Source organism: Pollutimonas nitritireducens (assembly GCF_002849615.1).
Classification (GTDB): Bacteria; Pseudomonadota; Gammaproteobacteria; order Burkholderiales; family Burkholderiaceae_B; genus Pollutimonas; species Pollutimonas nitritireducens.
This window is the reverse complement of sequence record NZ_PDNV01000004.1, coordinates 114,524-171,632: the sequence shown is the minus strand read 5'-3', so window position 1 is coordinate 171,632 and position 57,109 is coordinate 114,524. Positions and strand designations below refer to the sequence as shown.

General features: G+C 58.2%; 55 protein-coding genes (2 of these 55 cut by a window edge). 42 read left to right on the top strand and 13 right to left on the bottom strand.

Annotation, left to right across the window (positions count from 1 at the left end; translation table 11 throughout):
* The 4 genes in view from glgX to treY are tightly spaced (at most 15 nt apart) and all read left to right on the top strand, a layout consistent with a single transcriptional unit that may run on beyond the window.
* Window positions 1-2,056: the 3' portion of a glycogen debranching protein GlgX gene (gene glgX, locus CR155_RS07145; RefSeq protein ID WP_102069308.1), read on the top strand. It extends 50 nt beyond the left edge of the window; 2,056 of the gene's 2,106 nt are visible here — the last part of the coding sequence; its start codon lies beyond the left edge, outside the window; it ends in the stop codon at window positions 2,054-2,056.
* A gap of 15 nt (window positions 2,057-2,071) precedes the next feature.
* Window positions 2,072-3,877 (top strand): malto-oligosyltrehalose trehalohydrolase, encoded by a 1,806-nt coding sequence (gene treZ, locus CR155_RS07140; protein WP_102069307.1) that lies wholly within the window; start codon window positions 2,072-2,074, stop codon window positions 3,875-3,877.
* Window positions 3,874-6,111: a 4-alpha-glucanotransferase gene (gene malQ / locus CR155_RS07135; RefSeq protein ID WP_102069306.1), complete on the top strand. Its 2,238-nt coding sequence runs from the start codon at window positions 3,874-3,876 to the stop codon at window positions 6,109-6,111. Before treZ ends, malQ begins: the two co-directional genes overlap by 4 nt.
* Before the next feature lie 2 nt (window positions 6,112-6,113).
* On the top strand, window positions 6,114-8,789 hold the full coding sequence (treY, locus tag CR155_RS07130) for a malto-oligosyltrehalose synthase (RefSeq protein ID WP_102069305.1): 2,676 nt from the start codon (window positions 6,114-6,116) through the stop codon (window positions 8,787-8,789).
* On the opposite strand, the gene CR155_RS07125 is transcribed toward treY, so the two are convergent.
* Window positions 8,780-10,069 (bottom strand): Glu/Leu/Phe/Val family dehydrogenase, encoded by a 1,290-nt coding sequence (locus CR155_RS07125; RefSeq protein ID WP_102069304.1) that lies wholly within the window; start codon window positions 10,067-10,069, stop codon window positions 8,780-8,782. The two genes, treY and CR155_RS07125, sit on opposite strands and share 10 nt — an antisense overlap.
* A gap of 300 nt (window positions 10,070-10,369) precedes the next feature.
* Between CR155_RS07125 and CR155_RS07120 the strand changes: the two genes are divergently transcribed.
* The 4 genes from CR155_RS07120 (at window position 10,370) to CR155_RS07105 (ending at window position 14,379) form a co-directional block, all read left to right on the top strand.
* Window positions 10,370-11,089, top strand: coding sequence for a phosphoadenylyl-sulfate reductase (locus CR155_RS07120; protein WP_102069303.1), 720 nt, complete (start codon window positions 10,370-10,372; stop codon window positions 11,087-11,089).
* A 10-nt stretch (window positions 11,090-11,099) separates the two neighbouring features.
* The gene (cysD, locus tag CR155_RS07115; protein WP_102069474.1) at window positions 11,100-12,008 is read left to right on the top strand and encodes a sulfate adenylyltransferase subunit CysD; all 909 of its coding nucleotides are present in this window, start codon (window positions 11,100-11,102) and stop codon (window positions 12,006-12,008) included.
* Window positions 12,008-13,303, top strand: coding sequence for a sulfate adenylyltransferase subunit 1 (locus tag CR155_RS07110; RefSeq protein ID WP_102069302.1), 1,296 nt, complete (start codon window positions 12,008-12,010; stop codon window positions 13,301-13,303). Before cysD ends, CR155_RS07110 begins: the two co-directional genes overlap by 1 nt.
* Window positions 13,304-13,413: 110 nt before the next feature.
* Window positions 13,414-14,379 carry a Bug family tripartite tricarboxylate transporter substrate binding protein gene (locus CR155_RS07105; protein ID WP_102069301.1) on the top strand — a complete coding sequence of 322 codons (966 nt, stop codon included), beginning with the start codon at window positions 13,414-13,416 and terminating at the stop codon, window positions 14,377-14,379.
* A 12-nt stretch (window positions 14,380-14,391) separates the two neighbouring features.
* Here CR155_RS07105 and CR155_RS07100 read toward each other — a convergent pair whose 3' ends face one another.
* Window positions 14,392-15,066, bottom strand: a complete 675-nt coding sequence (locus CR155_RS07100) for a Crp/Fnr family transcriptional regulator (RefSeq protein ID WP_102069300.1) — start codon at window positions 15,064-15,066, stop codon at window positions 14,392-14,394.
* Window positions 15,067-15,221: 155 nt separating this feature from the next.
* Here CR155_RS07100 and CR155_RS07095 point away from each other — a divergent pair, with 155 nt between their 5' ends.
* From CR155_RS07095 to CR155_RS07060, 8 genes are all read left to right on the top strand, one after another.
* Window positions 15,222-17,198 (top strand): AMP-dependent synthetase/ligase, encoded by a 1,977-nt coding sequence (locus tag CR155_RS07095; RefSeq protein WP_102069473.1) that lies wholly within the window; start codon window positions 15,222-15,224, stop codon window positions 17,196-17,198.
* The gene (locus tag CR155_RS07090) at window positions 17,198-17,995 is read left to right on the top strand and encodes an ABC transporter ATP-binding protein (protein WP_102069299.1); all 798 of its coding nucleotides are present in this window, start codon (window positions 17,198-17,200) and stop codon (window positions 17,993-17,995) included. The genes CR155_RS07095 and CR155_RS07090 overlap by 1 nt, the downstream gene beginning before the upstream one ends.
* 25 nt (window positions 17,996-18,020) lie before the next feature.
* A complete protein-coding gene (locus CR155_RS07085; RefSeq protein WP_102069298.1) occupies window positions 18,021-18,950 on the top strand; it encodes a branched-chain amino acid ABC transporter permease in 930 nt (309 codons plus the stop codon).
* A gap of 32 nt (window positions 18,951-18,982) precedes the next feature.
* Window positions 18,983-20,047: a branched-chain amino acid ABC transporter permease gene (locus CR155_RS07080; protein ID WP_102069297.1), complete on the top strand. Its 1,065-nt coding sequence runs from the start codon at window positions 18,983-18,985 to the stop codon at window positions 20,045-20,047.
* A gap of 95 nt (window positions 20,048-20,142) precedes the next feature.
* The gene (locus CR155_RS07075; protein WP_102069296.1) at window positions 20,143-21,477 is read left to right on the top strand and encodes an ABC transporter substrate-binding protein; all 1,335 of its coding nucleotides are present in this window, start codon (window positions 20,143-20,145) and stop codon (window positions 21,475-21,477) included.
* 64 nt (window positions 21,478-21,541) lie between these two features.
* Window positions 21,542-22,372, top strand: coding sequence for an ABC transporter ATP-binding protein (locus CR155_RS07070; protein ID WP_102069295.1), 831 nt, complete (start codon window positions 21,542-21,544; stop codon window positions 22,370-22,372).
* A 14-nt stretch (window positions 22,373-22,386) separates the two neighbouring features.
* Window positions 22,387-23,661, top strand: a complete 1,275-nt coding sequence (locus CR155_RS07065; RefSeq protein ID WP_102069294.1) for a phenylacetate--CoA ligase family protein — start codon at window positions 22,387-22,389, stop codon at window positions 23,659-23,661.
* Window positions 23,662-23,767: 106 nt separating this feature from the next.
* The gene (locus CR155_RS07060; RefSeq protein WP_102069472.1) at window positions 23,768-24,784 is read left to right on the top strand and encodes an amino acid ABC transporter substrate-binding protein; all 1,017 of its coding nucleotides are present in this window, start codon (window positions 23,768-23,770) and stop codon (window positions 24,782-24,784) included.
* A gap of 136 nt (window positions 24,785-24,920) precedes the next feature.
* Here CR155_RS07060 and CR155_RS07055 read toward each other — a convergent pair whose 3' ends face one another.
* The 4 genes from CR155_RS07055 to dprA all read right to left on the bottom strand — a co-directional run bounded on the left by CR155_RS07055 (window position 24,921) and on the right by dprA (window position 28,608).
* Entirely contained in the window at window positions 24,921-25,910 is a 990-nt protein-coding gene (locus CR155_RS07055) for a Bug family tripartite tricarboxylate transporter substrate binding protein (protein ID WP_233213985.1), read from the bottom strand.
* Window positions 25,911-25,978: 68 nt separating this feature from the next.
* On the bottom strand, window positions 25,979-26,458 hold the full coding sequence (locus CR155_RS07050; protein ID WP_102069293.1) for a hypothetical protein: 480 nt from the start codon (window positions 26,456-26,458) through the stop codon (window positions 25,979-25,981).
* 41 nt (window positions 26,459-26,499) lie between these two features.
* The gene (locus CR155_RS07045) at window positions 26,500-27,408 is read right to left on the bottom strand and encodes a hydroxymethylglutaryl-CoA lyase (RefSeq protein ID WP_102069292.1); all 909 of its coding nucleotides are present in this window, start codon (window positions 27,406-27,408) and stop codon (window positions 26,500-26,502) included.
* 69 nt (window positions 27,409-27,477) lie between these two features.
* A complete protein-coding gene (gene dprA / locus CR155_RS07040) occupies window positions 27,478-28,608 on the bottom strand; it encodes a DNA-processing protein DprA (RefSeq protein ID WP_102069291.1) in 1,131 nt (376 codons plus the stop codon).
* Window positions 28,609-28,787: 179 nt separating this feature from the next.
* Here dprA and def point away from each other — a divergent pair, with 179 nt between their 5' ends.
* From def to CR155_RS07020, 4 genes are read left to right on the top strand one after another with little or no spacing between them, the layout of a single operon-like run.
* Complete coding sequence (gene def, locus CR155_RS07035) at window positions 28,788-29,300, top strand: peptide deformylase (RefSeq protein WP_102069290.1); 513 nt, start codon at window positions 28,788-28,790, stop codon at window positions 29,298-29,300.
* 56 nt (window positions 29,301-29,356) lie between these two features.
* Window positions 29,357-30,325 (top strand): methionyl-tRNA formyltransferase, encoded by a 969-nt coding sequence (gene fmt / locus CR155_RS07030; RefSeq protein ID WP_102069289.1) that lies wholly within the window; start codon window positions 29,357-29,359, stop codon window positions 30,323-30,325.
* A complete protein-coding gene (locus CR155_RS07025) occupies window positions 30,322-30,954 on the top strand; it encodes a class I SAM-dependent methyltransferase (protein ID WP_102069288.1) in 633 nt (210 codons plus the stop codon). The genes fmt and CR155_RS07025 overlap by 4 nt, the downstream gene beginning before the upstream one ends.
* A gap of 55 nt (window positions 30,955-31,009) precedes the next feature.
* Entirely contained in the window at window positions 31,010-31,531 is a 522-nt protein-coding gene (locus tag CR155_RS07020; protein WP_102069287.1) for a gamma carbonic anhydrase family protein, read from the top strand.
* Between the two features lie 4 nt (window positions 31,532-31,535).
* On the opposite strand, the gene CR155_RS07015 is transcribed toward CR155_RS07020, so the two are convergent.
* Window positions 31,536-31,751: a hypothetical protein gene (locus tag CR155_RS07015; RefSeq protein ID WP_102069286.1), complete on the bottom strand. Its 216-nt coding sequence runs from the start codon at window positions 31,749-31,751 to the stop codon at window positions 31,536-31,538.
* Between the two features lie 30 nt (window positions 31,752-31,781).
* On the opposite strand from CR155_RS07015, the gene CR155_RS07010 reads away from it, so the two are divergent.
* From CR155_RS07010 to CR155_RS06995, 4 genes are all read left to right on the top strand, one after another.
* Window positions 31,782-32,768: a D-2-hydroxyacid dehydrogenase family protein gene (locus tag CR155_RS07010; RefSeq protein WP_102069285.1), complete on the top strand. Its 987-nt coding sequence runs from the start codon at window positions 31,782-31,784 to the stop codon at window positions 32,766-32,768.
* Window positions 32,769-32,800: 32 nt separating this feature from the next.
* A complete protein-coding gene (locus CR155_RS07005) occupies window positions 32,801-33,709 on the top strand; it encodes a DMT family transporter (protein ID WP_102069284.1) in 909 nt (302 codons plus the stop codon).
* 77 nt (window positions 33,710-33,786) lie between these two features.
* Window positions 33,787-34,809: a lipopolysaccharide heptosyltransferase I gene (waaC, locus tag CR155_RS07000; protein WP_102069283.1), complete on the top strand. Its 1,023-nt coding sequence runs from the start codon at window positions 33,787-33,789 to the stop codon at window positions 34,807-34,809.
* A gap of 70 nt (window positions 34,810-34,879) precedes the next feature.
* Window positions 34,880-36,217: a 3-deoxy-D-manno-octulosonic acid transferase gene (locus tag CR155_RS06995; protein ID WP_102069282.1), complete on the top strand. Its 1,338-nt coding sequence runs from the start codon at window positions 34,880-34,882 to the stop codon at window positions 36,215-36,217.
* Here CR155_RS06995 and galU read toward each other — a convergent pair.
* Window positions 36,214-37,044: a UTP--glucose-1-phosphate uridylyltransferase GalU gene (gene galU, locus CR155_RS06990; RefSeq protein WP_102069470.1), complete on the bottom strand. Its 831-nt coding sequence runs from the start codon at window positions 37,042-37,044 to the stop codon at window positions 36,214-36,216. The genes CR155_RS06995 and galU overlap by 4 nt on opposite strands.
* 222 nt (window positions 37,045-37,266) lie before the next feature.
* Between galU and CR155_RS20885 the strand changes: the two genes are divergently transcribed.
* Window positions 37,267-37,440: a hypothetical protein gene (locus CR155_RS20885; RefSeq protein WP_199171698.1), complete on the top strand. Its 174-nt coding sequence runs from the start codon at window positions 37,267-37,269 to the stop codon at window positions 37,438-37,440.
* Here the strand turns inward: CR155_RS20885 and CR155_RS06985 are convergent.
* Entirely contained in the window at window positions 37,437-38,240 is an 804-nt protein-coding gene (locus tag CR155_RS06985) for a type III pantothenate kinase (RefSeq protein WP_102069281.1), read from the bottom strand. The two genes, CR155_RS20885 and CR155_RS06985, sit on opposite strands and share 4 nt — an antisense overlap.
* Window positions 38,237-39,112 carry a biotin--[acetyl-CoA-carboxylase] ligase gene (locus CR155_RS06980; protein ID WP_102069280.1) on the bottom strand — a complete coding sequence of 292 codons (876 nt, stop codon included), beginning with the start codon at window positions 39,110-39,112 and terminating at the stop codon, window positions 38,237-38,239. Before CR155_RS06980 ends, CR155_RS06985 begins: the two co-directional genes overlap by 4 nt.
* Before the next feature lie 62 nt (window positions 39,113-39,174).
* Between CR155_RS06980 and CR155_RS06975 the strand changes: the two genes are divergently transcribed.
* From CR155_RS06975 to CR155_RS06935, 9 genes are all read left to right on the top strand, one after another.
* Window positions 39,175-39,819 (top strand): alpha/beta hydrolase, encoded by a 645-nt coding sequence (locus CR155_RS06975; RefSeq protein ID WP_102069279.1) that lies wholly within the window; start codon window positions 39,175-39,177, stop codon window positions 39,817-39,819.
* A 155-nt stretch (window positions 39,820-39,974) separates the two neighbouring features.
* Complete coding sequence (locus CR155_RS06970; RefSeq protein ID WP_439650421.1) at window positions 39,975-41,252, top strand: D-alanyl-D-alanine carboxypeptidase family protein; 1,278 nt, start codon at window positions 39,975-39,977, stop codon at window positions 41,250-41,252.
* A gap of 12 nt (window positions 41,253-41,264) precedes the next feature.
* On the top strand, window positions 41,265-42,128 hold the full coding sequence (locus CR155_RS06965; RefSeq protein WP_102069278.1) for a D-amino acid aminotransferase: 864 nt from the start codon (window positions 41,265-41,267) through the stop codon (window positions 42,126-42,128).
* Window positions 42,129-42,138: 10 nt separating this feature from the next.
* Complete coding sequence (locus CR155_RS06960) at window positions 42,139-42,417, top strand: DUF493 family protein (RefSeq protein ID WP_102069277.1); 279 nt, start codon at window positions 42,139-42,141, stop codon at window positions 42,415-42,417.
* Window positions 42,418-42,432: 15 nt separating this feature from the next.
* Window positions 42,433-43,080, top strand: a complete 648-nt coding sequence (lipB, locus tag CR155_RS06955) for a lipoyl(octanoyl) transferase LipB (RefSeq protein ID WP_102069276.1) — start codon at window positions 42,433-42,435, stop codon at window positions 43,078-43,080.
* A gap of 29 nt (window positions 43,081-43,109) precedes the next feature.
* Window positions 43,110-43,895: an enoyl-CoA hydratase gene (locus tag CR155_RS06950; RefSeq protein ID WP_102069275.1), complete on the top strand. Its 786-nt coding sequence runs from the start codon at window positions 43,110-43,112 to the stop codon at window positions 43,893-43,895.
* A 186-nt stretch (window positions 43,896-44,081) separates the two neighbouring features.
* Entirely contained in the window at window positions 44,082-45,077 is a 996-nt protein-coding gene (lipA, locus tag CR155_RS06945; protein WP_102069274.1) for a lipoyl synthase, read from the top strand.
* Window positions 45,040-45,264, top strand: coding sequence for a hypothetical protein (locus CR155_RS06940; RefSeq protein ID WP_143705186.1), 225 nt, complete (start codon window positions 45,040-45,042; stop codon window positions 45,262-45,264). The genes lipA and CR155_RS06940 overlap by 38 nt, the downstream gene beginning before the upstream one ends.
* Entirely contained in the window at window positions 45,251-46,090 is an 840-nt protein-coding gene (locus tag CR155_RS06935) for an SUMF1/EgtB/PvdO family nonheme iron enzyme (protein WP_102069272.1), read from the top strand. The genes CR155_RS06940 and CR155_RS06935 overlap by 14 nt, the downstream gene beginning before the upstream one ends.
* Here CR155_RS06935 and CR155_RS06930 read toward each other — a convergent pair.
* On the bottom strand, window positions 46,087-46,818 hold the full coding sequence (locus tag CR155_RS06930) for a Crp/Fnr family transcriptional regulator (RefSeq protein ID WP_102069271.1): 732 nt from the start codon (window positions 46,816-46,818) through the stop codon (window positions 46,087-46,089). The two genes, CR155_RS06935 and CR155_RS06930, sit on opposite strands and share 4 nt — an antisense overlap.
* Before the next feature lie 301 nt (window positions 46,819-47,119).
* On the opposite strand from CR155_RS06930, the gene nirK reads away from it, so the two are divergent.
* The 8 genes from nirK (at window position 47,120) to CR155_RS06890 (ending at window position 55,276) form a co-directional block, all read left to right on the top strand.
* Entirely contained in the window at window positions 47,120-48,178 is a 1,059-nt protein-coding gene (gene nirK / locus CR155_RS06925; protein WP_369406174.1) for a copper-containing nitrite reductase, read from the top strand.
* Between the two features lie 118 nt (window positions 48,179-48,296).
* The gene (locus CR155_RS06920; protein ID WP_102069270.1) at window positions 48,297-48,623 is read left to right on the top strand and encodes a c-type cytochrome; all 327 of its coding nucleotides are present in this window, start codon (window positions 48,297-48,299) and stop codon (window positions 48,621-48,623) included.
* A gap of 199 nt (window positions 48,624-48,822) precedes the next feature.
* Entirely contained in the window at window positions 48,823-50,406 is a 1,584-nt protein-coding gene (locus CR155_RS06915) for an ABC transporter substrate-binding protein (RefSeq protein WP_102069269.1), read from the top strand.
* Window positions 50,407-50,420: 14 nt separating this feature from the next.
* Window positions 50,421-51,395, top strand: coding sequence for an ABC transporter permease (locus tag CR155_RS06910; RefSeq protein ID WP_102069268.1), 975 nt, complete (start codon window positions 50,421-50,423; stop codon window positions 51,393-51,395).
* The gene (locus tag CR155_RS06905; RefSeq protein ID WP_102069267.1) at window positions 51,392-52,321 is read left to right on the top strand and encodes an ABC transporter permease; all 930 of its coding nucleotides are present in this window, start codon (window positions 51,392-51,394) and stop codon (window positions 52,319-52,321) included. The genes CR155_RS06910 and CR155_RS06905 overlap by 4 nt, the downstream gene beginning before the upstream one ends.
* Entirely contained in the window at window positions 52,318-53,313 is a 996-nt protein-coding gene (locus tag CR155_RS06900; protein ID WP_102069266.1) for an ABC transporter ATP-binding protein, read from the top strand. Before CR155_RS06905 ends, CR155_RS06900 begins: the two co-directional genes overlap by 4 nt.
* Window positions 53,310-54,419: an ABC transporter ATP-binding protein gene (locus tag CR155_RS06895; protein WP_102069265.1), complete on the top strand. Its 1,110-nt coding sequence runs from the start codon at window positions 53,310-53,312 to the stop codon at window positions 54,417-54,419. Before CR155_RS06900 ends, CR155_RS06895 begins: the two co-directional genes overlap by 4 nt.
* On the top strand, window positions 54,416-55,276 hold the full coding sequence (locus CR155_RS06890; protein WP_102069264.1) for an N-formylglutamate amidohydrolase: 861 nt from the start codon (window positions 54,416-54,418) through the stop codon (window positions 55,274-55,276). Before CR155_RS06895 ends, CR155_RS06890 begins: the two co-directional genes overlap by 4 nt.
* Before the next feature lie 20 nt (window positions 55,277-55,296).
* Here CR155_RS06890 and CR155_RS06885 read toward each other — a convergent pair whose 3' ends face one another.
* Together CR155_RS06885 and CR155_RS06880 are read right to left on the bottom strand one after the other, a co-directional pair.
* Window positions 55,297-56,328, bottom strand: coding sequence for a C45 family autoproteolytic acyltransferase/hydrolase (locus CR155_RS06885; protein ID WP_102069263.1), 1,032 nt, complete (start codon window positions 56,326-56,328; stop codon window positions 55,297-55,299).
* Between the two features lie 7 nt (window positions 56,329-56,335).
* Window positions 56,336-57,109, bottom strand: the 3' portion of a protein-coding gene (locus tag CR155_RS06880; protein WP_102069262.1) for a MurR/RpiR family transcriptional regulator. The gene runs 120 nt beyond the window's last position; only the last 774 of its 894 coding nucleotides appear in the window; the start codon falls outside the window, past its right edge; it ends in the stop codon at window positions 56,336-56,338.

Genomic DNA, 57,109 nt, shown 5'->3' with positions numbered 1-57,109 from the left:
GGGTGCCCACAGCGACGGCCTGGGTATCAATTTTGCGGTGTTCTCGGCCAACGCCAGCAAGATAGAGTTATGCATTTTTGACCAGAAGGGACGCCGTGAGATTCGGCGCCTGACTCTGCCGGAATGTACGGACGAAGTCTGGCATGGCTACCTGCCCGACGCGGGACCTGGATTAATTTATGGGTACCGTGCCTACGGACCCTACGATCCCAGGAACGGCCATCGTTTCAATCCACAGAAACTGCTCATCGATCCGTATGCTCGCAAGCTATTGGGTACGACCCGCTGGTCCGACGCCTTGTTTGGCTACAGGGTGCAGCACCCCAAGGCAGACTTGAGTCAGGACCGCCGGGATTCGGCAGCCCTGGTGCCCAAGAGTGTTGTGACGAGTGGGATCTTCAACTGGGGCACCAAAGAGCGCCCATGTACGCCCTGGGCCGAAACTGCGATATACGAAGTCCACCTGAAAGGTGCGACGATGCAGAGGGAAGATCTGCGACGCGATATTCGCGGCACGAGCGAAGCCTTAGGCAGCAGGCGCTTTATCGATCACTTGCTCAAGCTTGGCGTGACGGCAGTCGAATTGTTGCCAGTCCATGCATTCTTGCAGGATCATTTCCTGGTGGAGCGTGGCCTGCGCAATTATTGGGGTTACAACACCCTGGCTTTTTTTGCACCAGAGCCGTCCTATCTTGCCAATGGACAGATCAACGATTTGCGCCTGGCAATTCGCCGCCTTCACGCCGCCGGAATCGAGGTCATACTGGACGTGGTCTACAACCATACTGCAGAAGGCAATGAGTTGGGTCCAACGCTCTCGTGGCGCGGTCTGGACAACGCGAGTTATTACCGGCTTATTCCTGGCGAGGAACGGTACTACATCAACGATACGGGTTGCGGCAATACCGTAAATCTGTCGCATCCGCGCGTATTGCAGATGGTGATGGATTCCTTGCGATATTGGGCTGAAAGTTACCAAATCGATGGCTTCCGATTCGATCTGGGAGTGACACTTGGACGCGAGGGCACCGGCTTTGATCCTGGGTCGGGGTTCTTTGATGCCATTTTGCAGGATCCTGTCCTGTCACGGCTGAAACTTATCTCTGAACCTTGGGATACGGGACCCGACGGTTACCAGCTGGGCAACCATCCGCCCAGTTTCGCCGAGTGGAATGATAAGTTCCGCGATGGTATACGCAGGTTCTGGTCAGGAGAAGCCGGACTCCGCGGTGAGTTGGCGGGATCGCTCATGGCATCGCCCATGATATTCGACGGGCGCCACCGGCGCCCGTGGGCATCGGTCAATTACCTGGCGTCCCACGATGGCTTCACGGCTCAGGATGTGGTCAGCTATAACGACAAACACAATGAGGTCAACGGCGATGAAAACACCGACGGGCACGGCGAAAACTTCAGCAATAACTGCGGTGTAGAAGGATCCACCGACGATCCGGACGTATTGGCCTTGCGCAAACAGGTCGTACGAGCGATGCTCGCAACCGTTTTCCTGTCGGACGGCACGCCTATGTTGCTGGCCGGAGACGAATTCGGCAATAGTCAACAAGGCAATAACAACGCCTATTGCCAGGACAACGAAATATCCTGGCTGGACTGGGCTCAAGCCGAGAGCCCGGATGGCCGCGAATTGATCGATTTCGTGTCGCGCCTCATTGCACTGCGCCGGACCCACTTGTCCTTGCGCATGCCTCGCTTCCAGGACAGCAATTTCCAGGTTCTGCCGGATGTTCCACGGGTGGCATGGTACGACATGGATGGTTCGGCCATGACCGAACAGGCTTGGGAATTTGCCGAGGGGCGTGTGCTTGGTTTCCGCCGGGCGTGTCGATTGGCGGACGGTACGGTGGAGCTGTCCCTGCTCTTGATCAATGGCGGCGCTGAAGGTATCGAGTTTCAGATTCCGGATTCCCCCTGCGACTGGACGGTCATGCTGGACGCCGCCGATCCGACGGCTTCAGCTGCGCCGATTGGCAATCCAGCCATCAAGGTGTCAGCTCACGGACTCGTGTTGTTAATGGGTTCGGTGGCTGGGGACTGACGAACTGGAGGCAATATGCATTATTCATTCGGCGCCACATTGCGCGACCGAGGCATTGTTAACTTCCGACTCTGGGCGCCAGGCGCGGCAAGTGTGGAGCTCGAACTGGAAAACGAAGTCCATGTCATGAGGCCGGTCGGCGACGGGTTCCATGAGTTGGAACGGGCCTGTGAGCCGGGGTCACGCTACCGCTACCGGGTGGGGCCGGATCTTTTCGTTCCCGATCCGGCCTCCCGACTGCAGGCTGGCGATGTACATGACGCCAGTATTGTCGTCGACACGGAATCCTATTCATGGCGACACGACGGTTGGCGCGGACGCCCCTGGACCGAAACAGTACTCTACGAGCTGCATGTTGGCCTGGCGGGGGGCTTTCGCGGTGTTCAAGCGATGCTGCCGGCACTGGCCAACCTGGGTATCACGGCAATCGAACTGATGCCCATCGCCGATTTTCCCGGCGCGCGCAATTGGGGATACGACGGCGTATTGCCCTACGCGCCAGATGGTGCTTACGGGACGCCCGACGAGCTGCGGGCGCTGATCGACGAGGCGCATGGTCTGAACGTGATGGTGTTCCTGGATGTCGTCTATAACCATTTCGGGCCGGACGGTAATTATCTGTCCGCTTATGCCCCTGATTTCTATCGTGAGGATGTGAAGACCCCGTGGGGGCCGGCGATCGACTTCAGGAAGCCGCAGGTACGCGCATTTTTTGCCGAGAATGCCCTTTACTGGTTGCGTGAGTACCGCTTTGATGGATTACGGCTGGATGCCGTTCATGCCATTTCAGAGACTGACTGGCTACCTGAAATGGCGCGTTTTGTCCGCCAGAATCTGGATCCTGCTCGCTATGTCCATCTGGTGCTCGAAAATGACGACAACAACGCAAGATTGCTGAAGCAGGGATTCGACGCGCAATGGAACGATGATGCCCACCATATCCTGCACAGTATGCTGACAGGCGAAATTCAGGGCTATTACACGTCGTATCGGGATAATCCCACGCGCAAGCTTGCGCGATGCCTGGCCGAAGGTTTTATCTATCAGGGAGAACCAAGCCCATGGCGCAACGGCGAACCGCGCGGAGAGCCCAGTGCCGACCTTCCTCCGCATGCGTTCGTATTTTTCCTGCAGAATCACGATCAAACTGGAAACCGAGCCCTGGGCGAACGCCTGATTTCGCTTTGCGCGGGCAAGACCGATGCATTGAAAGCTGCCGTAGCGCTTCAACTGCTTACCCCCCACATACCCATGCTGTTCATGGGAGAGGAGTACGGTGCCACGGCACCATTCCTGTACTTCACCAGCTTCGAAGACCCTGACCTGGCGCAAGCTGTGCGCGATGGAAGGCGCAAGGAATTCGCCGGCTTCAGTGCATTTTCCGACCCGTCGACCCGTGAGCGGATACCGGATCCCAACGACGAGATAACGTGGAATCAAAGCAAGGTGATCTCGGACCCAGCGGACAAAAATGCCGCGTCCTGGCTGATCTACTATCGCCATTTGCTTGGATTGCGCGCTGAATACGTGACCCCGCATCTGGCGGGGGCCCGCAACGTATCTGTGCAGGTGCTGGGGGACAGATGCCTGGCGGCCAGCTGGGAGTTGGGCAATGGTGACGTACTGAGCCTCTATTGCAATCTTTCGGAGGAAGATCTGGCGTTGCCAGCGGGGGTGCTTCATGCAAGTGAATCGGTGATTTTTGAAAGCAGCGAAACGCCTGGCAAAGGGCTGGCTGAGGAGTGCGTCCGCGCCTACAGCACGACGGCCACCCTGGTGGCTGACGCAGGCGCGGCGGTCCACCCAAAGGAAATGCCGTGATCGATACGCTCCAACTCGATCCGGCATTGATACGCTTGTCCGAGGAAGCAGGTCTTGTGCCGCGTTGGCGGGATGTGCGTGGGGAGTGGCACGACGTGGATGCATCCGTGCTGCGAAGCATGCTGAAATTGCTCGGTCTGGCTTGTGCAAGCGCGGAGCAGATCGCCGGTAGCCTTCGCCAGCTTGAAAGCGAAAAGCAGCCGGCGACCGGCATGATGCTGACAGTGACCGTGAATGAGGCGCTGGTGTTCGACTATACGGGTTCGCCCGTCTATACCTTGACGCTCGAGGATGGCAAGCAATTCATTGCCAGGGCTGCCCAGGCAGGGCAAGGCAAAGTCAGGCTGCCGGGCATTGAACGACCGGGATACCATAGATTGAGTATCGGCGATCTGGAACTTACCATCGCCGTCGCGCCGAAAAGGTGTCCCTTACCGCCAGGCGTGGGTACCGGAAAGTCAAACGGCTTGTGGGGAGTCGCCGCCCAAGTCTACAGTTTGCGCCCCTCATCGCCGCAGACTGATGGCGTTGTCGACGACGCGAACCATCAGCCCTCCACGCCCATTTGGCCAGGATGGGAAAGAGGGGGCGATTTTGGCCTGCTGGCCGGCTTGGCTCGGGGCGCTGCCCAGTCGGGAGCCAGCGCGTTGGCGATCAGCCCCGTGCACGCCATGTTCGGCGCGGACCCGCAGCGGTACAGCCCTTATGCACCTTCCAGCCGTCTGTTCCTGAACACGGCCTATATCCAGCCATCGATCGTGCTGGGCAATGACGCCGTCCGGCGTGCTCTGCAAACGATGGGCGAGACCATCAGTCCTCGCGCCGTAAACGGCAATTTCGTCGAGTGGCCCGATATCCTGCCACGGCGCATGGCTCTGCTCAGACGCCTGTTTGACGATTTTCGCCAAGACGGTCCGGCTGACCTAGTGCAGGCTTTTGAGACGTTTCGCCGGCAGGGTGGCGAAGCCCTGCAGATCCACGCGTGTTATGAAGCCTTGCACGCTCACCATCTCGCACAGTTGGGGCCGGCAAGTGGTTGGCAGGACTGGTCGCCCGGCCTGCATGACCCGCGCGGAATGGAGGTCATGGCCTACGCAATGCAGCATGAAGAGGAAGTAGGCTTTCACGCCTTTCTGCAATGGCTGGCCGAGAGAGGCCTGCATTATGTTCAGCAGAGCGCACGCGAGGCAGGGATGTCGGTGGGACTTATTGTGGATCTCGCCATCGGCACGGATGCGCGCGGCAGCCATGCGTGGAGCCGTCAGGGGGAAATGCTGGAGGGAGTTTCAGTGGGTGCTCCGCCCGATTTGTTCCAGGCCGACGGACAAAACTGGGGACTTACCGCGTTTTCACCCAGGGCTTTGCGCCAGACGGCCTACGCCGCGTTTATCGAGACGGTGAGAGCCGTACTGGCGCACGCCGGCGGCTTGCGCATAGACCATATTCTGGGCATGCGCCGAATGTGGCTGGTTCCACCGGGTGCGGGTGCGGCCGATGGCGTTTATCTGAATTACCCCATGCAGGACATGCTGCGCTTGCTGGTTCTGGAGGCATGGCGCCATAAGGCATTGGTGGTGGGCGAGAATCTGGGAACTGTACCGGAAGGCTTCAACGATCAACTGGAACGCAAGGGCATCCTGGGTACGAGTGTGCTGTGGTTCGAGCGGTCTCCGGTGAAGCCGCGTCAGCCTGACGCACAAGCTGGCCCGGAGCTGGAAGGCAAGGCGGACAGCGCTGAACCGGCAGATGCTGATTCCGCTGAAGTCCCAGTCTTTCTTCCTCCCGCACAATGGCCTGCATGGAGCATGGCAACGCCCACCACTCACGACCTTCCCACCATTCACGGCTGGTGGTCGGGACGCGACCTGGAGTGGCGCGCATCCGGTGAACCCGACCCGCAAGAGACCGTCGCCCGTCGGCGCGACAAGAACGCGCTATGGCAGGCCTTGAAAGACGCAGGCTGCATAAGCGCGAGCGCCCCGTTTCCGGTGGACGTTCCGCGTAACGCCGTGCTTTCTTATGTCAGCAAGACGCCCTCGCCTCTTGTCATTGTGTCGCTGGAAGACCTTTTGGGAATGCGCGAGCAACCCAATCTTCCCGGCAGCGGTGGTGACGGAGCGTCGCCCCACCCGAACTGGATTCAATGCTTACCCGCGGGTGTGGACGAAATTTTCAACAATGCGCAGGTCGCCAGCGGTATTACGGCCATCAGGCGGGCGAGGAGACAAACTTGACTATGTTGCGCGCCACCACACGCTTGCAGTTGCATGCTGGCTTCACCTTGGACGATGCATGTGAGCAAGTGCCGTACTACGCCAGCCTCGGCATCAGCCACCTCTATACGTCTCCTGTCTCGCGGGCCAGGCCGGGCTCCATGCACGGCTACGATGTGATTGACCATTCCATGGTGAACCCTGAACTTGGCGGGCTCGAGGCATTGGAGTCGTTGGTGGCGCGCTTGCGGCAGCACGACATGGGATTGGTGCTTGATATTGTTCCGAATCATATGGCGGTCCATCCCGGCAATGCCTGGTGGTGGGATGTACTGGAACATGGAGAACAGAGCCGCTATGCCTCCTGGCTGGATATCGATTGGCATCCGGGCGATGCAACGCTGGACGGGAAGGTGCTGGCGCCTTTCCTGGCCGAGCCATATGGGCATACATTGATAGGCGGCGGCATCCGCCTGGTCTTCGATGCGGTGTCGCAGTCTCATCGTCTGGACATTAATGGCGTGCCTTATCCGATTGCCCCGGGAACGCTCTGCACCGCGGAGACTGGCCCGCAAGCGCTCGTCGACCTGTACGACAGCAGCCAGACGCAGGGCCAGCAGCGCCTGCATGAATTGCTGGAGCGCCAGCATTACCGGCTGGCATGGTGGCGTTGCGCACCCGATAGCATCAATTGGCGTCGTTTTTTCGAAATCAGCGAATTGATGGGGGTAAGGGTAGAGAAGCAGGAGGTGTTCGACGCTGTGCATGCCTTGCCGCTGCGTCTTTATGAACAAGGACTAATCGACGGCCTGCGGATCGACCATGTCGATGGCCTGGCCGACCCTATCGCGTATTGCCGACAGTTGCGCCGCGCGCTCGAGCAGAGGGTGGCAGCTCGTCCAGGACCGTTGAGCGAGGACCAACCATGGCTGGTCGTAGAGAAGATCCTGGCTGAAGGGGAAGTCCTCGACGATCGCTGGGAAGTGGATGGCACCAGTGGCTACGATTTCATGGACCAGGCGGCCGCTGTATTGCATGATCCGGCCGGCGAACCTCTCTTGACCGAGCATTGGACATCGATCGCGCAAGACGGGCGGCCACTTCGTGACGTTGTCCATGATGCCAGGCGTCTGATGCTGCGGCGTCATTTTGTGGCGGAACGCAAGGGCCTGCTGCGAGCTTTGTCGGGCTTGGCCCAGGCCAGCGTCTATACTAGGGACTGGACAACGGACGCCATTGCCCGAACGCTCGACGAAGTGCTCGTGGCCTTTCCCGTCTACCGCAACTATTCGCAGACAGGCCGGCGCAATCAAGCGGATGCAGAATGCCTTGCACGGACAATGCGTGCGGTCTCTGCTGGGCTGGGTCCCGCCAGTGATGTGGAGCAATCATTGCTGGAAGTGCTCGATATGTGGCTGGGCGCGAGCCCGCTGGTATCCGCCGAAGGGGCCAATACAGATATTCAGCAGTTGCAGAGGGAGGCAATCCGCCGCTTCCAGCAGCTTACGCCGCCTTTGGCAGCAAAGTCTTTGGAAGACACCACGTTCTACCGCTATGGCCGTCTGATTTCCCGCAACGAGGTCGGATCCGATCCCTCCGTCTTGGGTATTTCGTCAGAAACCTTCCATCAGCGTAACATCGAGCGTGCCGGGAATCTATCGCGTTCGTTGCTGGCGACGGCCACGCATGATCATAAACGTGGCGAGGATGTACGCGCCCGTCTGGCCGTGCTGAGCGAGATGCCGGGACAGTGGGCGCAGATCAGCAATAAATGGCTGGAAGAAGCCCAAAAAATCGATCCAGCGGCCAACTCCGTCCAGGTTGCCGAGCGCTATATGCTTTTCCAGACTCTGGTGGGCGCTTGGCCATTAGGACTGGCGGCCAATGATGGCGAGGGGTTGCGGCTATTCGCCGACAGGGTGGTGGAGTGGCACATAAAATCCTTGCGCGAGGCAAAACTTAATTCCGGATGGTTCGAACCGGATACAAGCTATGAAGAGCGCAGCGCAAACTTCATTCATAACTTGATGGCAGGCCGCAGCAGCCTTCCACTGATTCAGGACATCGAGCAGTTCGTTGACCGGATCGCACCAGCGGGTGCCGTGAACAGCTTATCGCAGACCGTACTGCGACTATGCAGTCCCGGAGTGCCAGACTTGTACCAGGGCACCGAATTCTGGGACTTCAGCCTGGTGGATCCTGACAATCGCAGGGAAGTGGATTATGCGGCGCGCAGACATGCGCTGGGCATGCTGGGCGCCGACACCGGCATTGCCGCATTGATCAAAGACTGGAAAAACGGATGGGTGAAGCAGGCGGTCGTGGCCGCTTTGTTGCGGTTGCGCCGCGAGCGTGCCGATCAGTTTTCCAAGGGCGATTATTTCGGTCTGCCTGTACTGGGATCCCAGAGCAACCGTGTCCTGGCATTCTTGCGCGCGGCGCCGGAGAAAGACATGTTCGTGGTGGTGCCGCGCCTGTCATCTGCGTGGGTGGGTCTGGGCGCAAACGAAGGCTTGCCCCTCATTGATACCGCATCGTGGGAGGATACGTGCGTGGTGCTTCCCCGCCGATATATCGGCGTGACCTTGCGTGATGTATTTTCAGGCACACGCCTGGAATGTTCCCAGGACGGTGTGTTGAGGCTGGCCGACCTTCTGGCTGACCAGCCCTTGACCGTGCTATTGCCTGCTCAAGGGTAAAGGCCGCGCACTTGACGAGACTCTAGAATGCGTGTGCATGCCGTGATGAACGCGGCTGTGCGTTGCGTGACCTTGTGCTCTTGTGCAACGGTTGAAACCGACGTATACGCGGCGCGCATCATTGCTTCGAGGCGGTGGTTGATCTCGGGCTCCGTCCAGTAATAGCTGGAGAAATCCTGCACCCACTCAAAGTAGGATACCGTTACGCCCCCCGCATTGGCCAGCACATCGGGAACAATGAGGGTGCCGTTGCTCGTCAGAATGTCATCGGCTTCGGGAGTGGTCGGGCCATTGGCACCTTCGATCACGATTTTTGCGCGGATCGAATTGGCATTCCCTTCGTGAAGCTGGCTTTCGAGCGCTGCCGGAATCAGCAGTTCGGTCTCAAGTGCCCAGAAATCGTCGCTCGACATCGGTTCGGCTTCAGGACAACCTGCCACGCCGCCGTGCTCTTCGACATGTTTCAACAATGACAGAACTTCAAGGCCATTGGCGTTGTGCACGCAGCCAGTGTGGTCCTGGACCGCAATGACCTTGGCCCCCGCTTCATAGAAAAGCCGCGCGGCCGTCCCGCCCACGTTTCCGAAGCCCTGTATGGCGACACGCGCGCCTTGTATGGCGATACCCTTGTCACGGGCGGCCTCGCAGCCAACCACATATACGCCGCGGCCTGTGGCTTCGACTCGGCCCAGGCTGCCACCGAGCGACACCGGCTTTCCCGTCACCACGCCTGTGGTCGTGGCGCCTTCATTCATGGAATAAGTGTCCATCATCCAGGCCATGGTCTGAGCATTGGTGTTCACGTCCGGTGCCGGGATGTCTTTGTGTGGCCCGATGATGACGCCGATCTCGCTGGTGTACCGCCGCGTGATACGTTCGAGTTCAGCTTGCGAATAATTGCGCGGATCGAGTCTGATGCCGCCCTTGGCCCCGCCGAAAGGAAGGTTGACCGCGGCAGTTTTGACCGACATCCATGCCGCCAGCGCCATGACTTCGGACAGGGTGACATCCTGGTGATACCGTACACCGCCCTTGCCGGGACCCCTGGTGGTGTTGTGCTGGACGCGATAGCCTTCGAAATGGGCAATCGTACCGTTATCGAGTTCGATAGGCACATCGACGATCAGGGATCTTTTCGGACGCTTGAGGGTTTCAACCCATTTGCTCAACTTGCCCAGATAAGGCGTGACACGCTCTACCTGTTCCAGATAGACGCCCCACGGCCCCAACTCGCGTGAATTCAAGTAAGAAGGGATTCCGTGCGTAGGATGTTCAGACATAATTTTCACCTCAAGCGATAGTAACAGTTCGCAAGCTTACTACGTCCCCAATTTTTCTCCCATAGAAATAAAAGGGGACGGTTCGCTATGTGCTGCACTTTATCCGATGGCGCCGCAGGCCACGATGTCGTCGCCAGGACGGCTAATAGCTGTCCGACATAAACACTCTACTATTTATTCGTTCCCTTGCGATGCAATGGCCTTCAGACTTCATCTTCGGCTTGTGCTGCTGCAGCTTATCAACGTAGCAAGCAAGAATTGGTCCGAGGCTCCAGCCATGAAATGGCGTACAGGTAAGACGTGAACACAATCCATCCTCCTCTCGATCCTGCCACGCGGCAGCTGTGGACCCAGTTGCAGCAAACGCTGGAAGTCGTCAGCGCCAGGCATCCCGATGCGGTCTTTGCCTCGTCGTTTGGCGCAGAGGACATGCTGCTGTCGCACGCCATTTTTGAAAGCGACCTGCCGATCCATGTGTTTACGCTGGATACCGGTCGCCTGCCAGCCGAGACAGTGGCGATGATCGACGTGATCAGGCAGCGCTATGGCGTCGCCATTCAGGTGATGCGACCCGATGAGGCCGCCGTGCAGGGCCATGTGGCCGCACATGGCGAATTTGGCTTCTACGAGAGCATCGAGCTGCGCAAAGCATGTTGTGCGATCCGCAAGGTACAGCCTTTGCGTCTCGCCTTGAAGGGTCATTCCGCCTGGCTTACCGGACAGCGACGTGAGCAGTCCCAGACACGGGCGCAACTGGCAGATGCCGAGTACGACGGCGTTTTCGGACTGCAGAAGTACAACCCATTGGCGGCATGGACCGACAAAGAGGTCTGGTCCGTAATCCGGGCTCTAGCCATTCCCTATAACCCCTTGCACGATCGAGGCTACCCCTCCATCGGCTGCGAGCCCTGTACGCGCGCGTTGCGGCCCGGTGAAGACTTGCGTGCCGGACGCTGGTGGTGGGAACAGAAACTGTCGAAAGAATGCGGCTTGCATGCCGGAAATCTTCAAGAATCATAAGGATAAGACCATGGGCGTTATCTCCTCACGTACACACCTGGATTGGCTGGAATCCGAAGCTGTCTACATATTGCGCGAGGTGGCGGCGGAGTGTGAACGTCCCGTCTTGCTATTCTCCGGCGGCAAGGATTCGGTTGTCCTGCTGCGCCTCGCGCAAAAAGCATTCCATCCCGCCGGCATACCATTTCCCCTTCTGCACGTGGATACGGGACACAACTTCGACGAGGTCATCGCGTTTCGGGACCGGCACGTTTCCGAGCTGGGCGCGGAGCTTATCGTGCGCAATGTCCAGGACTCCATCGAGCGTGGAACGGTCGTAATGCGCCGCGAGAACGACTCGCGCAATACGGCCCAGGCCACGACGCTGCTCGAAGCCATCGAAGAATTCGGATTCGATGCCTGCATGGGCGGGGCGCGCCGCGATGAAGAAAAGGCCAGGGCCAAGGAGCGGGTGTTTTCGTTCCGGAACGAGTTTGGGCAGTGGGATCCCAAGGCGCAACGCCCCGAGCTGTGGAACTTGTTCAATACCAAGGTACACCCCGGCGAAAACATGCGGGTCTTTCCAATATCCAACTGGACGGAACTCGATGTATGGCAGTACATCGCGCGTGAGAAGCTGAACCTGCCCTCCATTTATTATGCGCACCAACGGGAAATCGTCAGGCGCAACGGACTGCTGGTACCTGTCACACCGATCACGCCACCACGAGTCAATGAAAAAATCGAGACGACCACCGTACGGTTTCGCACGGTAGGCGATATTTCCTGCACATGCCCGGTGGAGTCCGCGGCAGACAGCCCGCAGGCCATTATTGCCGAGACAGCCATCAGTACCATCACGGAACGTGGTGCAACCCGCATGGACGATCAAACCTCCGAGGCTTCCATGGAGCGTCGGAAAAAGCAGGGGTATTTCTAATGAATGCAGTAAATGAGTCCTGGATATCCGCGATCGATACCGGCGTGCTGCGCCTTATTACAGCCGGTTCAGTCGATGACGGGAAGTCCACGCTGATCGGCCGTCTGCTGTATGACAGCAAGGGAGTATTCGCGGATCAACTCGCCGCCATTACGCGCTCCAAATACAAGCGCGTTGCCGCCAGCGACATCGACTTGTCCTTGCTGACCGACGGGTTGGAGGCCGAGCGCGAGCAGGGCATTACCATCGATGTGGCGTATCGCTACTTTGCCACGCCTTTGCGCAAGTTCATCGTGGCCGATGCGCCCGGCCACGAGCAATACACGCGCAATATGGTTACCGGGGCATCCACGGCCGAAGTGGCGATCATACTTATCGATGCCACGCGCGTGCACGATGGGAAGTTGCTTGCTCAAACCAGGCGGCATAGCGCCCTGGCTCATTTGCTCGGTTTGCAGCATATCGTCGTGGCGGTCAATAAAATGGATCTGGTCGACTGGGATGAAAAGGTGTTCGAGCGCATACGCGCCGCTTATGCCGAACTCGCCGAGCAATTGGGTATGCCGCGTTTCCATATCATTCCCATGTCGGCGCTCAAAGGCGACAACGTCGTGGCAAGCTCCTCGAATACGCCCTGGTATGACGGGCCGCCATTGCTGGGTTTGTTGGAAGGTTTGCCTGCGGCTGCCGGGGTCACGGGAGGCGGGTCACGTTTTTTTGTGCAATGGGTCATCCGCCATGGAGGTCACGACATAAACGATTTTCGCGGCTATGCCGGCCAGTTGGCCGGCGCCACCTTGAGCGTCGGCGACGAGATCAGGGTCCAGCCTTCCACACAGCTAGCCAAAGTGGCGCGGCTCTTGCGCTTCGATGCTGACGTGGATTCCGCCGTGGCAGGCGATACGGTCGTTGTCGTGCTTGATCGCGATCTCGACGTCTCGCGCGGCGACCTCCTTGTGCATTCAGACCAGTCGGTGCGTGTGACCAAAGAGTTCGATGCCGAGCTTTGCTGGCTCGATCAGCAGCCGCTCAGCGCCCAACGCCTGTACTGGCTCAAGCAAGGTACCAAACTGACACAGGCAAGAATCAAAACTGTGCACAGCCGCCGCGACATACACGAATTGCAGCGCGTGGCGGCCAGTGGGGTACTGGAAATGAATGACATCGGCCACGTTACGGTCACCGCCACGGATACGCTGGCTGTGGACGCCTATATCGACTATCCGGTTACCGGTTCCTTTATCTTGATCGATGCCGCCACGCACCAGACCGCTGCCGCGGGCTTGGTGCGCTGACATGCCATGACGGCATAGAACAAGGAAAGTCCGTATTTCAAATAACGGATAGCCGTAGCATAATCGGGCTCAACAACTATATGCCCAAATATTCTACGGAGATACTATTCATGTCTAAACTATTAGGTGGCCTCATGGCTGCGGCTGTGTTCAGCGTGGCTGGATGGGCGCACGCGGCATCGTGGCCAGAGCGCCAGGTCCAGTGGATAGTGCCTTACCCCGCGGGCGGCGGATCGGACGTTATCGCGCGCGTCGTTGGTGCCAGTATTGAGAAAAACCTGGGCCAGACAGTCGTCGTCGAGAACAAGCCTGGCGCAGGCACCATCATTGGCGCCACGTTCGTCCAGGATGCCAAGCCCGATGGGTACACCTTCGGCACGGCCGACTCGGGCACCCTGGCTTACAACCCATGGCTTTACTCTACGCTGCAGTACGATACGGCCAAGTTCACTTATATTGGGGGCCTGGCCCGTTTCCCGCTCATGCTTGCCGTGAACGCGCAATCCCCCTACAAAACGGTGCAGCAACTGATCGATGCGGCCCGTAAAGATCCGGGCAAATTGACTTCAGCCTCGGCGGGCGCCGGCTCCCCGCATCACCTGGCTCTGGAAATGTTCAAGCAGCGTGCCGATGTCCAGATGGTCGACGTTCCCTACAAGGGGGCGGCTCCGGCAATCCAGGACTTGCTCGGCGGGCAAGTCTCTGCCGGATTCGTCGATTCCGCGGCTGGGCTGGCCAATATCAAGGCAGGAAAGCTGCGTGTACTTGCTGTTGCGACACCCAAACGGCTCGCTCTGTTGCCGGATGTACCGACGATGGCTGAAGCCGGAGTCAAAGATTTCACGGCCTACGCCTGGCAAGGTCTTATCGGGCCTGCGGGTATTCCGGATGACGTGGTCGCCAAATTGAACGCCGATCTGCAGGCAGCGTTGAGGTCGGATGTTGTCCAACAGAAAATCACCGCCATGGGCGTGGAACCCATGCCGATGTCGGCCCATGACTTCAAGTCATACGCCGATCTGCAGCGCGAGGAATGGGGCGGCGTGATCAAGGCCGCCGGCATCAAGCTCAATTGAACCGGATAATCCCTACAGACTGTATTGCTTCAATCCGTCCAGGTCCAGGACTTGTACGGCCCCGTATTCCACTTTCAGCAGGTTTGCGGCCTCGAGCGCGCGCAGCGCCTGGTTGGTGCGCTGGCGCGATATGCGGGCAAGGTAGCCAATTTCTTCCTGGGTGATATCCAGCCGCATGCTTTTGCCGGGATAAAGCAAAGGATTAAATAGTTCAGCCAGGCAGCGTGCGACCCGGGCATCCGGCGCCAGCAGCCGGTCGTACTCGGCCTTGCCTATGAACTGGGCAACCCGCTCGTTCAGTTGATGTAGCAAGTACCGGTTGAACGGAATGCTGGTGTCCAGCAGCCAGTCGAAGGTCGCGGCCGGCAGCCGGACGATGGTGCTGGCCCGCAAGGCCACGATATCGTACTTGCGGGCTTCGTTCTTCAGCAACGAACCTTCGCCTATCCAGCCGCCCGAGGGCACGCCCGTCAGCGAAGCGAGCTTGCCGTCTGGTGTACCCACCGATACCTTGACCAGGCCGCTATGCACGCCTATCCATGCATAGGCTTTTTCACCCTTGCGTTCAATCATCGCGCCGGCCGGATACTGCGCAACCGAAACATCTCGTAGTACGCGCTCTTGCTGCTCATGCGTCAGCAAAGACAGCCATGCCGCCGCGTCGTACAGTGAGTCGTTGAGATGCATGAGGATTTACCCTAGAAAATGCGCGAATGTCATATTCATGACAGTTGGAGCGAGTGCAAGGCTATATCTTTACGATAAGCTGAATGACAGCCTCACATAAATATAAGCATAAGCCCTTAAATAAAAGGGGAATGATACTGGCTGAAGGAGACACCGTGGCTCAAAATCTGCCTACACAAAAAATATCCGGGGAAGCCGACACGTTTCCGGCCTTGGTGCTGCACCATGCCCAGGTGCGCGGGGCTCGCCCGGCCATGCGTGAAAAAGACCTCGGAATCTGGCAGACAATAAGCTGGAGCGAACTTTCGCACCAGATGCATGAACTGGCCAGCGGTTTTGCCGCGGTGGGCGTGCAGGCAGGGCAGCACATCGCCATCGTAGGCGAAAATCGGCCGCGTTTGTACCTGTCGATGATGGCCGCACAATGTCTGGGCGCTATTCCGGTGCCACTGTATCAAGACGCGATTGCGGCGGAAATGCTGTATGTGTTTCAGGATGCCGATATCCGTATCGCGATTGTCGAGGACCAGGAGCAGGTCGACAAAATGCTGGAAGTCGCAGAAGACTGCCCGGCCCTGCGCCACGTGGTCTATGACGATCCGCGCGGACTACGCAACTACACCCGTGAGAATCTGTTGTCATTTGACCGCCTGTTGGAAATCGGCCGCGAACATGCTGTCGCCAACCCCGGCTATGTGGATCAAGCCATTGCCGCAGTCAAGCCGGACGATACCGCTGCCATGTTCTACACATCAGGCACGACGGGCAAGCCCAAGGGCGTGGTGCTCACTCATCATGCGCTCATCGATCGGGGGCGCGCCATCCAGGAGCTCGAAAACCTGACGGATCGTGAAGAGGTGCTGGCTTACCTTCCGCCTGCGTGGATTGGCCAGAACATGTTCTCGTATACGCAGTTTCTGGTTACCGGCTTTACGGTCAACCATCCAGAGTCGCCCGACACCGTCTCGATCGACATGCATGACATCGGGCCGACCTATTATTTTGCACCGCCGCGTGTGCTGGAAGGCCTGCTCACCCATGTCATGATCCGCATGGAAGATGCCAGTGCAATCAAACGCAAGCTGTTCCATTCCTTCATGGGCCTCGCGCGCCGGGTCGGTGTGAAAATACTCGACAAGGATCCCTCGGTCGGCGCCTGGGACCGTCTCCGCTACCGAATCGGCGATTTATTCATGTACGGTCCCTTGCGTAACGCACTGGGCATGAGCCGCGTCCGGGTGGCGTATACAGCCGGCGAGGCAATTGGGCCCGACCTGTTCGTGTTCTATCGTTCGATCGGCATCAACCTGAAGCAGCTCTACGGCTCGACCGAAACGTCGGTGTTCGTGTGTGTGCAGTCGGACGGACAAGTGCGTGCCGATACAGTGGGTCCGCCAGTCAAAGGGGTAGAGATACGCGTGGCCGAAAACGGCGAAATACAGGTCAAGAGTCCAGGTCTCTTCAAGGAATACTATCGCAATCCCGAAGCCACCGCGGAATCCTATACCGTCGACGGCTGGTATCACACAGGCGATGCAGGCTACCTCGACACCGACGGGCAGCTGAAGATCATCGATCGTGCCAAGGACGTCGGTAAATTGGCCGACGGCAGTTTGTTCGCGCCCAAATACATTGAAAACAAGCTGAAGTTCTTCCAATACATCAAGGAAGTCGTTGCATTCGGCACGGGAAAATCCATCGTTTGCGCCTTTATCAACATCGACCTGGAAGCGGTTGGCAACTGGGCTGAACGACAGGGCCTGCCTTATGCCGGCTATACCGACCTGGCGCAGAAGCCTGAAGTCTACGAGCTAATCCGCGGCTGCGTCGAAGATGTGAATGCCGACCTGGCGGCCGACCCAAAGCTGTGTGGGTCGCAGGTATCGCGTTTCCTGGTGCTCCACAAGGAACTGGACCCCGACGATGACGAACTTACCCGTACCCGCAAGGTACGACGTGCCTTCATCGCCCAGAAGTACGACGTCCTGGTCCAGGCGCTTTTCCAAGGCAAGCCCAACCAGTTCATCGAAACCGAAGTCAAATTCGAGGACGGCCGTACAGGCATTATTTCGGCAGACCTGAAAATCGCCGAGGCCAGGACGTTTCCGGGCAACACAAGGAAGGCTGCATAATGAGTCAAGCTGCTCGCGATCAACGGATCGGAGACATCATCCTCGATCTGCAAAATATCTCGCTCGCCTTCGGAGGCGTTAAGGCCTTGACCGACATTTCCTTTGATGTGCGCGAACACGAAATCCGCGCCATCATCGGGCCGAACGGCGCGGGTAAAAGCTCCATGCTCAATGTGATAAACGGAGTCTACACTCCGCAACACGGCGAAATTACGCTGGCAGGCAACAAATTCACCAAAATGAATTCCCGGCGTGCGGCCGAGATGGGTATTGCGCGGACTTTCCAGAATCTCGCCCTGTTCAAAGGCATGAGTGTCCTGGACAACATCATGACCGGCCGCAATTTGCGTATGACCAGCGGGATACTGGCCCAGGCTTTCCGCCTGGGCTCGGCCGAACGTGAAGAAATCGCCCACCGTGAGTTTGTCGAAAACCTGATCGATTTTCTTGAAATCCAGGCCTATCGCAAAACGCCGGTGGGGCGCCTGCCATACGGACTGCAAAAACGGGTGGATCTGGGCCGTGCGCTGGCCATGGAGCCGCGCATTCTGTTGCTGGACGAACCCATGGCCGGCATGAACATCGAAGAGAAGCAGGACATGAGCCGTTTCATTCTCGATGTCAACGAAGAATACGGCACCACGATCGTGTTGATCGAGCACGATATGGGTGTGGTCATGGATGTCTCCGACCGGGTGGTGGTCCTGGATTACGGCAAGAAAATCGGCGATGGCATGCCCGATGAGGTCCGCCAGAATCCCGAAGTGATACGCGCCTATCTTGGCGCCAGCCATTAACAAGCCCTAAACAAGGAAGACAGAAATGGCATTTTTCCTGGAAACCCTGTTCGGCGGCCTGATGACGGGCATGCTGTATTCGCTGGTCGCCTTGGGTTTTGTTCTCATTTTCAAGGCATCCGGCGTCTTCAACTTTGCGCAAGGCGCCATGGTACTGATCGCGGCCCTGTCAATGGCGAGGTTCTCCGAATGGATACCGCAGTGGCTTGGTATCGAGAGCCTGATCCTGGCCAATGTGCTTGCCTTCATCATCAGCGGCATTTTCATGTGGCTAATCGCGGTTGCGATCGAGCGCTGGGTATTGCGCTACCTGGTCAACCAGGAGGGCACGACCCTGCTGATGGCAACCATAGGAATCAGCTACTTTCTGGACGGTATGGGTCAGATCATTTTCGGCAGCAGCGTCTACTCCATCGATGTGGGCATGCCCAAGGATCCCGTTTTCATCCTCGAATCGGTTTTCGAGGGTGGAGTATTGATCAGCCTCGAAGACCTGACGGCGGCAGCGGTGTCGGCATTGCTGGTTGCCGTGCTGGCGGTGTTCTTTCAGTACACATCCGTTGGCCGGGCCCTGCGCGCCGTGGCCGACGATCACCAGGCAGCGCAATCCATCGGCATACCCTTGAATCGAATCTGGGTGGTCGTGTGGACTGTCGCAGGCATTGTCGCACTGGTCGCCGGCATTATCTGGGGATCCAAGTTCGGTGTCCAGTTCACCCTGTCAACCGCCGCCTTGCGCGCCTTGCCCGTCGTCATCCTGGGTGGCCTCACGTCGGTGCCCGGAGCGATTGTCGGCGGCCTGATTATCGGCGTCGGCGAAAAGCTCTCGGAGGTATATGTGGGCCCGTTCGTCGGCGGCGGCATCGAGATCTGGTTTGCCTATGTGCTGGCGCTCGTGTTCCTGCTATTTCGCCCGCAAGGACTGTTTGGTGAAAAAATCATTGACCGCGTTTAATGATTTAACTGAAAGAAGACTGGATACCCATTATGTTTTATCGTGAAAACGGTCAGTTCAAAAGCACTTACCGGGCCGATCAACAGATCTTCCCCATACGCCAGGATCGTTTCTTCATCTTGCTGGTGCTGCTTGTTGCCTTTTTGCTGATTCCGCTGCTTGCGTCAAACTATTTCCTGCAAGCCATCCTGATTCCGTTTCTGATCCTGTCGCTCGCTGCCATAGGCTTGAATATTCTGGTGGGGTATTGCGGACAGATCTCCATAGGATCGGGCGCCTTCATGGCCGTGGGCGCTTATGCCGCCTGGAATTTTGGTGTACGGATGCCGGCCACGCCGCTGGTTGTGCAGATACTGCTGGGCGGCGTCTTCGCCACACTGGTCGGCGTCGTCTTTGGCGTGCCCAGTCTTCGTATCCGTGGACTCTACCTGGCTGTCACGACACTGGCGGCGCAGTTCTTCGTCGACTGGGCCTTTCTGCGCATTCCATTCTTCACGAATTATTCATCTTCCGGCAATGTGTCGGTGCCTGCGCTCGAAGCATTCGGCCTGCCGGTGCAAACTCCCGTGCAGCGTTATTTGTTCGTCCTCATTTTTGTGGCGGTCTTTGCATTGTTGGCCAAGAATCTGGTGCGAGGCGCGATCGGGCGGCAATGGATGGCAATACGCGACATGGACGTCGCCGCGTCGGTTATCGGAATTCGCCCCATATACGCCAAACTCACCGCCTTCGCGGTGAGCTCTTTCATTATCGGGGTGGCCGGGGCGTTATGGGCGTATATACATCTGGGCTCCTGGGAGCCGCTGGCATTCGATCTCAACCGGTCGTTGCAGTTGCTGTTCATCGTCATTATCGGCGGACTGGGTTCCATAGTGGGCAGCTTCTTCGGAGCCGCTTTCATGGTGCTGGTGCCGGTATTCCTGACCAACGTTCCGCATATGTTCGGCATACCGCTGGCCGTGGATACGGCTTCGCACATCGAGCACATGGTGTTTGGCGGGCTTATCGTCTTTTTCCTGATCGTCGAGCCTCACGGATTGGCGCGGCTCTGGAGCATAGGCAAGGAGAAGCTCCGTATCTGGCCATTCCCCCATTGAACGGAAATTGACGGACAACACGAATCAGTAAGCTCGGCTGGCTATTTTGACCATGCCGAATCACAAACGGTGCACACAGACACCATCAGGAGGACTTGGAGATGACACGTTCATTTAAATTGGCCGCAGCCCTTATTGCTGTGGCGGGCACGCTGGCGACGGCATCCTTGCCGGCAGCCGCCGCCGAAGAACAATTCGTACCGTTACTGGCATATCGCACCGGTTCGTTTGCTCCGCTGGGTATCCCATGGGCCGATGGCAAAATGGATTACCTGAAGCTGGTCAACGAGCGCGATGGCGGTGTCAATGGGGTCAAGATCGTCTACGAGGAATGTGAAACCGCTTATGCCACGGATCGCGGCGTAGAGTGTTACGAGCGCCTGAAGAACAAGAGCGGTGGCGCGTCCGGTTTCGATACCCAGTCCACCGGCATCACCTTCGCACTGACTGATAAGGCAATCGTCGACGGTTTCACCATTGAAACCGTTGGCTACGGCCTGTCGCAGTCCGCAGACGGTTCAGTCTTCAAATGGAATTTCCCGCTGCTGGGAACTTACTGGACGGCGGCAGATGTCATGATCCAGGATATCGCAAAGAAGGTCGGGGGCGAAGACAAGCTTAAGGGCAAGAAGATCGCGCTGGTGTATCACGACTCGCCTTATGGCAAAGAGCCAATCGCACTGTTGCAGGCGCGCGCCAAGTCCAACGGTTTCGATTTGCAGCTGTATCCGGTCACAGCTCCGGGCGTCCAGCAGAAATCCACGTGGTTGCAAATTCGCCAGAGCAAGCCCGACTTCCTGTTGTTGTGGAGCGCCGGCATCATGACGCCTACGGCAATACGCGAAGCGCAGGCCGTAGGGTACCCACGCGACAAGATGTACGGCATCTGGTGGGCCAGTTCCGAGAACGACGTCCAGGACCTGGGTGCTGTTGCGAAAGGCTATAACGGCATTACGATCCACAATAGTGCCGATCACGGCCGGGTGCACGAAGACTTGAAAAAACATGTCTATGACAAGGGCCAGGGTACGGATACCAATGGCAAATATGTGGGCACCATTGCCCACACGCGCGGCATGATGATCTCGATGCTGCAGGTCGAAGCCATACGCACCGCCCAGGAAAAGTATGGCAAGGGCAAGCATATGACACCCGAGCAGGTCCGTTGGGGCTTCGAGAACCTCAACATTACCAAGGAACGCCTCGAGGAACTCGGCTTTGCCAAGCTGATGCGGCCTGTGAAGACGTCCTGCAAAAACCACATGGGCGACGACTGGGCGCGCATCATCCAGTGGAATGGCACGAAGTTCGACATCGTGTCGGACTGGTACCAGTCTGACAAGAAGTTCGTGGATCCACTGGTGAAAGAGCTGGCCGCCAAGTACGCATCCGAGAAGAAACTCGAAACGCGTAATTGCGACGCCTCGTAAGGTGTGAAGCACCCGGCCGCGCTATGCTGAGCGGCCGGGACGAACCGATTGCAGGGAATAACATATGAATGCAAGTGTCGAGGCCGCCGTCCCCAGGATTCTCCTGAATGTGAACGGAATCGAGGTCATATACAACCACGTGATCCTGGTGCTCAAGGGTGTTTCGCTGTGCGTGCCCGAAGGCAAGATCGTGGCGCTGCTCGGCGCGAACGGCGCTGGCAAAACGACGACCCTGCGCGCCGTATCCAACCTGCTCAAGGCCGAGCGTGGCGACGTGACCAAGGGAAATATCGACTACCGGGGCGAACGGATTGAACGCCTTACGCCTGCTGAACTGGTCAAGCGAGGCGTGGTGCAGGTTATGGAAGGACGGCATTGTTTTGCCCACCTCACCATAGAAGAGAACCTGCTCACAGGCGCCTATACGCGAAAGATCAGCCGAGGTGAATTAAACGCTTCGCTGGACAAGGTCTACCAGTATTTTCCACGGCTCAAGCAGCGCCGTAGCAGCCAGTCCGGATACACCTCGGGAGGCGAGCAGCAAATGACGGCTATCGGGCGTGCCCTGATGGCCAATCCCAACATGATCCTGCTTGACGAACCGTCCATGGGCCTGGCCCCGCAGATCGTCGAGGAAATTTTTGAAATCGTTCGCGACCTGAATCAGCGCGAAGGCGTCAGCTTCTTGTTGGCAGAACAGAATACCAACATTGCCCTGCGTTATGCCGACTACGGTTATATCCTGGAAAACGGACGCGTCATGATGGACGGAGCCGCCAAGGCCCTGGCCGAGAATGAAGACGTCAAAGAGTTTTATCTGGGCGTATCGAGCGGCGAGCGCAAGAGCTTCCGCGACAATAAGTTCTATCGGCGGCGCAAACGCTGGCTCGCCTAAAGGCAAGACTGATCATGAATACCTATTTCGAGGAACGCGAACGGGCACCCGCGTCCGAGCGCGAGCAGTCATTGTTAAGCCGTCTGCTACCAGCGCTGGAAGCGGCACGCGAACGCGCCCCCGCCATTGCACGCCAGTTGCAAAATGTAGATGTTGGTAGTGTCCGGGACCGGCAGGGTCTTTCCCGGATTCCTGTAGTTCGCAAGAGTGAGTTGCTGCAGGCCCAGCTTGCGATGCGGCAAGGCAGTGGCGCTGCGAAATTGCCGCCCGTCAGCCGGATCTTCGGCGGTTTTTCCGCCATCGGGTGGGGAGAGGCCGTGCGCGTCTTTGCATCTCCCGGCCCGATCTATGAACCGGAGAGCAAGCGTCCCGACTACTGGGGCTTTGCCCGGGCGCTTTATGCCGCCGGTTTTCGTCCGGGAGAGCTCGTCCACAACTGTTTCTCATACCACTTCACGCCGGCCGGTTCAATGATGGAAACGGCGGCGCACGCCCTGGGCTGCACGGTCTTCCCTGGTGGGGTCGGCCAGACGGAGCAACAAGTGCAGGCCATTGCCGACCTGGCGCCGGCGGGCTACACCGGCACGCCCAGCTTTTTGAAGCTCATACTGCAGAAAGCGGACGACATGGGCATGAGGCTGCCATCCATTACGCGGGCCTTGTTTTCCGGTGAGGCCTTTCCGCCCTCACTGTGCCAGTGGTTTGCAGATCGGGGTATTGCCGGGTATCAGGCATACGGCAGCGCCGATCTGGGCATGATTGCCTATGAAACATCGGCGCGAGAAGGCTTGGTGGTCAATGAAGACATCATCCTTGAAATCGTGCGGCCGGGCAGTGATCAGCCGTTGCCGGCTGGCGAAGTGGGCGAGGTCGTCGTCACCACACTGAACCCCGACTATCCCCTGCTGCGCTTTGGCACCGGTGATCTATCGGCGATCATGGCGGGCCCGTCCCCCTGCGGACGCACGAATGTCCGTATCAAGGGCTGGATGGGGCGTGCCGACCAGACCACGAAAGTCAGGGGAATGTTCGTGCATCCCGGCCAGATCGAACAGGTGATCAAACGGCATGCCGACATCAGCAAGGCCAGACTCGAGGTAAGCGGCAAGATCGGCAGCGACGTCATGGTGTTGAAGGTCGAAAGCGCCACGCCGCCACCTGAGCTTGCCGTGAAGGTCGCCGAGTCCGTGCGCGAATTGACCAAGCTGCGGGCCGATGTCGTGGTGGTCGGGCCGGGCAGCCTGCCTAATGACGGCAAGGTGATCGATGATATACGGAATTACGACTAAGTTTATTCATTTTGCGTTGATCTATTGCAGTAAGATGCCAAAAATGAAGTTCGATACTTATCGTAAGGGGAGTGTTATGCGCAAATTCAAATACGTCGGCCGCGGCATGGTTGGGGGCGCCTTAGCCGGGGGCGCCCTGGCTGTGCTGGCGGGCATGCCGCTGGCTCATGCCGATACACTGGATGTGGTCAAGGAACGCGGCGTGGTGCAATGTGGGGTGACGACCGGATTCGCGGGCTTTTCCGCTCCCGATGCAAAAGGCGTATGGCATGGCCTGGACATTGATGTGTGCCGTGCCGTCGCTGCGGCCGCGCTGGGCGATGCGTCCAAGTTCAAAGCCGTTCCGCTGAACGCGCAGCAGCGGTTCACTGCATTGCAATCCGGCGAAATCGACCTGCTGGCACGCAATACGACGGTGACCCAGCAGCGCGATACCGCGCTCGGCGCCATACACGCAGGTATCAACTTCTACGATGGACAGGGCTTTCTGGTATCCAAGGCGCTCGGCGTAAAAAGCGCCAAAGAAATCAATGGCGCGACGGTCTGCATGCAGACCGGTACGTCCAACGAAAACACTATGGCCGATTGGGCGCGCGCGAACAACGTCAGCTACAAGCCTGTCGTCATCGAGCAGTTCAATGAAGTGGTGAATGCCTTCGCGGCGGGACGCTGCGACGTATTCACCACCGATGCGTCGGGCCTTGCATCCATTCGCATCTCGAAGCTCAGCAACCCGGACGACTATGTCGTCCTGCCCGAGATCATCTCCAAAGAACCGCTGGGGCCCTTCGTGCGGCAGGGCGATGACCGGTGGCTCAATCTGGTGAAGTGGTCCTTGCACGCCATGGTCGGGGCTGAAGAGCTGGGCGTCACCGCGTCGAACGTGGATGAACAGCTGAAAAGCAAGAACCCGAATATACAGCGCTTGCTGGGCGTGACGGCCGGAGCGGGAAAGAATCTGGGCGTCGATGAAAAATGGGCATACGACATCATCAAGCAAGTCGGAAACTATGGCGAAAGCTTTGATCGCAATGTCGGCCAGGGCAGCCCCTTGAAGATTCAGCGTGGTTTGAATGCGCAATGGACCGACGGCGGGTTGATGTACGCTTTGCCAGTGCGTTAACCCGTCCGTGCAGTGCTGTTCGACAGAACGAGAAAAGCGTGGCCTGAAGCCACGCTTTTTCAATTCCAGTTCGGGTTGGTGTGCTGTTTGTCTCTTTCGATTATTCAAGCAAACCAACGGCACACACAACAGGGTGTTATTCGACCGAGATATTGGCCGACTTGATCACCTTGGCCCATTTTTCCGTTTCGCTCTGGATGAACGCCGCGAATTCTTCCGGCGTGCCGCCGGCCGATTGGCCACCGGTTGCTTCGAATGCTTTCTGGACTTCCGGTTTCTTCAATATATTGTTGAAGGCCGAATTGAGCTTCTGGATGATTGCGTCCGGCGTACCGGCTGGGGCAATGACGCCTTGCCAGTTATACGACTCAAAACCGGGCAGACCCGATTCCGCCATGGTCGGGACATCCGGCAGCAGGGCCAGTCGCTTCGCGCTGGTGACGGCCAATGGGTGCACCTTCTTGGCCTGGATTGCGGGCATGGCGGCATAGCCCATTTCAAACATCATGTCGATATGGCCTGCCATCAGGTCGGTTGCCGCGGGGGCTCCACCCTTGTATGGTACGTGGGACAGTTTCAGGCCGGCTTCAGAGGCAAACAGCTCGCCCGACAAGTGGTGCGCACCACCGACGCCAGAGGAGCCGAAGGTGAGATGGCCCGGATCTTTCTTGGCCAGCTCAATGAGGTCCTTAACGGTTTTCACGGGAACCTGGTTGTTCACGCTGAGAATTAACGGGCTTTCTTCTACCAGAATGACGGGGGCAAGATCCTTTTGAACGTTATAGGTCACGTTCTTGGCCATCAAGGTCGGGTTTACCGATAGGGGAGCAAGATTGCCGCTGCCTATGGTGTAGCCGTCCGGCTTGGATTTGGCGATGAACGCAGTGCCAATCACGCCGCCGGCACCCGCCTTGTTCTCAACGACAACGGATGTCTTGAGTTCATCAGCGAGTTCGCGCGCGAGCAGGCGCATGCGTGTGTCGGCAAAACCGCCCGCGGCGTAAGGAACGACAAAGGAGATGGGTTTGGATGGCCACGCATCATCGGCATGGGACAATCCGGGCGCTGCGACGGCGACAAGCGTGCCGACCAGGGCGGCGACGCCCATTTTTTTCAAGAGGATCATTTTGTTCTCGGGATAAGGATGTTCAAGGCACAAGTAGTGTGCTTTCGGGATTGTAAGCCGAAAGACTTTTACTTCTGGCGGCGGTAGACCAATGCGATGCGTGCGAAGGCCACTTGCAGCTCGCGGGTGCCGGCCTGGAACACAACCGGCCGTCCTTTCCCTGTAAAGCAAACCAGCCGTTTGGATGCCACCAAGGGAATGAATTTTGCGAACTGGATATCTTCCCAGGCGATTTCACGCTGCGTGATCCAGGTCTGTTCAATACCCTTGTGCGTTATGCGTGTCTCTGAGACCAGCATATATCGCGCAAGTACCAGAAGTGCGACAAAGCACAGCAATATGCTGCCCGCAACCATCGGGCTAACCGTCTTTCCGGTGGGACCGGCGGCGACCTGCATAATCATCAAGCCGATGAAGGCGAGGATCAGCCAGGCCAGTATTTTGATCCATCTGGGCCATGCAACGCCTCGCAAGGGAAGGGGTCCGATGGCCTCGAAAAGTTCGGACCGCTCTTCTTCGCTGGGAGCGTGTTGTGTTGAAAATAACATTGAAGCCTGTGGTTATCCCGGGATGGTGCGCAGCGGCGGCTTCAGGCGGCCTTGCGCGCAGCTAGGGCGTTGCCTGCGCGACTGGAGGACTTGTGACCAATATGGCTGGATATCCATTGTCCAATATCGACGACTGCATCAAGATCGATTCCTGTGTCGATATCCAGGCCGCGGAGCATGTATAGCACATCTTCGGTGGCGACATTCCCCGTCGCCCCTTTGGCGTAGGGGCAACCGCCCAGTCCCGCGACTGATGCATGAAATATCGATATGCCCGCTTGCATGGCGGCCAGTATGTTGGCCAGTGACTGGCCGTAGGTATCATGAAAGTGCCCTGCCACGCGTGATGGTTCGACGACTTCGGTGACGGCGCGCATGACTTGTTCGACACGTGCGGCGGTACCGACACCAATGGTATCGGCGACATCGATTTCGTCGCAGCCCAGTGCCAACATACGTCTTGCCACGTCGACTACCGCGCCGATCGGCACTTCGCCTTGATAGGGACAGCCCAGCGAGCAGCTGATGCTGGCCCGCAAACGCAGCCCCGCCGATTTGGCCGCTTGGGCCACTGGTTCGAAGCGGGCGATCGATTCGGCAATGGAGCAGTTGATATTCTTCTGGGAAAACGCTTCGCTGGCCGCACCGAAAATCACGACTTCATCCATGCCGGCGGCCAGTGCCGCGTCGAAGCCCTTCAGGTTGGGCGTGAGCGCTGAATAGATAGTGCCGGGCCTGCGCTGTATGCCGGCCATGACGTCGGCGCCGTCGGCCATTTGAGGCACCCATTTCGGTGAAACGAACGAGACAGCTTCGATGTTCGGGAAACCCGCGGCGGACAGGCGATTGATGAGCTCGATCTTTACCGAGGTGGGGATGAATTCTTTTTCATTTTGCAACCCGTCGCGTGGAGACACTTCGACGATTTTTACTTTAGTGGGCAAAGACATGGGAACATTCCTTGGTATGGTTGCATGCGATAGCCGCTATCATAAAACGAGTCTGGCGCAGTGGCATCTTCAACGGCGCTGGAAACAGCCGCCGTCCAGCCTGACGACCAGGTCCTGCAGCTCAAGCTCCAGAAGATTGGCTATCAGCTCGGACATGTCGATCTGGCTTCTTTCCTGCAGGGTGTCCAGATTGACCGGATCATACCCCAGTGCATCCAGCACCCGGTAACCGGCCGGGCTGGCTTTGGCTATCTTGCGCACAGACCGCCCCTTTGCCGGCACCGCTGCCGCTGCAACGCCGGATGAGCCCAGTTCTTCGCGGATGTCCTCCGCCGATTCGACCAGCTTTGCGCCCTGCCGAATCAAGGCATGACAGCCTCGCGACAAGGGAGAGTGGATAGAGCCGGGAATGGCAAAGACTTCGCGACCCATTTCGGAGGCGAGCCTGGCAGTAATAAGCGATCCGCTTTGCCGGGCGGCTTCGACGACCAGTACCCCTTTGGCTATACCGGCCACCAGCCGGTTGCGCTTGGGAAACTGATAGGGAAGCGCGCGTGTTCCGAGAGGGAATTCAGATAGGAGGACGCCGTCCTGCGCAATCTGGTGGGCCAGTTGCAGGTTGCGTGCCGGATAGACGATGTCTATGCCGGTGCCGAGTATGGCGATGGTTCCGCCGCCGGTTGGCCCGGCCAACAAGGCGCCCTGGTGAGCCGCCGTGTCGATGCCCAGGGCAAGACCGCTGGCGATGCACCATCCTTGTTCGGCCAGATGCCGGGCGAACGCGCTGGCATTGTCAACGCCGCCCGCACTGGCATTGCGCGCGCCGACGATGGAAATGATGGGCTTGCCGAGGTGTGCGGGATTGCCATTGATATAGAGCAGCAGCGGCGGATCGTGGATATCAAGCAGGGAGGGGGGGTAGGACGAATCAGCCAGCGTCAGTATGTGATGATTGGGTTGCTGGCACCATGCGAGGGTGTTCTGTATGGCCTGCTGAGTCTCGTCGCTGGCCTCGTTTCGAAGCTGTCTTGCCATGTCGTGGGGCACGAACTTGCTGAGCGACGCCGCCGGGAGCGCATAAATTTCTTGAGGCAATCCTATGGCAGCCAGCAGGCTGCGGGCCTGGGCGGGACCCAGCCCGGGTTCCAGCGACAGCCGTATCCAGGCGCTGAGTTCGTCGGTCGATAATGTGGGGTGCATGCGTTAGTGTGGCATAAGGCAAACATAAACGGGCGACAGTATGCAGCGAAAAGTCATAGGGGAACATGCCGTCAAGCCGCAAGCGAGGTCCCGCTGCGGTGTTTCAAATTCGTTCAAAGCCGCTAATTCGGACAAAAATTGTTTTATCATAGAGACTTACCTCAATTCGGATTAGTTTGATGGCTTTGCTCCCTATACTTCGATACCCCGATCCACGCTTGCACAAAGTTGCCAAGCCGGTTCAGGTCGTCGATGACCGTATTCGCACTCTGGTGCGCGACATGGCTGAAACCATGTACGAAGCGCCTGGCGTGGGTTTGGCTGCCACCCAGGTGGACGTGCATGAACGGGTGGTGGTAATCGACGTCTCTGAAGACAACGACGATCTGCGTGTATTGATCAATCCCGAAATCATCTGGAAAAGCGAAGAAACCCAGGTATACGAGGAGGGGTGTCTTTCAGTACCCGGTATCTACGACGAAGTGCAACGTGCGGCGCGCATCCGGGTACGAACCCTGGATGAACAGGGTGAAACCCACGAATTCGATGCCGAAGGCCTGCTTGCGGTATGTGTCCAACACGAGCTCGACCACTTGATGGGTAAGGTGTTTGTCGAATATTTGTCGCCCCTGAAACAGAATCGCATCAAGACGCGCCTGCGCAAACAAGAGCGTGAGGCGCTCAAGGCCTGATCCCTGCCAGTACGTGCTTGGTACTATGCCTGTTCTAACTTTGAATTGGCGTCTCTATGCGTATAGTATTTGCTGGTACCCCCGAATTTGCCCGTCTGGCGCTCGATGCTCTCTTGCAGGCAGATCACGAAGTATCGCTGGTGCTGACCCAGCCAGATCGTCCTTCCGGGCGCGGCCTGAAGCTCACTCCCAGCGCCGTCAAGCAAGGAGCGCTTGCGGCAGGGATACCCGTGTGCCAGCCGCGCAGTCTCAGGCTTGACGGTAAGTATGCGGAAGAGGCGCAGGCCGCACGCCAGGCGATGCTCGACGCCTCGCCCGAGTTGCTGGTCGTGGCCGCCTATGGCCTTATTCTGCCGCAATGGGTGCTTGACCTGCCCACTTACGGTAGTTTGAATATCCACGCCAGCCTGTTGCCCCGGTGGCGCGGTGCGGCGCCGATCCAGCGCGCGATCGAGGCCGGTGATGCGCAAACGGGCATCACGATCATGCTGATGGATGCGGGCCTCGATACCGGAGCGATGCTCTTCACGCGCGCGTTGCCCATCAGGTCCGAACACAATGCGGCCACACTGCATGACGAACTGGCCCAATTGGGCGCCAAATCAATAGTCCAGGCGATCGACGAGCTTCAGCGGGGCACCCTGGTGGCGCAGCCGCAGCCCGAACAAGGCGTCACCTATGCGGCCAAGCTCGACAAACTGGAGTCGCCGCTTGACTTCACGCAGCCGGCAATCCTCCTGGCTCGCCGCATTCGTGCCTTCGATCCCGTGCCGGGCGCAACCATGCAATTACCCGGCTTGGCCGACCCTGTGAAAGTGTGGAGGGCGCAGGCAATCGACGCCGCCTCTTATGGTTCCGGTGACGATCAGGTGCACCTCGCCAACCCGGGCAGCGTCCTGCGCGTCAACGCTGAAGGTATCGACATTGCCACCGCCGACGGTGTGTTGCGTGTGTTGGAATTGCAGAAAGCCGGTGGAAAGCGTCAGCCGGTAAGTGCCTTTGTGCAGGGGTGGGCATCTGCATGAGCACTCCCGAACTACCTGCGGCATCTGCCGGCACCCTGGATTACTACGCTAGGAACGCGGAAAGCTTCAAGGCCGGCACCCTCGATCACGACGTCAGCCAGAACATGGCGGCCTTGTTGCGTCATATACACGGTGCGCCCCCGTATCGCATACTGGATTTCGGTTGTGGACCGGGCAGGGATCTTAAAGCGTTCACGGCAATGGGCCATATCGCAACGGGGCTGGATGGTACCGCGGCCTTCGTGTCCATGGCCCGCGATGAATCCGGCTGCGAAGTCTGGCATCAGGACTTCCTGTCGCTGGACCTGCCCGATCATCGCTTCGACGGTATCTTTGCCAACGCTTCCCTGTTTCACATACCCACGAAGGAATTGCCGCGGGTGCTTAGGCAGCTTTACGCTGCATTGAAACCGGGTGGAGTCCTGTTCAGCTCGAACCCGCGTGGAGACAACCAGGAGGGATGGAGCGGTGGACGTTATGGCGCCTACCACGACCTTGAAGCGTGGCGCGCTTATTTGACCGCCGCAGGTTACACCGAGCTAGAACATTATTACCGCCCCGAGGGCAGGCCGCGCGATCAACAGCCCTGGCTGGCCACTGTCTGGCGCACAAAACCCGCCATTGACTGAAGCTTGCCTTGTGCTACGATCTTTCGAGGCCTTTCAACCACTCGGAACAACCTCCATGACTTGCTATAAATTAGGCGACTCGACCCCCGACATACATGAAACCGCGTTCGTCGCAGCCGAAGCCACGGTCATAGGCCTGGCTACCATGCAGGCGAACAGCAGTATCTGGCCCGGGGCCGTCATTCGCGGGGACAACGAACCGATCGTGGTAGGTGAAGGGTCAAACATCCAGGAGGGTGCGGTCCTGCATACCGATCCGGGTTGTCCCCTCACCATAGGGCGTAACGTAACCGTCGGGCATCAGGCCATGCTGCACGGCTGTACGATCGAAGACGGCGCACTGATCGGAATACAGGCCATTATCCTGAATCGCGCGGTAATCGGTCGAGACAGTCTCGTGGGCGCGGGCGCGGTGGTCACGGAAGGCAAGGTCTTTCCAGAGCGGTCACTAATACTGGGCGCACCCGCCAAAGTGGTTCGTACACTGACCGATGACGACATCGCCGTCCTGCACAAAAATGCCACTGGCTATGCCGAACGCGCCGCGCGTTACAAAACCGACCTGGTGGCACTTTAAGCGCTTACTCGCTCAGGTTATCTTGCACCCATTTTTCACCGTCCCGCGCAAGATCCATCATGTGCTTGATAATTTGTACGTCGGACTGACCAAGGTCGCGTCCGCGTCGGGTAAAAAACGCCATGCTGTCCACTGTGGGAAACCAGTCTTCCTCGGGCTGTAGCTCCAGCCCGTTTGTATGCTTGATGTTGCCGTTGGGCAATATATACCAGGTCGTCATAACGTAATAGTAAAGGATCGAAGGCAACTTATGCGTATCGTTATACCGGACGATTACCAGGACTGCGTACGGCATCTGGACTGCTTCGCGAAGCTTGCAGCCGCCCATGGCATCAGACATGACATCACAATCTTCAATGATAGCGTCACCGATCTCGACGCATTGGCGGCCCGCTTTGCCGGGGCCCAGGCTCTGGTGTTGATCCGCGAACGAACGCGCATTACGGCCTCCCTGCTGGACCGTCTGCCCGACTTGAAAATGATCAGCCAGACCGCCAAGGTCTCCGGCCATATTGATCTGGCCGCTTGCACCGAACGCGGTATAGCGGTGGCTGAAGGTTCCGGCGATCCTACCTCCACGGCGGAACTGACGTGGGCATTGATCATGGCCAGCCGCAGACACGTGTTGGCCGAAGCCAACCGCCTGAATAATGGGCGGTGGCAAGGCTTCCTGGGCCAGCAATTGCGTGGGCAGACAATCGGTATATGGGGCTATGGCCGCATCGGCAAGCTGGTGGCTGGCTACGCCAGGGCATTTGGCATGAACGTCTGGATCTGGGGCCGTACCGGCTCCATGACGCGCGCCCAGGCCGACGGTTACGATATAGCTCCTACGCGCGAACGTTTCTTCTCGGATAGCGACGTTATTTCGGTGCATCTGAGGCTGAACGAGGAAACCGTCGGTATCGTGCAGCAAATGGACCTCACCGCCATGAAGCAGACGGCCCTGTTCGTCAATACCAGTCGGGCCGAGCTCGTTGCGCCCAGTGCATTGACTGCGGCGCTGGATGCAGGCCGGCCCGGCTTCGCCGCGGTCGATGTGTACGAAGAAGAGCCCGTGCTCGGCGCCAGGCACCCCTTGCTCAATCGCGAAAACGTGCTGTGCACGCCTCACATTGGCTATGTTGAACGCGAAAATTACGAGCTTTACCTGGGTACTGCTTTCGACAATCTTCTGGCTTACGCTGCCGGACGGCCGGTCAATCTGGCCAACCCGGAAGCGCTCAAGCAGAAATAGCCGCATATGACTCTTCCACAGGACTTTATTTGATGTCGCCCATTGCTTATGGGGCGACGAGACCCTTTGCCGGTATTGCGTTTCTTGTGCTGTCGACATGGGCGCTTTCCGGACTGGATGCCAGCGGCAAATGGGTGATGGCAGCCGGCGTTTCCTTGCTCATGCTTTGCTGGGTGCGCTACGTCGTGCATTTCTTGCTGGTCCTGGGGCTGGTGCTGCCGACGCGGGGGCGGGGGGTCTTGCGCAGCGTGCGGCCCGGAGCACAATTACTGCGCGGTTCAGTGATGTTGCTGGCCACTTTGTCATTCTTCAATACATTGCGCTATCTGCCGCAAGCGGAAGCGACCGCCATCAACTTTCTGGCGCCATTGATCATGTTGTCGCTGGCTCCCTGGCTGCTTAAGGAACCCGCGCGCATTTCACGGTGGGTGGGCGCGGCCGGCGGTTTTATCGGAGTACTGATCATTATCCGTCCTGACGGAGGGTTGGACCCCACGGGGACGATTTTCGGCCTCATCACCGCGTTCCTGTTTGCCGGGCAGTTTATTGCGACGCGGCGCGTCGCCGTCGATGATCCATTCACGACGCTGATCTGGAGCGGAGCGGTGGGCAGCGTATGCCTTACGGTGGCGCTGCCTTTCATATGGCCGGCGGCATGGCCATTCCTCGCAGCACTGAATCCCTGGCATTGGCTTGTCCTCGTGTCGACCGGCTTCTGGGGGGCCGCAGGACACTTGCTGCAGATCCAGGCCTATCGTCATGCCCCGGCTTCCATGCTGGCTCCTTTCATCTACTTGCAGATTATTAGCGCGGCAACGCTGGGATGGTTGATCTGGGGCCAGTTTCCCGACGCCTTGACGTGGGCGGGCATCGCCATCATCTGTGCAAGTGGTGCATCGCTGGGGCTCTGGGAATGGCGCGACAGCCGGCGACGACTTTAGCGTGCCGTGTTGGCGTCAGCACTGCCTTAGTACCATCGGCGATATCACCCGGACGTCGTTGACTTTATAATCGCCGCATGACGAAAAAAATTCTTATTATTCGTACGTCTTCGCTGGGTGACCTGGTCCATATGCTGCCGGCAGTATCCGATATTGCCCGGCATGTGCCTGGCGCCCAAATAGATTGGATCGTGGAAGAGAATTTTGCCGAAATTCCCTCCTGGCACCCGGCAGTGCACGAGGTGATACCCGTGGCCCATCGGCGATGGCGCAAGCACTGGTGGTCGGCCGAAACACGCAAGGCACGTGCCGCATTGCGCAAGAACCTGGATGCCCGCCGCTACGACATCGTGCTCGACATGCAAGCGCTCATGAAATCGGTCTGGCTGGTACGGCAGACACACGGTACGCGTCATGGCCTGGATCGGCGGTCTGCACGTGAACCTCTCGCCTCTTTCTTCTATGACGTCAAGCATACGGTCAATTTCTGGCAGCCTGCAGTGAAGCGCCAACGAGAACTGGCCGCCGCCGCGCTAGGGTATACCTACGATGGCGAGCCGGACTTCGGCCTGCACGGAATCACCGACGGAGTCCAGGTGCAGCCCTATGCCGTCATCATGCCTTCCGCCAGTCGCGACGATAAGCTCTGGCCGCAAGAGGCCTGGCATAAAGTATTCGGCCGCCTGCATGAGCACGGCCTTGATCTGAAGCTGCTGTCGGGCAGCCCTTCTGAAACGGAAAGGGCCACCCAACTCGTCGCGGGCAATTCGCGCGCGTTAGTGCTTCCGCGCATGGATCTCTCCAATGTTGCAAAGGTCCTTGCCGGAGCGCGTATCATGGTGGGGCTCGATAGCGGCCTTACCCACTTATCGGCCGGCCTCGGGCGCCCCACCATAGGTATCTACAAAGCGTCCACACCGGTAAGAACACCGCTCGAAGGGCCGGCATACACCGCCAGCCTTGGTGAACGTGGCAATGAGCCGTCGGCCGAAACGGTCTTGAGCGCGGTGGATCAAGCGCTGGCGTTCGATGAATCGGCCCACGCCGATTTTCCTGGCGGTAATGCTCCTACGAAGGCTGTTGGCCCGCCTTTCGACTGAATGACTTGTCCGGCATGCGTGGACTAGACTTTCATCATCCGCTGTTCGTGTTCAGGCATTGGCATACCATTTGAACCTTTTTACCTACTCCCTTATCGTCCGCTTGCTTACGCCAGCCTTGCTAGGCTGGATGGCTATGCGCGCCCGCCGTTCCGGTCGCAATTGGGGGGTATGCTCGGGAGCCCGATTCGGTCGATATGCGCAAAGCAGCAGCCTGGCCAGCCCGATCTGGGTGCATGCTGTAAGCCTCGGAGAGACCCGTGCAGCACAGCCATTTATCCAGGCCCTGCTCGATCAGGGTGTAACGGTATTGCTCACCCACATGACAGTGACGGGACGCGATGAGGGCATCCGAAGCTTCGCCGAGGCCATAAAGCAGGGCAGGTTGGTGCAGGAATGGCTGCCCTACGATTTTCCCGGCAGCACTCGGCGGTTCATGGCACATTACCGGCCGGGCGCCGGCGTGCTGATTGAGCGCGAGGTATGGCCCAATCTGCTGAATGCCGCGCGCAGCCATCGTGTACCCATGATATTGGCCAGCGCGCGGTTCTCAGACCGATCATTGCGGCATAGCCTGCATGCCGGTCGCGTAATGAATGACGCTTATGCCAGCTTCACGGCCGTGTATGCGCAGACCTTGCACGATGCGCAGCGCCTGGAGCAGGCCGGTGCGTCCGCAGTCCGCGTTTCAGGTAATTTCAAATTCGATATTTCGTTGCCGCAGGAAAAGATACTGCGTGGGCGGCAGTTTGCCGCAGCCTTGCCGCGGAAAATCGTCGTCATTGCCAGTACCCGCGAGGGCGAAGACGAAATGTTCGTCAATGCCATCGTGCGTCAAGTGAAGCGTGCACAAGCCCAGGGTATCGATATCGAGGAACAGGTGCTTTATTGCCTGATTCCGCGTCATCCCGAAAGATTTGAACAGGCTGCCCAGCTGCTCGCCAATGCCGATCTTCCATTTGTCAGACGCTCAGATTTTCTGGACATGGGCGATTGCACCGCAAGCACTCTAAAGGCTTGTTGCAGCGCCGCAGTCTTGCTGGGCGATAGCCTGGGTGAGATGCCACGCTATTACGCGATGGGACAGGTGGCTATTGTGGCGGGAAGCTTTGCGCCACTGGGTGGACAGAACCTGATTGAAGCGTGCGCCATCGGCGTGCCTGTCCTGGTCGGCCCCCATACACGCAACTTCGAACAGGCTGTCGTGGACGCTATCGACGAAGGGGCTGCGATGCGCGTTACAGACGCTGAATCCGCCTTGCAAGCGGCGGGACAATTGCTGGCAGACCCACAACGATTGACCCGTATGGGTCAGGCTGGAGAGCACTGGGTGCGCAAGCACACCGGCGCCGTGGCGCGCGTGCTTGCCGGCCTGAACGAAATCAAAAACTCAACCTGGCAGCCTTAAAGCCCATGGTACTTGCGGCCCAGCTCGAGCGTGGCTTCGAAGAAACCAGCCTTGCTTCCACAGTCATATCGCCGGCCTTCATACTCCAGACCGAATACGGCTCGCGCTTGCAATAAGCTGGCGATTCCGTCGGTGAGCTGGATCTCGCCACCCACTCCAGCCTGTGTCTGACGCAAGTGCTCGAAAATTTCCGGCTCAAGCACGTAGCGGCCCACGACCGCCAGCGTCGAAGGTGCCAGCGAAGGGTCGGGCTTTTCAACCATGCCGTGCAGGCGCATGGTCTTTTCGTTGACAGCCTCGCCGGAAATGATTCCGTATTTATTCGTGTGCTCGCGTTCGATATTCTGAATTGCCAACACACTACCATCCTGCTGATGGGCGGCCTCGACGAGCTGTTGCGTTACCGATGTCTTGGAATCGATCAGGTCATCGGCGAGCAGCACGACGAACGGTTCGTTGCCCACGATGGGTGCGGCGCATAACACTGCGTGCCCCAGCCCCAGCGGTGTTTGTTGCCGGGTGTAGATGCAGCTGACGTAAGAGGGAATGATGTCGCGTATGGCTGCGAGAAGTTCGGTCTTGTTCTTGGCTTCCAGATCGGCCTCGAGCTCAGGCACGCGATCGAAATGGTCTTCAATTGCACGCTTGTTGCGACCGGTGATGAAAATAAGGTCCGTTATGCCTGCCGCGATGGCCTCCTCGACGGCGTACTGGATGAGTGGCTTGTCGACGATGGGCAACATTTCTTTCGGCATGGCTTTGGTCGCCGGCAGAAATCGTGTGCCCATGCCAGCCACGGGGAAAACAGCTTTACGGATTGGTTTCATTTGCGGTCGGTCGTTCCATTGTTGTGCGGAGTCAAAATCATACGCTATGTGGCCCTTTGAGCCCGGCTTTTCAGCAACCGCCATGCCCATCGTGTTCCCTGAACATACTATGCCACGGACGCATCCGGAGACATTCGTCGTACAGCCGGGGCTTTGATATATTATGGCGGTGTTTGGTGCGGCACATCAGCAGTGCCATTACAGGCAGCCGGGGCAATTGTCATGCGTTTTCTTTTCCTGATCGTTCTCATCGCCAATGTGGGCGCGCTGGCCTATGGACAGGGCTTTTTCGGCACACCTCCCAGCGAACGGGGACGCGAGCCGCGCCAGCTGTCCGAGCGCAACCAGCAGGCCATCACCCTGGGTCAGCCGCTGGAACCGGGGCAATTACGCTAGAGCAGTTCCGCAGCCAAGCGAGCAAGCCCGTCCAATACGGGACTGTGCAACCACCTGATGGGCTCGGACTTGAACCCAAGGTCATTTCGGGATCTCGCCAGCAGCCGTTGTACCTCAGCTTCGACTATATTCCAGCCGCCTCCGGTACTGTAGACGACCGGTGGCGTACCAAATATCTCCAGTCCTTCACGCCACTGGCGCAACACGGCACCAGCCTGGGCGGCCGCAATGCCGGTCGCTATTGCCCGGTGGGTGTGAGTGGGAAACGCGACCGCTACGCCTTTTCCTTCGGGCAGATTGGCAGTGCCGGCGGCCAGCGATGTACGCATCAATTCGGGGCCTGGCAAGATCAGTCCACCATGGAACAGGCGGACGCCATCAGGGGCATTTCGAGGACCCAGGGTATCCAGCGTGGTGGCGGTTCCAAAGGTCGCCAACATTGCAGCGTCATCGGTATGCCGGGCCAGGCCTATCATCGACACCCACCGGTCAGCCCCAAGTTGCCCGGCGTCCTCATAGGCGTTCCTGACCCCTCCGGCCATGCGCCGGCTCTCCACCCATCGTATCTCCAGTGAATGGTCGCGCCGCAAGGTTTCAGCAAGGCTGCGTCCCACGTCAGGGCCCGCCACATTGACGCCTATGGCCGCAAGGGGGGCGGATTCGAGCTGATTCGCCCATGATCGAAGTTCGGCCATATCGGCATGGCGCAATGCCAAGGCTACCTTTTCGCGTCGGCCCGAGGCGGAATCCAGCCAGCCGATCTTTATCCGGGTATTTCCGGCATCGATCAACAAGATCAAAGCTTTGCTCCCTGGGCGCGCACCGAAACGTCGCCAACGGAAACCGGTGTCTCGCCAAGGGGTGTGCGCACCAGCAATTGCCCACGATCATTCACGCCGCAAGCAATGCCGGCGTGTGTCAATCGGCCCTCGTCCAGTATGTTTATGTGCTGCCCCGCCAGTATGTCGACGTCTGCATAGCGCTGCGGGAATCCGGTAAATCCGCGTGCCGTAACATCGTTCAGGCTGGTATACCAGGCATGCGCAATGCCGGCCACGATATCGACCGCATTCGCACTGGCGGCATGCGTATCCTCTTTTCCAATTTCGGACCAGTCCGCCACTTGACGGTCCAGGGATTGGCTCAGTGCCCGCGCGTCGTTCAGGTTGATGCCCATGCCGATAACGGCGACGTAATGGTCCGCCGAAAGTCGTGATGTCCCGGCGCGTGTGACCTCCACGAGTATTCCGGCGAGCTTGGCGAGCCGCCATTGGATGTCGTTAGGCCACTTCATGTTCAGTTGCCGGCGCAGCGTCGGCTGGATCAGGCAGCGCAGCGCCTCGCACGCAGCCAGCCCAGCCAATGGGGATAGGGCTGGGAGTTGCTGCGATGGCAGGAACACGTCAAAAGCGCAGGAAAACATGAGATTGGCGTCAGCCCGATTCTGCCAGCTGCGTCCTGCCCGGCCGCGTCCGCGCTCCTGCAAATGGGCGCCCAGCAGCCATGGGCGCGCGAGCGGCCCGTCATTCGAGCGGGCCTTGGCCATGAGGTCGGCATTCGTTGATTGCGTGCTCTGTACCCAGGTAATCTGACGGAAATTCGGCAGCGCGTCCGTCAAGGCAGCCTGTAGCTGCGCAGGTAGCGGCATGGATGGAGAAGAGGGGGTAGGCATTAATTCGTAACGTTGGGTGGCGTAGAATGATCGGGCCTCCGTTATAACTCAAACCGCCTACCATGCAAGCTCGTACCGTGAAAATTTCCTTCCAGGGCGCAGCCGGCCCGATTGACTGTGTGCTGGATATCCCCATGGGTACGCCTCGGGGATGGGCGCTGGTGCTCCATCCGCATCCCTTGCATGGTGGCGCGCGCGAGAACAAAATCGTCACAACAATAGCTCGTGCCTGCGTACAGAGCGGACTGGTAGCCGTACGGCCCAACTTCCGCGGAGTCGGCGAGTCGGCTGGGGAATTCGACAAGGCGGTAGGTGAAACTGCCGATATGCTGCATTTGGCAGAGCAGTTTGAAAAGGCGTATCCCGATGAAGCGGCCGGCAAATGGGTGCTGGCCGGTTTTTCGTTCGGCACATCGGTGGCCGCGCAAGTGTATTCGCAACGGCTTGAGCAGGCTGGAAAAATTCCTGATGCGCTTTTGCTGGCCGGCTCCGCGGTGGATCGCTTCAAATTTCGTGACATCCACGTTCCCGCTGACACCTTCCTGGTGCACGGAGAGATCGATGAAGTGGTGCCATTGACAGAGGCAATGGAGTTCGCGCGTGAACACGCCTTGCCCATGGTCGTCGTACCGGACGCCAGTCATTTCTTTCATGGCAAGCTTATTATTCTTCGCCAGCTTATCGAGCAGCGCCTGGCGGCGGTTTGATGACCAGGTTGTGTAACACCTCGTTGGCCACTTCCGGTTTCAATTTCTTTCTTTTTAATGTTGAAACATCACGTTGCCGGTCGCAATAGGCTGGCTGCTCTGCCTATAATAGTTGCCTTGCGCCGTTTGTCTTCCCGGCCGATATTCTTTACGATATGGCGATGATCATCACAAAACACCGTTTTAAATTCTCACGAATCTCACATTTTCTCGCGGGATTGACGCTTGTTGTCTCGCCCATCTGCGCCACTGCTCAAACTACATCTTCTCCCACACCGGCGCCTGTGCCTGCCGAAACCACGGCGACCGGGCAGGCCGCTTCGGTCGGCGTTCTTGTCGACGGCACCGTCATGGTCGGCGAACTGGCCACGGTGCCAGCGCCAACCCTCACCGCGCGCGCCTGGCTTACGCTTGATGTGAACAGCGGGCAGTTCATTGCGTCGCAAAATCCCGACGAGAAAGTCGAGCCTGCCTCGCTGACGAAGCTCATGACGGCTTATCTGGTGTTCGAGGCAATCGAAGACAAGCGCCTGTCGCTCGACCAGACCGTAAACATATCCGAGAAGGCCTGGAAGACTGAAGGCTCGCGCATGTTTGTCAAGCCCAATACGCAAGTGTCTGTCAGCGATCTCCTTCAAGGACTGATCGTGCAATCGGGCAACGATGCTACCGTTGCACTTGCCGAAGCGGTTGCCGGAAGCGAAACCGCTTTTGTTGCCTTGATGAACGAAGAAGCTGCAAAGCAGGGCCTGAAGGATACCCATTTCGTCAACTCCACGGGCTTGCCAGATCCTGCCCACCTGACAACGGTGCGCGATCTTGCCGTCATGGCCAAGAACATCGTCACCAAGCACCCGCAACATCTGCACTATTACAGCCAAAAAGAATTCACCTACAACAAGATCAAGCAAAATAACCGCAACCGGCTACTTTGGACTGATCCTACGGTCGACGGCCTGAAGACCGGGCATACCTCGTCGGCCGGCTATTGCCTGGTCGCTACCGCCCTGCGCGATGGCCGCCGTGTCGTATCGGTCATTGTGGGGGCAAGCAGTGATGGCGCGCGCATCGAGAACAGCCTGAAGTTATTGAACTGGAGCTTCCAGAACTTCGACACCATCAAGTTGTTCGACAACACCAAGCCCGCGGTGATGGCCCGTGTTTGGGAAGGCCAGGCCGAGACAGTGGGCCTGGGTGGCCTGGAGCCGATGTGGGTCACGGTGCCCCGAGGCAAGGGCCCCGAGGTCAAGCCGGTTGCTCAATACACACAGCCGTTGATTGCTCCGCTGAAGAACGGCGCCAAGGTCGGCACCGTATCGTTGTCGCTCGACGGCAAATTGCTGCGTCAGGAATCCCTGTATGTACTTGACGACGTCCCCGAAGCAGGCTTCTTCGGCCGGATGTACGACAAGGTTCGTTTGATGTTTGAATAATAAGGCTGATTAATGATTCCCGATGTCGATGGCAATAGTATCGTTTACTTGAATGGCGACTATGTTCGTCTGGAAGACGCCAAGATCTCCGTGCTTGATCGCGGATTCATTTTCGGCGATGGTATTTATGATGTGGTGCCTGCCTATGATGGCAAGCCTTTTCGCATGGATGGGCACCTGGCACGCCTTGAACGCAGCTTGGCCGCCATCGACATCAAGGTAGACCTCGGGCGCAGCGATTGGGAACAAATCGTCCAGAATCTGATCGACCGCTCTGGTCTGGGCGACTGCATGGTTTACATCCAGCTTACGCGGGGCGTGGCCAAGCGGGATCACGGTTTCCCCAAAAATGCGACCCCTACCGTTTTTTGCATGGTTTCGCCATTCATTCGGCCCGGCGCGGCGGCGCGCGAACAGGGCCTCAGCGTAATCGGCATCCCCGATGTGCGCTGGCTGCGCTGTGAAATCAAGTCGATTTCCTTACTGGGTAACGTACTGGCCAAGCAGCAGGCGGTCGAGGCAGGCGTCGATGAAGTCGTGCAGTTTCGTGACGGTTATCTGTCCGAAGGCGCGTCCTGCAATATATGGGTGGTCAAAGACGGCGTGCTGTTCGCGCCGCCACGCAGCAACCTTATTCTGGAAGGCATACGCTATGGCCTGATCGAAGAACTCGCGGCCGCTGCGGGCATCCAGTTCAATGCGCGTCCGGTTTCCCAGCACGAAGTCGAGAACGCCGATGAACTCATGTTGTCGTCGGCCACCAAAGAGATTCTGCCCATCACGTCCTATAACGGCAAGCCTGTTGGTACGGGAAAGCCAGGCAATATTTATGCATTGCTGCGGGCCGGCTACGACAAGGCCATCGCGGCACTTTGATGTCAAGGCCATGAACCGCGAAATCCCACCTGAAGACTCTCTCATCGAGTATCCCAGCGACTTTCCCATCAAGGTCATGGGAAAGACCCATCCTGATTTCGCCCAAACCTTGACGGCGGTAGTCCTGGAGTTCGACCCCGGTTTCAACCCTGCCACCATCGAGATGCGCCCCAGCAAGGCGGGCAATTACCTCGGGCTCACCTTCACGGTGCGCGCGACTTCGCGCCAGCAGCTTGACGAGTTGTACCGTGCGCTGCATGCGCATCCTATGGTTTCCATTGTTTTATAGGCATCGTCCGCCGCAATGAACGAATCGAAATGGTGGCCGCGCCCCGCTCCTTACCTGGAAGTATGGGAGGCCATGCGCCAATACACTGAGGCGCGCGACTCGCAAACGCCGGACGAAATCTGGCTCGTCGAGCACACCCCTGTATATACGCTGGGCCAGGCGGGCAAGCCCGAACATATCCTCAATAGCGGGGCCATTCCGGTGGTCAAGTGTGATCGAGGCGGGCAGGTCACCTATCATGGTCCCGGACAGGTCGTAGCCTATTGCCTTATCGACCTTCGCCGGTTGGGTATTTTCGCCAAAGAGTATGTGTCCTTACTGGAAAGCGTGGCCATCCAGGTGCTGAATGAACTGGGCGTAAACGGTGCCAGCCTTAAGCCTGGCGCGCCCGGTGTGTATGTACCAGGAGACAATAACCAACTGGCCAAGATCGCGGCCCTGGGTATAAAGATACGCAATGGCTACGCGTATCATGGACTGGCCTTGAACGTCGACATGGACCTCGCACCATTCGCCGGCATCAATCCTTGTGGGTATGAAGGATTGCAGACCATCGATGTGATAGGGTGCGGAGTAGCGGCTGACGTGGTGACGGCAGGGAATCTGCTGGCCGTGCGCCTCGTACAGGCTTTCAGTGGCTATCATCAAACCGTACCGGCCTGATACCGGTCCGGACCAACCGGAGACGAACAATGACTGCAGAAAGCCCCATTCTATTGTCAGATCGAACTGACGGCGTCCTGACGCTGACATTGAATCGTCCAGACCAGTTCAATGCCTTGTCGGAAGAACTGCTCGGTGCGTTGCAGACTCAGCTCGACGCTGCTGCGCGGGACGAAGCGCTGCGCTGCGTTGTGCTGGCCGCTGCCGGTCGCGCATTCTGCGCGGGCCATGATCTCAAGCAGATGCGCGCCACACCGGATCAGCAGTATTACCAGCGATTGTTTGAACAGTGCGGCCGTGTCATGCAGACTATCGTGAATCTGCCGGTGCCGGTAATCGCCAAGGTTCACGGCACGGCGACCGCGGCGGGTTGTCAGCTCGTGGCCAGCTGCGATCTTGCCATCGCATCGGATTCAGCAAAGTTCGCCGTGTCTGGCATCAACGTGGGCCTGTTCTGCTCCACGCCGGCCGTCGCGTTGACCCGAAACGTTCCGGCCAAGAAAGCGTTTGAAATGCTCATTACAGGCCAGTTCATCAGTGCGGACGATGCCGTGGGGTATGGCTTGATCAATCATGCTGTCGCCGCCGATCAGCTGGACGTCGCGGTGCATTCCCTCGTCCAGGCCATTTGTTCCAAGAGTCCGGTGGCGGTGCGTACCGGCAAGGCCATGTATCACCGCCAGCGCGGCATGAGCCTTGGCGACGCCTACGATTTCGCGGGGCAGGTCATGGCGGAAAACATGATGGCCGATGATGTCTCCGAAGGCATCGATGCGTTCATGCAGAAGCGCAAACCGGTCTGGGAAGGCCGTTGACGCAACAGGGGGATTAGGCAGCCTCGCCCGCAGAGGGGTAAAATGCCGTCTTACAGTCGTGTCTTGGCCTGGCGCAAGTCGCTTGCACCGCGGGGCACGCGCTGATCTTTTCACCCGAAGGCCAGTGGCGTGAAGCACGCCACGGCTCTTGAGCATGAAGCCCTGCGCTTCATTGCAGGAAACCGTATGACTACTCCGCTTGATCAGGCAACAGAACGCAAGCCTACTGTGCGTCCCGCTCCCTACGACCCAACGCAAAAGCAAAAGTCGGCCGAGAAAACGTCGCGCATTCCCATCAAGGTCGTGCAGACAGAACGCTTGAAGAAACCCGAGTGGATACGCGTCAAGGCGGCTGCGCCCGGCTCGCGTTTTCACGATATCAAGCGTATTCTTCGCGAGCATAATTTGCACACCGTCTGCGAAGAAGCATCGTGTCCGAATATCGGCGAATGTTTCGGAAAGGGCACGGCCACCTTCATGATCATGGGCGATAAATGCACGCGACGCTGCCCATTCTGTGATGTCGGTCATGGCCGCCCCGATCCGCTCGATACCGAAGAGCCGGTCAACCTGGCACGCAGCATCGCCGCCATGAAACTTTCCTATGTGGTGATCACCTCCGTCGATCGCGACGATTTACGCGACGGCGGCGCCGCTCATTTCGTAGAGTGCATACGCAAGGTGCGTGAATTGTCGCCGACGACCCGAATCGAAGTGCTCGTTCCCGATTTCCGTGGCCGGCTGGATCGCGCATTGGGCATACTCAACGAGAACCCGCCAGACGTCATGAACCACAACCTCGAAACCGTGCCACGTCTGTACAAGCAGGCGCGTCCCGGCTCCGATTATCACCATTCGCTCAAGTTGCTGTCCGACTTCAAGGCTTTGCATCCCGGCGTGTCAACCAAGTCCGGCCTGATGCTCGGCCTCGGGGAAACCGATGAAGAAATCCTCGACGTCATGCGCGATCTACGTGCCCACAACGTGGACATGCTTACCATAGGGCAATATCTGCAGCCTTCCGCGCATCATCTGCCGGTGCTTCGTTATGCGCATCCCGACATCTTCGCCATGCTGGAGCGCGAAGCGTATGCCATGGGATTCAGTCATGCCGCGGTCGGCGCCATGGTGCGCTCGTCCTATCATGCCGATGAACAGGCGCACGCCGCCGGAGTCGCCTGAAGCCGGTCTGTGGTTGTCCCTGATCCTTGCGCTGGAACAACGATCTTTTCTTCAAGTAGGCGTTCAATACCCATGTAGCACCGGTCTGCCGGCCACCGGATTGCCGGCCACCGGATTGCCGGCCACCGGATTGCCGGCCACCGGTCTGCCGGCATACATACAGGGTATTGAACATGAAGAAACCTAATCGAATCGCTGCCTTTGTCTTGACTACACTCATAGCCGGCTGCGGCATGGTGAGCGAAGAACCGAAATCCGCAAAGACGGATCAAGACGATATCGCGCTCATCAAGGCAGGCGAACTCAGCTATTTTCCAGCCGGCGATTTCCTGCGTAACGGCAATCCCGTAAGCCCTGCAATGACCACCTTGCGATTCGATCGCGATTTCGAAATCATGAAGCGACAGGTCAGCCAGGCGGAGTACCAGCAATGCGTCCTCGCGGGTGCCTGCAAAAAACTCGACAAGGCGCAGCGCGGCGCCGTTGCGCCGAATTTGCCCGCCGTGGGCATAAGCTGGCGTGATGCCACTGATTACGCCGCCTGGTATTCTGCCGTCAAGGGCTATACCTATCGTTTGCCCACCTACGCGGAATGGGTGTATGCCGCAGGCTCCATGTATAAGGAAGACGTCATTGTCGACAGTTCCGATCCTGGCGACCCGGCTCAACGGTGGTTAATGGAGTACAAGCTCGAGACCCAGCGCAAATCCACGGTCGATGGCACCCCGCGACCTTTCGGCAGCTTTGGCAGCAATGCCGCAGGCGTTTCAGACATGGTAGGTAATGTGTGGGACTGGACCGATACCTGCCACACCCGCCAGCATGTCGACCAAAACGGTGCCGGCCTATTGCCGCCGGCGGAGAACTGCGGCATACGGGCGGTTGCGGGAAGACACCGCAGCTATATTTCCGACTTCATCAGGGACCCCAAGGGCGGGGCATGCTCGGTAGGCGTGCCACCCAGCAACCTGGGCTTTCGCCTCGTACGCGTTCCGGCATTCTCCGGGGGCTAGACCTTGGCGTCGGTGGGCTGTGGCGTTGATGTATGGGGACCCTCGGCCAGCCGTATCAGGTTGTCCACCGCGCACACCACAATCCGCTTTCGTCCGCTGATGACAAGCCCTCGATCCTTCCAGGCACTCAGCAGGCGGCTTACGGTATGAAGAGTCGTTCCGGTCATCTCGGCAATATCCTGGCGCGTGATGGGGAAGTCAATAACGATGCCTTCGGGCGTTTGTCGCCCGGATTGATCCACCAGTCGCAATATGGCGCGTGCCACCCGCTGTTCCACCTCTTCAGTGGAAAGTTCCTGTATTCGCGCGTGTGCATCGTGCAATCGCTGTCCGACTGTTTGCAAGGCATTCGAAGCGAAGTGCGGATTGGTCGCGGTGAAATCATCCCATTCAGTCGACGGCCAGCTGAGAGCCAGGCTTTCCTGCACGGCAAGTGTCGATGCCGGATAGTTGGGGCGCCGCATGGCCCTGGCGATCCCGAATACATCTCCGGGATTGACATACCGGACTACGACTTGTTCGCCGTCTGGCGTGACCTGCACCACTTTCAGGTGGCCATGCAGCAGGACGAAGAAGCGGTCGGCCACCTCACCCTGGCGAAAGGCGGCGTCGCCGGTAAGGAGACGGTACACCTGCGCCGTCTCGAGTATTGAGTCCAGGGCGGCATCAGACAAAGACTTGAACAGATCCAGATTCTTTATAAGAGACCTATTCAGATTTGACGGCATTGACTGTCCATGCGAAGGATAGGGGAATTCGATTCTACCATTGGCGTCAGTCGGCGAGATAAATGACAGAAATCACTTATTAGTGAAAACCCGCAGAAATGTGCTTGCGAGTTTGCGCTGCAGCAAAGAACGGCCTCAGGTAAAGGTTTCAAATGGAAACATAGATCAAGAGTACTGAATTCCCGTTCGCCAGCAGTCGAACATTTATCGTAAGCGGAGCTTCATCATGGAACGTCGTTCATTTCTAAAAACAGCCAGCCTGGGCGCTATGGCAGGTACAGCCGCAATGGTGGCTCCAGCAATGGCCAAAGGCAAGTCCGCCCCCGTCGCCGAAAAGTTTCTGTCAGAGCCCGAAATTGCGAAGCTCAAACGCGTGAAGGTAGACCTTGTCGCACCGCCCATGGTGCACAAGCACGAGCAAGTCGCCAGCGGCGCGCCGCGCATCGTCGAATTCCGCATGGAGATCGAAGAGAAGAAGATGGTGATCGACGACAAGGGAACCACCTTGCAAGCGATGACCTTCAACGGATCCATGCCCGGCCCCACCTTGGTGGTCAGCGCCGGCGACTATGTTGAATTGACCTTGGTCAACAAGGCCAGCAATGCCATGCCGCACAATGTGGATTTCCACGCTGCAACCGGAGCCCTGGGCGGCGCCAAGCTGACGAATGTCAATCCCGGAGAGCAAGTCACTCTGCGTTTCAAGGCCGACCGGCCCGGCACCTTCGTTTACCACTGCGCACCGGAAGGTATGGTGCCTTGGCATGTGGTGGCCGGCATGAGCGGCACCCTGATGGTGTTGCCGCGCGACGGTCTGAAAGATCCGGCTGGCAATCCATTGCGCTACGACACTGTTTACACCATAGGTGAGTTCGACCTGTACATCCCGAAAGACGAGAACGGAAAGTACAAAGACTACAAAACCCTGTCCGAAAGCTATGGCGATACGGTGGAGGTCATGCGCAAACTTGTCCCTTCCCATATCGTATTCAATGGCAAGGTTGGCGCACTGACCGGTGAAGGCGCCCTGAAGGCAAAGGTTGGTGAAACTATCCTGCTTATCCACTCCCAGGCAAATCGTGATACGCGTCCACACTTGATCGGCGGGCATGGCGACTGGGTCTGGGAAACCGGCAAGTTTGCCAATCCGCCGGAAAAAGACTTGGAAACCTGGTTCATTCGTGGCGGATCCGCAGGCGCAGCGCTCTACACCTTCAAACAGCCTGGTGTCTATGCCTACCTCAACCACAACCTGATCGAAGCATTTGAACTGGGCGCCGCCGGCCATATCGTGGTCGAAGGAAAGTGGAACGACGATTTGATGAAGCAGATCAAGGCACCCGGTCCCATTGTTGCCTGATCATTCAAATGGCAATGTCGCCATGCAGGTTGGCCATCGAAACGGTCAGCCTACAAAGTAACTCTACGAAAGCGGCCTGCAGCGTGCGGGCCGGCTAAACCCGCTCTTGGAGATGAATATGTTGAAGTCCGTTCATGTTGCCCTGACTCTCGCCATTTCGGCCGGCCTGGCGCCTTTTGCCGCCACTGTTGCCGCCGAGACGGTGAACCCGGCCGGCGAGAAGCTCTACAAGACAGCGTGCATAGCGTGTCACAGCACTGGCGTGGCCAATGCCCCCAAGGTAGGCAACAAAGATGCCTGGGCGCCGCTTATTGCCAAAGGCATGGATTCCATGATGGCGATCGCCTTGAAAGGCAAGGGCGCGATGCCGCCACGGGGCGCCTCGTCGGCCGACGACGCCACGCTGAAAGCCGCCGTCGAATACATGGTGTACGCATCCCGCTAAGGGCTTGCTGCCCCCCACACAGCCGGTTTCGCTGTGGTTTCCCATAAACGACGTATGTCATCGTTCCTCGGGAAAATACCGATATTTAAACCAGAACAGCTATATACACTGGCTCCATGCCGATAGGCGTGGGGCTTTTTCGCATTGCCTTGTTTTATTCGCCTACCCCCGTATCCATCCAGAAGAGGGCAGCATAAACATGACGTCGATACGTAAAACACTGTTTCTTTCCGCCATTGCGGCCAGCTTTTTCACTATGGCAGGCATCACGCAGGCGCGCGACCTCACCATAGCCTTGCGTTCCGAGCCCAGTTCCATGGACCCTCAGTTCCACTCGCTGACGCCCAATACGCAGATGTCGGAAACCCTTTTCGACCCGTTGGTGCGCACTGACGCCAAGGCTCAACCGGTCGCCAGCCTGGCAGAATCATGGACAATCGACGGCAACGTCTGGACGTTCAAGCTGCGCTCCAATGTAAAGTTTGCGGACGGCTCGCCATTCACATCGGACGACGTATTGTTTACCTATGCCCGCGTGCCCCTGGTACCCAATAGCCCATCATCCTATTCGCTCTACCTCAGTGCCGTCGAGAAAGTCGAGGCGCCCGACCCCTTGACCGTCAAAATCACTACCAAGGGAGCATCGCCGGTGTTGTTGGCCAACCTGTCCATGATTCCCATCATGTCCAGAAAGGCCGCCTCCGGCCCGGCGCCTGAAGGCAAGACCACGGTCGAGCTCAATCGTGGTGACGGGCTGGTGGGTACCGGACCCTACAAGTTTGTTTCCTGGAAGCGCGGTGCCGAAATCGTGTTCGAACGCAATGACCTGTATTGGGGCGAAAAGCCCGAATGGGACCGGGTCATCTACAGGCCCATCTCCAATTCAGCGGCGCGTGTAGCCGCGCTTCTGGCGGGAGATGTCGACCTTATCGAGGACCCACCAACTGACGACCTCCCCAAGCTCAAGAGCGACAAGAACCTGTACGTGCAGGAAACACCTTCGGTACGCGTGATTTACATTGCGCTTAACCAAGGCAAGGAAGTGCCCCCGGGCATGTCGGGCACAAATGACAAGAACCCGCTGACCGACAAGCGCGTGCGCGAGGCACTGTCGCTCGCCATAGACCGCCAGGCTATCGTGGAACGCATCATGGGGGGCTCAGCCCAGCCTGCCGGCAATTTGCTGGCGTATCCTGGTTTCGGAACATCCGAGAAACTCTCAAAAGCGGTGGCTGCCGATCCTGCCAGGGCAAAAAAACTGTTGGCCGAGGCTGGCTATCCCGAGGGCTTCACGGTCAGCCTGGGTTCTCCGGCAGGGCGCTATACGAACGACCAACGTATTGCGCAAGCCGTGGCGTCCATGTGGGCACGCATAGGTGTGAAGGCCAACGTCGAAACCATGGCACCTCCGGTATTCTTCAAGAAGCGCGATAGCTTTGCATTCAGTACTTACCTGGCCGGTTGGGCAGCCAGCTCGGGCGAGATGCTTAATCCCCTGACGGCTCTGGTCCATACCAAGAAGCCGGAACTGGGCCTTGGTACCACCAACTGGAGCAAGTACTCCAACCCGGAACTCGACGAACTCATCATCGAGGCGTCCCGCACCCTTGACGACGCCAAGCGTTCCGAGATGCTGCAGAAAGCGGGAAGCAAGGTCATGGAAGACTACGGCATTCTTCCCTTGCAATTCGAAATGTCGGTCTGGGCCATGAAGAAGGACATCCGCTATGGCGGACGCACCGACCAGATGACTCTCGCGCAAGACATGACGCTCGCCAAGTAAGCGGTGACATTCTGGTGTTGCTGACTATCATCCGCCGTCTATTGCAGACGGTGCTGGTTGTCTTGGTCATGTCGGCCCTGGTCTTTGCCGGGCTTTACCTGGTCGGCGACCCGGTGGCCATGCTTGCCAGTCCCGAGGCCAGCGACGCTCAGCGAGAGGCCTTGCGACGCAGCCTGGGCCTCGATTTGCCCTTGTGGCACCAGTACTTCATCTTCATCAGCAAGGCGGTCCACCTCGATTTCGGCAACAGTTTCCTCACGGGCGAACCGGCCATGCAGCTTATTATCGAGCGCATGCCGGCCACGCTTGAACTGGCTACACTTGCTATTTTCGCCTCCATGGTGATCGGGGTACCATTGGGGATCTACGCCGGTCTCAAGCCCCGAAGCATCAGCGCACGATCGATCATGACCGGTTCAGTGCTGGGGTTCTCTCTACCGAACTTCTGGGTGGGGCTGATGCTGATCATGCTGTTTGCCGTGATCCTGGGCTGGTTTCCCGCAGGCGGGCGCGGGCCGGTCCAGTCTTTCGGGCCCATTGAGCTTAGCGTATTCAATTGGCAGGGCTTGCAGAATCTCATTCTTCCGGCGGCAACCATTGCCGTGGCCAAATGCGCCTTGATCATTCGTGTAACGCGGGCAGCAACGCGCGAATCCCTTCCTCAGGATTACATCAAGTATGCACGCGCCAAGGGCTTGAGCAACCGGCGCGTGCTCTCCGTTCACTTGCTGAAAAACATACTTATTCCCATCGTCACCATAGGCGGACTGGAGTACGGCCAGGTCATCGCGTTTGCCGTGGTCACCGAAACTGTTTTTTCCTGGCCTGGCATGGGCAAGCTTTTGATCGATTCCATCATTACGCTGGACCGGCCGGTCGTGGTGGCCTATCTGATGCTGACAGTGGTATTTCTTGCCCTGCTGAATTTGCTGGTCGATATTGCCTATACCGTATTGGATCCGCGTGTGCGTCTGGGAGCGCCTACATGATCGTTCGGCCGACAACCGCGCCCACCCTGGCGGCCCATGAAAGCCTTTGGCGCGTGTTCGTTGCACAGTTCCTGGCCAGCAAGCTTGCCGTGGTTGGCCTGGTGCTGCTCGCCGCATTTGTATTATTGGCCATCTTTGCGCCATGGATTGCGCCCCAGAACCCGTTCGATATCGCCACCCTGGACATCATGGATTCGAAGATGCCGCCCGGCAGCACCACCTTTGATGAAAGCACTACCTATTGGCTTGGCACCGACGGTCAGGCACGCGACGTGTTTTCGGCCATACTGTACGGCATGCGCACCAGCCTGTTTGTAGGGTTGGTATCCGTGTCGGCAGCGTTTCTCATCGGCACCACGGCAGGGCTTGTTTCTGCCTATTTCGGTGGGCGTATCGATGCCGTGCTCATGCGTATGGTGGATATCCAGCTCTCATTTCCCGCCATTCTGGTCGCGCTAATCCTGTTGGCGGTTTTGGGCAAGGGTGTCGACAAGGTCATTTATGCGTTGATCGCCGTGCAGTGGGCTTATTTCGCCCGTGCCGCCCGTGCGGCCGCCATCGTGGAGCGCAATAAAGAGTATGTCGAGGCAGCCCGCTGCGTCTCGCTGTCATGGCATCGAATTCTGTGGCGCCATATATTTCCCAACTGTATTCCGCCTCTCATGGTCATTGCCACCATCGACCTGGCGCATGCCATCGCGCTGGAAGCTACGCTTTCTTTCCTGGGCGTCGGTGTCCCGGTGACGGAACCGTCGCTGGGCATGCTGATATCCAATGGTTTCGAGTTCCTGTTGTCAGGCAATTACTGGATATCGTTTTTCCCTGGCATAGCGTTGGCCATGATTGTTGTCGCCATCAACCTGGTGGGCGACCATCTTCGCGACATTCTCAATCCCCGCAATGAGATCCAGGGGGTCTCATTATGAACTCGGTACGCGCCATGCCGGCCAGTGACCTGCTGCTCGATGTCCAGGGCCTGAAGACTTATTTTCATACGCGTGAAGGGGTGGTCAAGGCAGTCGACGGCATATCGCTGGAGATCAGGCAGGGCGAAATCCTTGGACTGGTGGGCGAATCGGGATCAGGCAAAAGCATTACCGGTTTTTCGCTGATGAAGCTGGTCGACGAACCGGGACGCATGCAGGCTGACCGGCTCTATTTCAATGGCCTGGATCTGCAGAAACTGTCGCCAGACGAATATCGACAGCTGCGGGGCCGCGATATGGCAATGATCTTCCAGGATCCTTCCACCACCTTGAATCCCGTGCTGCGCATCGACACGCAAATGATCGAGGCGGTGCAAGCTCATAATCGGGTCTCGCGGCAGGCCGCGCGCGCCCGGTCGCTGGACGTGTTGAAGAAGGTGGGCATCCCTTCGCCCGAAGAGCGCCTGACGGTGTATCCGCACCATTTGTCGGGCGGCATGCGCCAGCGCATTGCCATTGCGATTGCGTTGCTTAACTCGCCGAAGCTGATCATTGCCGATGAGCCCACCACGGCGCTGGACGTGACCATACAAGGACAGATCCTGTATGAAGTGCAGAAGCTGTGTCGCGAAACCGGAACGGCCCTGATCTGGATCACCCACGATCTGGCAATCGTCTCTGGTCTGGCCGACAGGATAGCGGTGATGTATGCGGGGCGCATCGTTGAAACCGGAATGGCCTCCCAGATCATCGGCGCCGCTCAGCATCCTTACACCCATGGCCTGATATCGTCGATTCCATCGGTTCATACGCGCGGCCACGATCTTTTCCAGATCCCGGGTTCAACGCCGTCTCTGCTGAATTTGCCGAAAGGCTGCCCGTTCAGGACGCGTTGCTATCGTGCCACCGCGCAATGTGAACTCGACCCCGCGTTGGAAGCAGTGGCGCCAGGACACGAGGCAAGCTGTTGGCACAAGGGAGTACAGGCATGAGCCAACAGAACGGCCTTCCCTTCGAACAGGCAGACGGTGCCGCAAACGGGCAGCACGAAGCCCCGCTTTTGAGCGTACGCGACTTGCAGCGTCACTTTACGCAGCCCATCGATCTCCTGCAACGCGCCGGGAATTTCATCAAGAGACGACATCAGCCTCAAATCCTGCGCGCCGTGGCTGGTATTGACATCGACGTGCATGCCGGTGAGGTCATCGGCATCGTGGGCGAGTCGGGCTGCGGAAAATCGACGTTGGGGCGCATGATCGCAGGTATTCTGCCGCCCACGTCGGGTGAGATACGCTACAAGGGCAGGCCTGTGGCACAGCTGGATGCGGGCACAAGGCGCGAGTACCAGTTGGGCGTGCAGATGATTTTCCAGGATCCATTTTCATCGCTCAATCCCCGCATGCGTGTCGTGGATATCATTGGCGAGGCAGCGGTCGTGCATCGCCTGGTCGGGCGGGCAAAGATGGAAACGTACGTGGCCGAGCTCATGCAGAAAGTCGGGCTGGACCCGGCGTATCGCTTCCGCTATCCCCATCAGTTCTCCGGAGGGCAGCGCCAACGCATCGGCGTTGCGCGCGCCCTGGCGCTCAAGCCGGCACTGATCGTGTGTGACGAAGCCGTGGCGGCGCTCGACGTGTCTATTCAGGCACAAGTGCTCAATCTGTTCATCCGGCTGCGCCGTGAACTCGGGCTGACCTATTTCTTCATCAGCCATAACCTGGGTGTGGTCAGCCATATCGCCGATCGCGTGGCGATCATGTATCTGGGACGCATTGTCGAGATTGCCGATACCGATACGATCTTCAGCCGCGCCAATCATCCCTACACGCAGGCCCTTATCAAAGAACTTCCGGTGTTGCGCACCGGCCGTCGCCAATTCGACCCGATCAGGGGCGAGTTGCCGTCGCCAATCGACCCTCCTTCAGGGTGTCCCTTCCATCCGCGTTGTCCTCATGTCATGGATCGGTGCCTGATCGAACGCCCGCTGCTCAAGCCAATTGAGGGGCCCGAAAGACCATTTGGCTCGCCCCGGGAACCGCGAAATACGCAGCAAAGCGCCTGTCATCTGAATGATACTTGTCCCACGGAGACTAAATGAAATTCGCCGACGATTCGTTTGAACCCTATGTGCTTAATTTGCCGACCACCGAACCCATTCCGCTGATTTGCGATTCACCTCATAGTGGATGTATTTATCCGGCGGACTTTCAAAGTTGCCTGGCCTTGTCGGTGTTGCGTACGGGCGAGGATGCTTATGTGGACGAGCTCTGGGCGACGCTGCCTTCAGTGGGGGCGACCTTGCTGGCCGCCAACTTTCCCCGCACCTACATAGACCCGAATCGCGATATCGACGACATCGACCCCAATATCCTGGCCGAACCATGGACGACCGAACTGCATCCCACCGAAAAATCCCGCCTGGGTCATGGCCTGGTATGGAGCATGGCGCGCGATCAGCCGATTTATGACCGCAAGCTTTGGGCGGCCGAAGTCCTGAATCGTATCGCCACGTACCATCAGCCCTATCATGAGGCGCTCAGTCGCCAGATCGAGTTGGCTCATGAGCGATTTGGCGGCGTGTGGCACTTGAACCTGCATTCCATGCCGGCAGATTCGTATGCGGTATTGCAAATCGACACCGACAAGCCTTTGGCCGATTTCGTCCTGGGCGACCGCGATGGCACGACGTGTGATCCGACACTGACTGGAATCATCGAAGACTTCCTGCTCGAACGCGGCTATACCGTGGCGCGCAACGATCCTTTCAAGGGTGTGGCGCTGATTGCCCGGATAGGGCGCCCGCAGCAAAATCGCCACAGCTTGCAGATCGAGGTCAACCGCGCGCTCTACATGAACGAGGAGACTTACGAAAAGGCCGCCAGTTTCAAGGCATTGCAGGGCGACCTGGCACAACTGAGTGTCAGGGTGGCGGGCTTCGTAAAGTCGCTGCTCTGATGGTGGTCCGTGCAGGATTGTCAGACCAGCTTGGCGTCGACGAGATGGAATCGAGCTGACTGGCTGGGACGTTCATGAACCGCCCATTTTACTGTTTCGGCGCCTGCTCGAATATCTGCCGTTGCCATCGTGTTTTCGGCATCGCTGTCATCCGCTTGATCCCGATATATCGGAAACTCGCGGTTTTCTTGATCGGCCAGGATGGACATGGGGTCGATGGCGCCGCTGCTCGCAGCGCCATGCTGCAGCAGCTCGTTGCCTCGATGCTGGCGACGCCTGGAAGATTCGGTAACGATTTCGGGCTGGTTGCGCATGGACGCATGCAGGGCATGGTTGGCATGCACGCTGGGCACGCGGACGAACTGGGTTGACACGTGCAAGGCATTGAACTCGATGCTCATCAGGTCAGCATGCCCCTGTTGTGCAAGGCTTAAGTGGAATCCGCCGGATCGGGGTGTGCTGAACAACAGGTCCACGGCTTGTTTCATTGATGAACAGTCCAGCAGGGCCCGAGTCAGCACCATGCGGGGGATTCCGAGCCCCGCCTGGCGTGACCGCAAGTTATTAACAGTCATTGCCAGTCCGTGCTCATTGACGGCAAAGGTATGCCCTGGGATGGATGCGGGATACACAAACGATGCGAAATCCGGGCCGTCGTCATTGGCGAACGTGGCGATACCACAATAGCCAGCAAAGCCGGGGTCGCCATCTTCATTGTGTGTGACACGGGGGCCGTCCGTGCCCGGCAACTGCACGGTTGTGCAACCGTCGGGCGCCGTGGAGAAAAGGTCGCCCCGGCAGTTCCAAAGGAAGACGTCCTCGGGCGGTAGATCCAGGCCGGCGGCCAAGCCCTGCAATTCCTGGTATACCCGGGGAAAATGCCGTTGCACCAGCGCTTGCATCGCGAGCGATATATCGGTTCCACGCCATGCCATCGCAAATTTCCACGATGGTGACGACACCAGATAAGAATGTGCAGCCTGTGCGCCAAAGCGGCCCAGTGCCCAGCCTGTTTGAAATGAAGAGCCAGACAGTTCGATCAATGACAGCATTGCAACCCTATTTTATGTTCAAGTATGCACCGGTCTGATGCAATTGGTCCTCAGCTATCTTTATACCCTCCACGGCATGCTTGCCCGCCTTCGCCAGCAAGCGTTCGACCAGGATTTCCACAAGTGCCACCGCTGCGGCACTGGAGGGAAAGAACGACGTTGACTCAGTCGGGAACAGCAGAATGCAATCGGCTTCGTGCGCGATGGGAGACACGATGCTATCGCATAGCGCAATGACGTGTGCGCCAGCCTGACGCGCCGCCTGGACCACCCGCAGAGATTCATTGGAATAAGGAGCAAAGCCGACAATTACGACGACGTCGTCTTTGTGCATGGACCTGAGTTCCATTTCGAGCGAACCGGCATCCCCTCGCAGCATGCTTACCGATGCCCGGAACAGGCGGTATAGGTAGTGCATGGTGTATGCCGGTCCGAACGAGGCACGAAAGCCAGCGACATGCACATGGCGGGATTTGGATAACAGGCTTACTGCCGGAGCAAGCCTGTCGCGGTTCAATTCTTCGAGCAGACGCAAATTTCCGGTCTGAGTAGCGACAGCGATGCTTAGCACCTCGCGTGGATTCTTGCTGCGTATGACGTGACGGGCCTGTTCTGCATAGCGCTTGGGCGTGCGACGCAATGACTGGATAAAGACGCCTTTCAGCGCATTCCAGCCGTCGTAGCCCAGTGACTGCGCAAGCCGTACCAGTGTGGCTGGCTGTACACCCGCCTGTATGGCGATTTGCCGCATCGACGCAATGGGGACCTCTGCGGGAAAATC

What these genes read in the sequence shown, in the direction of transcription:
- treZ (WP_102069307.1), top strand. Translation starts at nt 2,072, where the DNA reads ATGCATTATTCATTCGGCGCCACATTGCGCGACCGAGGCATTGTTAAC.
- treY (WP_102069305.1), top strand. Translation starts at nt 6,114, where the DNA reads ATGTTGCGCGCCACCACACGCTTGCAGTTGCATGCTGGCTTCACCTTG.
- CR155_RS07125 (WP_102069304.1), bottom strand. Translation starts at nt 10,069, where the DNA reads ATGTCTGAACATCCTACGCACGGAATCCCTTCTTACTTGAATTCACGC.
- cysD (WP_102069474.1), top strand. Translation starts at nt 11,100, where the DNA reads ATGGGCGTTATCTCCTCACGTACACACCTGGATTGGCTGGAATCCGAA.
- CR155_RS07110 (WP_102069302.1), top strand. Translation starts at nt 12,008, where the DNA reads ATGAATGCAGTAAATGAGTCCTGGATATCCGCGATCGATACCGGCGTG.
- CR155_RS07105 (WP_102069301.1), top strand. Translation starts at nt 13,414, where the DNA reads ATGTCTAAACTATTAGGTGGCCTCATGGCTGCGGCTGTGTTCAGCGTG.
- CR155_RS07100 (WP_102069300.1), bottom strand. Translation starts at nt 15,066, where the DNA reads ATGCATCTCAACGACTCACTGTACGACGCGGCGGCATGGCTGTCTTTG.
- CR155_RS07090 (WP_102069299.1), top strand. Translation starts at nt 17,198, where the DNA reads ATGAGTCAAGCTGCTCGCGATCAACGGATCGGAGACATCATCCTCGAT.
- CR155_RS07085 (WP_102069298.1), top strand. Translation starts at nt 18,021, where the DNA reads ATGGCATTTTTCCTGGAAACCCTGTTCGGCGGCCTGATGACGGGCATG.
- CR155_RS07080 (WP_102069297.1), top strand. Translation starts at nt 18,983, where the DNA reads ATGTTTTATCGTGAAAACGGTCAGTTCAAAAGCACTTACCGGGCCGAT.
- CR155_RS07070 (WP_102069295.1), top strand. Translation starts at nt 21,542, where the DNA reads ATGAATGCAAGTGTCGAGGCCGCCGTCCCCAGGATTCTCCTGAATGTG.
- CR155_RS07065 (WP_102069294.1), top strand. Translation starts at nt 22,387, where the DNA reads ATGAATACCTATTTCGAGGAACGCGAACGGGCACCCGCGTCCGAGCGC.
- CR155_RS07060 (WP_102069472.1), top strand. Translation starts at nt 23,768, where the DNA reads ATGGTTGGGGGCGCCTTAGCCGGGGGCGCCCTGGCTGTGCTGGCGGGC.
- CR155_RS07055 (WP_233213985.1), bottom strand. Translation starts at nt 25,910, where the DNA reads ATGATCCTCTTGAAAAAAATGGGCGTCGCCGCCCTGGTCGGCACGCTT.
- CR155_RS07050 (WP_102069293.1), bottom strand. Translation starts at nt 26,458, where the DNA reads ATGTTATTTTCAACACAACACGCTCCCAGCGAAGAAGAGCGGTCCGAA.
- CR155_RS07045 (WP_102069292.1), bottom strand. Translation starts at nt 27,408, where the DNA reads ATGTCTTTGCCCACTAAAGTAAAAATCGTCGAAGTGTCTCCACGCGAC.
- dprA (WP_102069291.1), bottom strand. Translation starts at nt 28,608, where the DNA reads ATGCACCCCACATTATCGACCGACGAACTCAGCGCCTGGATACGGCTG.
- def (WP_102069290.1), top strand. Translation starts at nt 28,788, where the DNA reads ATGGCTTTGCTCCCTATACTTCGATACCCCGATCCACGCTTGCACAAA.
- fmt (WP_102069289.1), top strand. Translation starts at nt 29,357, where the DNA reads ATGCGTATAGTATTTGCTGGTACCCCCGAATTTGCCCGTCTGGCGCTC.
- CR155_RS07025 (WP_102069288.1), top strand. Translation starts at nt 30,322, where the DNA reads ATGAGCACTCCCGAACTACCTGCGGCATCTGCCGGCACCCTGGATTAC.
- CR155_RS07020 (WP_102069287.1), top strand. Translation starts at nt 31,010, where the DNA reads ATGACTTGCTATAAATTAGGCGACTCGACCCCCGACATACATGAAACC.
- CR155_RS07015 (WP_102069286.1), bottom strand. Translation starts at nt 31,751, where the DNA reads ATGACGACCTGGTATATATTGCCCAACGGCAACATCAAGCATACAAAC.
- CR155_RS07010 (WP_102069285.1), top strand. Translation starts at nt 31,782, where the DNA reads ATGCGTATCGTTATACCGGACGATTACCAGGACTGCGTACGGCATCTG.
- CR155_RS07005 (WP_102069284.1), top strand. Translation starts at nt 32,801, where the DNA reads ATGTCGCCCATTGCTTATGGGGCGACGAGACCCTTTGCCGGTATTGCG.
- waaC (WP_102069283.1), top strand. Translation starts at nt 33,787, where the DNA reads ATGACGAAAAAAATTCTTATTATTCGTACGTCTTCGCTGGGTGACCTG.
- galU (WP_102069470.1), bottom strand. Translation starts at nt 37,044, where the DNA reads ATGAAACCAATCCGTAAAGCTGTTTTCCCCGTGGCTGGCATGGGCACA.
- CR155_RS20885 (WP_199171698.1), top strand. Translation starts at nt 37,267, where the DNA reads ATGCGTTTTCTTTTCCTGATCGTTCTCATCGCCAATGTGGGCGCGCTG.
- CR155_RS06980 (WP_102069280.1), bottom strand. Translation starts at nt 39,112, where the DNA reads ATGCCTACCCCCTCTTCTCCATCCATGCCGCTACCTGCGCAGCTACAG.
- CR155_RS06975 (WP_102069279.1), top strand. Translation starts at nt 39,175, where the DNA reads ATGCAAGCTCGTACCGTGAAAATTTCCTTCCAGGGCGCAGCCGGCCCG.
- CR155_RS06970 (WP_439650421.1), top strand. Translation starts at nt 39,975, where the DNA reads ATGGCGATGATCATCACAAAACACCGTTTTAAATTCTCACGAATCTCA.
- CR155_RS06965 (WP_102069278.1), top strand. Translation starts at nt 41,265, where the DNA reads ATGATTCCCGATGTCGATGGCAATAGTATCGTTTACTTGAATGGCGAC.
- CR155_RS06960 (WP_102069277.1), top strand. Translation starts at nt 42,139, where the DNA reads ATGAACCGCGAAATCCCACCTGAAGACTCTCTCATCGAGTATCCCAGC.
- lipB (WP_102069276.1), top strand. Translation starts at nt 42,433, where the DNA reads ATGAACGAATCGAAATGGTGGCCGCGCCCCGCTCCTTACCTGGAAGTA.
- CR155_RS06950 (WP_102069275.1), top strand. Translation starts at nt 43,110, where the DNA reads ATGACTGCAGAAAGCCCCATTCTATTGTCAGATCGAACTGACGGCGTC.
- lipA (WP_102069274.1), top strand. Translation starts at nt 44,082, where the DNA reads ATGACTACTCCGCTTGATCAGGCAACAGAACGCAAGCCTACTGTGCGT.
- CR155_RS06940 (WP_143705186.1), top strand. Translation starts at nt 45,040, where the DNA reads ATGCCGATGAACAGGCGCACGCCGCCGGAGTCGCCTGAAGCCGGTCTG.
- CR155_RS06935 (WP_102069272.1), top strand. Translation starts at nt 45,251, where the DNA reads ATGAAGAAACCTAATCGAATCGCTGCCTTTGTCTTGACTACACTCATA.
- CR155_RS06930 (WP_102069271.1), bottom strand. Translation starts at nt 46,818, where the DNA reads ATGCCGTCAAATCTGAATAGGTCTCTTATAAAGAATCTGGATCTGTTC.
- nirK (WP_369406174.1), top strand. Translation starts at nt 47,120, where the DNA reads ATGGCCAAAGGCAAGTCCGCCCCCGTCGCCGAAAAGTTTCTGTCAGAG.
- CR155_RS06920 (WP_102069270.1), top strand. Translation starts at nt 48,297, where the DNA reads ATGTTGAAGTCCGTTCATGTTGCCCTGACTCTCGCCATTTCGGCCGGC.
- CR155_RS06915 (WP_102069269.1), top strand. Translation starts at nt 48,823, where the DNA reads ATGACGTCGATACGTAAAACACTGTTTCTTTCCGCCATTGCGGCCAGC.
- CR155_RS06905 (WP_102069267.1), top strand. Translation starts at nt 51,392, where the DNA reads ATGATCGTTCGGCCGACAACCGCGCCCACCCTGGCGGCCCATGAAAGC.
- CR155_RS06900 (WP_102069266.1), top strand. Translation starts at nt 52,318, where the DNA reads ATGAACTCGGTACGCGCCATGCCGGCCAGTGACCTGCTGCTCGATGTC.
- CR155_RS06895 (WP_102069265.1), top strand. Translation starts at nt 53,310, where the DNA reads ATGAGCCAACAGAACGGCCTTCCCTTCGAACAGGCAGACGGTGCCGCA.
- CR155_RS06890 (WP_102069264.1), top strand. Translation starts at nt 54,416, where the DNA reads ATGAAATTCGCCGACGATTCGTTTGAACCCTATGTGCTTAATTTGCCG.
- CR155_RS06885 (WP_102069263.1), bottom strand. Translation starts at nt 56,328, where the DNA reads ATGCTGTCATTGATCGAACTGTCTGGCTCTTCATTTCAAACAGGCTGG.